This is a genomic window from Frankia sp. AgB1.9 (assembly GCF_016786355.1).
Lineage (GTDB): Bacteria > Actinomycetota > Actinomycetes > Frankiales > Frankiaceae > Pseudofrankia.
Map to the genome: position 1 here is coordinate 1 of NZ_JADWYX010000002.1, position 57,382 is coordinate 57,382.

A 57,382-nucleotide genomic window follows, 5' to 3' on the forward strand; every position below is an offset into this window, starting at 1 on the left:
GTGAAGCCGAGGTCTTTGTTGAGGCCGTGGCGGACGTTGTCGCCGTCGAGGAGGTAGGTGTGGTAGCCCTCGTCGTGGAGTTTCTTCTCGACCAAGTTGGCGATCGTCGACTTTCCGGCGCCGGACAGGCCGGTGAACCAGATGACCGCGGGCCGTTGGCCCTTGGCGGCGGCCCTTGCGGTCTTGTTGACCTCGACGGCCTGCCAGTGGATGTTGTGGGAGCGGCGGAGCGCGAAGTGCAGCAGGCCGGCGGCGACGGTGGCGTGGCTGTATTTGTCGATGAGGATGAAGCCGCCGGTGTCGCGGTTGACCGTGTACGGGTCGAACGGGACCGCCCGGTCGAGGGTGAGGTTCGCGACGCCGATCTCGTTGAGTTCCAACGTCTTCGCCGCGGTCTGTTCCAACGTGTTGACGTTGACCTTGTACTTGGGTTGGGCGAGGGTCGCGTTGACGGTACGGGTGCCGAGTTTGAGCAGGTAGGGCCGGCCGGGGAGCATCGGCTCGGCGCCCATCCAGACCAGGTGGCATGCGAACTGGTCGGCGACCTCGGCCGGAGCGCTGGCGGCGGCCAGGATGTCACCCCGGGAGACGTCGATCTCGTCGGCCAACGTGAGGGTGACCGACTGGCCGGCGTAGGCGGCGTCGAGGTCGCCGTCCGCGGTGACGATCCGGGTCACCGTGGACTCCTGGCCCGAGGGCAGGGCCCGGATCGTCTCGCCGGGGCGGATCACCCCGCCGGCGACCTGGCCGGAGAAGCCCCGGAAGTCCAGGTTCGGCCGGTTGACCCACTGGACCGGCAGCCGGAACGGCCCGTCGTTCGCCGTCTCAGCGATCTGTACCGACTCCAGGAAACCGACGAGTGTGGGTCCGGTGTACCAGGGGGTGTGTGGCGAGGGTTCGGTGATGTTGTCGCCGCGCAGCGCCGAGAGCGGGATCGCGGCGATGGCGTCGCCTTCCAGGCCGATCTGGGCGGCGAACGTCCGGTAGTCGGCCTCGATCTGGTCGAACACCTGCTGGGAGTAGTCGACGAGGTCGAGTTTGTTGATCGCCAGCACGACCTGGCGGATCCCGAGCAGCGACACCAGGTAGCTGTGCCGCCGGGTCTGGGTCAACACACCTTTGCGGGCGTCGATCAGGATGACCGCGAGGTCGGCGGTGGAGGCGCCGGTGACCATGTTGCGGGTGTACTGCTCATGGCCGGGGGTGTCGGCGACGATGAACTTCCGTTTCTCGGTGGAGAAGAACCGGTAGGCCACGTCGATCGTGATGCCCTGCTCCCGCTCGGCGGCCAGCCCGTCCACCAGCAGCGCGAAATCGAGCTCCCCGCCCTGCGTACCGACCTTCTTCGAGTCCGACTCCAACGCGGCCAACTGGTCGGAGAACACCAACTTCGCGTCGTAGAGGAGCCGGCCGATCAGCGTCGACTTGCCGTCATCCACCGACCCGCAGGTGATGAACCGCAGCATCGACTTGTCCTCATGCCGGCGCAGATACGCCTCGACGTCCGTCGCGAGCAGCTCATCAGTCGCATGCGCCATCAGCTTCGCACCGCCATCAGAAGTACCCCTCGTGCTTCTTCTTCTCCATCGACCCCGACGAGTCGTGATCGATCACCCGGCCCTGACGCTCCGACGACGTCGTCAACAACATCTCCTGAACGATCTCCAACAGCGTCGACGCCTCCGACTCGACCGCCCCGGTCAACGGATAGCAGCCCAACGTCCGGAACCGGATCGACCGCTGCTGCGGGATCTCACCCGGCGCCAGGGGCATCCGCTCGTCATCCACCATGATCAGCGCGCCGTCGCGTTCCACGACCGGCCGGCGCGCCGCGAAATAGAGTGGGACGATCGGAATGTTCTCCCGGTGGATGTACAGCCAGATATCCAGCTCCGTCCAGTTCGACAACGGGAACACCCGAATCGACTGCCCCGGGGCTTTGCGGGCGTTGTAGAGCCGCCACAGCTCCGGGCGCTGGTCCTTCGGATCCCAGCGATGCGCCGCGGAACGGATCGAGAACACCCGCTCCTTCGCCCGCGACTTCTCCTCGTCCCGGCGCGCCCCACCGAACGCCACATCGAAACCGTACTTGTCCAACGCCTGCTTCAGACCCTCCGTCTTCCAGATATCCGTATGCATCGCCGACCCGTGGTCAAACGGATTGATCCCCCGCTGCACCGCATCCGGATTCCGATGCACCAACAGATCCAGACCCAGATCAGCGACATGCTGATCCCGGAACGCATACATCGCCTGGAACTTCCAGGTCGTGTCCACATGCAACAACGGGAACGGCGGCTTCGACGGAAAGAACGCCTTCATCGCCAGATGCAACATCACCGCGCTGTCCTTACCGACCGAGTACAACATCACCGGCCGCTCAGACTCCGCCACAGCCTCCCGAAAGATCTGGATACTCTCCGCCTCCAGACGCTGCAGATGCGAGAGATGGGGCGTGCCCGGGACGACGGGATTCGACGTGGCAGTGGACATCAGCCGTTCCTCTCCTGTCCTCGTCTGTGCTGGCCGGCCGGTCAGCTGAGCCGTAGCGCGACCCGCACGGAGTCGCGGCCGGGGGTGGACCGGGTCAGGAGCGCGAACGCCTCCTCGAACCTCTCCAGCGGGAACGAGTCCCCGAGCAGCTCGGCGGTCGGGACCTTGCCCGCGTTGATGAGCGCGACGGCGCCCGCGGCGTCGAGACCGGCGCCCGGGTGCAGGGTGATGCGCCGGGTCGGGATCCAGTCGCTGTGGAAGCCCTCCAGCGGGCGGTCCTTCATGCCCGCGATGACGACGTGGCCGCCCTTGTGCACGAGGTCCATGGCCAGGTTGACCGTCACCGGGTTGCCGGCGGCGGCGTCGATGACGACGTCGGCCATCGCTGCGCCGGTGATCTCCCGGACCCGTTCGACCGGATCCTCCGCCTCGACGTCGATGACGTGGTCGGCACCGATGCGCAGCGCGCAGTCGAGCCGGAACCGGTCCTTGGCGGTTCCGGTGACGATGACGCTGGACGCGCCGGCGGCCTTCGCGGCGACGATCGTGGCCATGCCCATGTGTCCGGGTCCTTCGATGACGACGACGTCGCCGGCGGTGACCGGCTTGACCCAGGTGACGGCGCAGCTCAGGGGCTCGAAGACGGTGAGCTGGTCGGCGGGGACATCGTCGCGCAGCTTGTAGACCATCGAGCCGGGCACCAGCTCCAGGTGCTCGGCGAAGCCGCCGTAGAGGCCGGATCCTTCGTCGACGGAGAAGTCGTGGCCGTAGATGCGATGCCCGGCCGGGGTGAAGGCGATGTCCCAGACCGCGACCCGGTCACCCTCCACCACCCCCCACTTGTCCGCGGCCTCGGGGGTGATCTTCTCGATGCGACCGACGATCTCGTGGCCGGGGATGGACGGGAACGCACCGCCCCAGGAGGTGTGCACGTGGCCGCGGAAGTGGTCGATGTCGCTGTGGCACAGCCCGGTGGCCTCGACGCGCAGGATCGCGCCGCCGGCCTGTGGGTCGGGCACGGGGAGGTCGCGCAGCTCCCAGGTCTCGTCGCCGTTGAACACGATCGCGCGGCTCATGGCAGTTCCTTTTCCAGGAAGGCGTTCGCCCGGTCGACGGCGCGGCGGGTGGCGGGTTCGAGGCCCTCGGCCTCGACCGCCGGGCCGACGAGTTCGAGCTCGAAGGGACCGGTGTAGCCGGTGTCGAGGACGGCGCGCAGGAAGGTGTCGACGGGCATGTCGCCGTCGCCGGGGACGACCCGGGTTCCGGCGGGCAACCAGCCTCGGTCGTGGGCGAGGACGTCGCACAGCTGCGCGGCGGCGAGGCGGTCGCCGACGTGGCGCACCGCGGCGGCGAGGTCGGGTTCGCGCCAGCAGTTCCCGAGGTCGACGATTAGGTCGAGGCCGGTCCGGTCGGCGACCTCGACGGCGTCGCGCAGCGTGTGGACGAACGACCGGTCGGTGCGCTGGGTGGGCTCGATCGCCACCCGGACACCACGCGTCGCCGCGTGGGCCAGGCAGGGAGCGACCGCGTCCGCCAGGGCCTGGGTGAGCTCGTCGAACGAACGGCCGGGCGCGGTGCCGGGGGTGAGATAGACGCAGCCGCCGACGACCGCCGCGAGGTCGATGGACCGGCGGATCTCGTCGCGGGTCGCGTCCCACGTCGCGGGGGCGGCCAGCTCGAACTGGTTCGTGATCACGGTGGTGAGCCGCAGCGACCGGGCGGTCAGCGCGCTGACGGCCTGCTCGCGCCCGTAGGCCGCGAGCTTGTTGTCGAGCACACCGACGTGGCCGAGATCGAGGGAGTCCCACAGCACGAGCTCGTCGGCGAACGGCCAGGGGTAGGTGCACATCTCGCTGACGGACAGCCGGGGGTGTGCCATCACAGCTTCTCCTGGGTGTCGCGGATCTCGGCTTCCAGCCAGCGGACCTCGCTGAAGTTCTCCCGGCCGCCGCGGGCCAGCAGGAGTTCGTGGGCGTCGAGCCTCACGCGCAGGGCGTTCGGGTCGTCGGGCGCCTGCGAGAGGACGATCTCGGTGAAGTGCAGGGCCTCCAGCGGACGTCCGGCCGCGAGGTGCGCTTCGGCGCGGGCGAGCAGCGGGGCGGTTCCCCCGGCGAGGTCGATGAGCTCGTCCCAGATCGCCGAGGGCGGCACGTTGTAGAGCTCGGTGGTCGACTCGTAGCGGAACCAGCCGGTGTGCTCCTCCCAGATCGCCCGCACGATCCAGGGGACCTTGCCGTGGCCCTGCGGGATGTTCAGCTCGGGGGGCAGCGAGACCTGGCCCATCAGCGTCCACAGGTCGACGCCGGCGTTCATGCCCTCGATCGTCTGGTCGCGCAGCGACGCGGTCGCGTCCCGCATCTGAGTGAGCCGCCGGCGGATCTCCGCGCCGCCGCGGATCGGCTCGCCGTGCCCGGTGATCAGCACCTCCGGGCCGAGCGCCATCACCCGGTCGACGGTGTGGAGGTAGGAGATGGCGCTGCGGATCTTGTCACCGCGAACCGTGTACAGGTTCGGGACGTGCCCGAACAGCGGGCCGAACAGGTTTCCGGTGAAAAGGACGCGCTCGTCGGGGAGCCAGACGACCAGCGAGTCGGTCGTCTCCCCGCCCGGCGTCGAGTACAGCTCGAAACGGCGGCCACCGAGGGTGAAGGTGTGGCTGTCGAGGAACGTCGTCGTGACGACGGGCTCCGGTGGCTGGTAGGAGCGGTCCACGTTCGTGATGTCCCTGCTCCACAGCTTCCCGGTGCGCCGGGCGTAGAACGGCTGCAGGTTGTGGAAGTATTCGCGGACGTCGGCGTGGTTCGCGTGCGCGATGGTCTCGATGTCCGGGGTGGTCAGCTGGGACCAGCCGCCGACGTGGTCCGGGTGCCCCTGCGTGAAGACGATGACCCGGACCGGATGGTCGCTGACCTCGGCGAACCGGCTCCTGATCTGCTCGGCCTCGAAGTACATCCCGGTGTTGATCAGCAGGTCGCCGTCCGGGGTGGTGACCAGGTAGCTGTTGGAGATGCCCTTCGACGCGTAGATGCCGTCCCCGAGCGGTACAGCCGGCTGCTCGCCTTCGCCTTCCTTGACGATCAGGGCGTTGAGTGGCTGCTGCTGTGCACTCACCTGGCGCGCTCCTTTGCCACCTCGGGGCTGAGCTGGACGGTGTCGGTGTAGAAGGCGAACCGCTCGCGCAGCTCGCCCGCGTCTAGGCCGAAGTCGCCTTCCAGGTCGTAGACGACCCGGCCGCGCTTGCCACGCGGGTGGGAGGCCAGGTAGTGCTCGATGTCCGCGCGGGTCTCGGCCGTCACCGTGAGGCCGGCCCGTTCCAGCACGCCGGCGGCCGCCTGGACGTCATTGCCGACGATCTCGTCGAACCGCAGCTCGACGAGCTGCTCGGCCGGAACCAGATCCCGGTCGCGCAGATAGCTGCGCAGCATCCGTTCGAGCCGGTCCACCCAGTAGGCGACGTGCGCGTCGACGTCGAAGTGCTTCTGGCTCGCCTTCAGCGCGAGGCCGCGCATCGTCAGCAGGGACTGGATCGTGGCGACCGGGTCACGGTGGATCATCACCACGGTCGCGTCCGGGTAGGTCGCCAGCAGCGGGCCCAGCTGCTCGCTGTGCTGGTTGGACTTCAGCATCCAGCGCTGGTCACTGGGGAACTGCCAGGCGACTGCCCGCAGGACGTCCTTCATGTAGCGGTAGTGCGGGGTCTGGTCGTGGCTGAGGTAGTGGTCCCGGAAGTGGGGCACGTTCGCCATCCACTCCCACTGGTAGCTGGCGAACTCCGGCACCTGCAGCTCGTTCTCACCACAGGCGTGGTCGGGCGAGTGCTCGTGCATCGCCGCGAAGATCTCGTTGCTGGCGAGCCTCTGCCACCGGGCATCTGAGCGTGCCCAGCGCGGGTCCGCCCCGGCCGGCCGCGGTAGCTCGCCCACGCTCGGGGCTGGCTGGGCGGCCAGGTAGACCGGAAGGTGGCGCAGCCGGCGGTCGGCGGCGAGCAGGTTCTCCAGGTGGGTGCTGCCCGACCGCGGCAGCGCGATCACGTTGATCGGCCGCTCGATCGGCGCGTCGAGGCAGGCGGGGTTGTCGTCCCAGTAACGCTGGATGAGCAGTCGGTTCGCCGCGGCCGTGATGCACCGCTCGACGAAGGCCGCCTTGTGCGTCCGCCAGACGTTGTCGTCCGCCTCCACCTCGGCCAACAGCAGGCCGAGCCGCTGGGTGAACTCCAGCGAGCCGAAATCATCGAGGCCGGTCTGGCGGGTGGCACCTTCGAGGACCGCGTCGATGCTCATGTCCAGCAGGCGGGTCTCGTCGGCTTCGAGAGCGGCCCGTTCGGCGGGGTCGCGGGTGTCGTCACGCATGCCCTCGACGCGCAGCACCTTTACGGCCATGGCGGCAGCTCCGTGATGTCGGTCTTGCCGGCGTTCGCCATCCAGCCGCCGTCGACCACGACCAGGTCGCCGGTGTGGAACCGCGAGGCGCCGCTCATGAAATAGACGCCGATGCCGGCGAGCTCGTCCGACTCCGCCATCCGTCCCAGCGGGCTGAACCGGCGGATGCGCTGGCCCAGCGGGGTGTCGTCCGAGACCTGGACGGTGTCGCTCACCGTGTAGCCGGGGCAGACCACGTTGCAGCGGATGCCATAGCGACCCGCCTCCACCGCGATCCCCCGCGACATCGCGGCCATCGCGCCCTTCGCCGCGTTGTAGTGCTCCATGCCCGGGCTACCGGTCAACGCGGACAGGCTCGCGCAGAACAGCAGTGACCCGCCTGAGTCGCCAGCGTCGTACTGGCGCTTCATCTGACGGGCGCCCTCCCGGACCGCGTAGAACGCCCCGTGCTGGTTGACGGCGAGCAGGCCGTGCCAGGCCTCGCTCGTCATCTCCACGAAGCTGCGCTCGCGGCGCATCAGCCCGGCGTTGGCGATGACCCCGTCAACCCGGCCCAGCTCCTCGACGACCTCGTTCATCGCCTCGACGACGCGGACCTCGTCGGAGACGTCGACCTCCTGAGCCAGGACCCGGTGACCGAGACCGGCGAGCTCCTTGGCCGCCTCCGCGTTCTTCTCGGCCCGCCGGCCCCAGACGACGACGTCTCCGCCCGCCTGGGCGACCCCCCGCGCGAAGGCGAGACCGATCCCGGCGTTCCCACCACTGACCACGACCACCCGGCCGGTTAAGTCGAACATAGGACATTGCTATAGCAAAATATGTATTGCCGTCAAGCGGCCAGATTGGCCAGGGTCCGCCCGAAGGTCGGCTACCGTTGGCTACATGGCTCGGCCCGCGCCCGCATCCGCCCGAGCGACGGACATCGTGTCGTTCCTGACCGCGCACCCGTCGCGGGGCTTCACGATCAGCGAGCTCGTCACGCACCTCGGCATGAACATCGCCTCGGCGCACGCGACACTGGCCGTGCTGTGCGACAGCGGGTTCCTGGTCCGCGACCCGGTCCACCGCACCTACGTCCTCGGCCCCGCGCTGGCGGTCACCGGGTTCGCGACGCTGGAGCAGCACCCGGCGATCGGCGCGGCGATCGAGCAGGCCGAGGTGCTCGGCGACGAGCTCGGCACGGAGATCGGCGTGATGGCCGCCGCCGGCCGGGACGTCATCTTCCTCGCCCGCCGCGGCCCGGTGGCACGGGCGCAGGTCCTCGGCTACCCGGGAGACCGGACGCCGATGCTGGCCCCGATCGGCGCGGTGTTCCTGGCCTGGGCCGAGGACGAGGCGGTCGGCGGCTGGCTGGAGCGGGCCACGCTCACCCCGGCGCTCCGCGAGCTCTACCGGCACGTTCTCGGGGAGATCCGCGACCGGGGCTTCAGCGTGCCGCTGGCCTCGATCGCCGCACCCGCGGTCATCGAAGCCGTGGCCAAGCTCCGCGACGAGCCCACCGACGCCGACGCCGAGCACCACCTCACGGAGGTGCTCGCCAGGACCGACGAGATGCTGCTGTCCTTCGACGGTCTTGACGACACTGACAAGATTGTCGTCAAGACCGTCGCCGCGCCGGTCTTCGACCCGATCGGCCGGGTGCTGCTGTCGCTGAGCATCACCGGGCCGGATCACGCGATCCCGGTCGAGGACGTCATCGAGCTGGGCCGACGGCTCGTCCAGTCCGCGACCATCGCCACCCGGCAGGCCCGGGGCAGGATTCCTGGCCGGGACCTGCCCCCGACCGGAACGACGAGTGCGGGCCGGCGGCGCTGATCCTCGCGCGATTCGGCGGTTGGTGGATCTGCCAGCGCGGGCGCCTCGCGCTCGGCAGGCGCTGGACGGCGAATGGCCGACACGGAGGGTGTTCTCCCCCGCGTCGGCCGTTCACGTCCTGATGCGGCCGTAGGCGCGCTACCGCCGGTCGGTCACATGCTGTTCCGCGGCTGGCGGTAGACGTGGCCGTCGACGGTGGTGGTCATCGTCCCCGTGGCCTGGAAGTCGTTGGTCAGCAGGTCGATCGTGAGATGGAATCCGTCGGGGCTGGTCTTCTTGGTGCTCGGGGTGATGCCGGTCTGGGTGAGGTCGGAGTACCAGTCGAGCTTGGACACGGCCATGCTCGGCGCGGCGGCGGTGACCTTCTCGGCGCCGTTGAGGGTGCGCAGGCCGTCGTCGGAGAAGTTCGTGTAGCGGACCGAGACGGTGTCGATCGCCGTCCTGGCCGCGTTCTCGGTGATCGTGACCGCCGCCGATCCGGTCTTCGCTCCGGCCAGCGTGTAGGAGCCGGCGGGCGGGAACGGGCGGGTCGGGATCGGGCTGCCGGGGACGTAGGGGGTGCCCCAGGGGACGGTGTCGGAGATCGGGGCGACGGTACGCGCTGGTTGCGGCTTGCGGCTGGTGAGCTTGGCGATCATCAGGCGGGCGGTCCGGCCGCCGGGTTCGGTGGAGGTCTCGCATTTCAGCGGGTTCGCGCCGCCGCAGGCGGGTGCGACCGCGAGTGCCTGCCAGTAGACGACGGCGGTGCCGTCCGGTGACCAGCGGGGGTCGGCCTCCCCGTTCCAGTTCGGGTCGTTGATCGCACCCGGGCTGCCGTCGCCGGCGGCGTTGATCCGCTGACCCTGATAGGTCCCGCGGTCTCCGTAGCGGTCAATCAGGATGGGCTGGAAGAACCGTCGCTGCCCGTTGTTGCGGGTCGAGGAGACCGCCCCGGTGGTGACCAGGTCGGTGATCGGGGGGACGCCCCGCATCCCGGCGAGGAACTCCTGGCGATCGGAGCCGCGGGTGTCCATGGCGACCGTCCAGTTGCCGTCAGGAGACAGGTCGATCGGGTCGGTGTACTCGGGGTTGCCAGTCAGCCTGCGCACTTTGCCGGTGGTCAGGTCGGCGGCGAAGACGTCGATGTTGGACGACTCGTCCGGGTAGCCGATGTAGGCGACTTCCTTGCCGTCCTTGCTGAAGCCGCGCAGCTCACCGACCGAGATCGCGTTCGGGTTGATCGTCAGCTGGTCGGGGTGCGCCGGGTCGACGTACACGGTCTGCTTGTCGGCAGCGGTGTCGAACAGCCGGGTCACTGACGTGATGTCGTAGCGCGGAGTCAGCGGGGTGCCGGTGGTGGGTCTCGGGTTGAACGTGAGCCGGCCGAGGTAGGCGAACTGCCCGATCGCGTCGTTGGAGAAGGTGAAGCTGTTGAAGCCGAGATGGACGTTGTCCGGGTTCAGCCGCAGCTCACGGATGTTCCCGCCCTTCCCGGAGCCGTCGGCCGTGTTGTTGAACCGGATCGGATAGACGTGGACCTGGTCCGGCGTGCAGGCGGTGTCTGCGAGCTTGAAGGACCCGCAGTCGATGATGTTCGTGCCGGCCAGGATCCGCTTGCCGTCGTTGAACGGCTGCGGATAGTCGAGGGCCTGGTTGCGGCCGGCCTGGTTTCCGGCCGGGACACCGCAGGTCACGCATTTCCAGGCGTCACCGTTCGGGAACTTCGTGCCGTCGGTCCTCACGATGATGATCTGCGGGCCCGAGTAGACGCTCGCCTGGTCGGGGGCGGCCGGCGCCCCGGCGAAGCTGATCGTCGCGGAGACCGTGTGCCCGTCCGGCAGGAAGCCGCCCGACTGCAGGCCGACTGACTGGCCGACGCAGCCCGTCCCGTGCGGGTTGATCGCCGCGGTGCAGCCGCCCGGCCCGGTATCCGCCGTCACCGGAGGCAGCGGCAACTCGCTGACCGAGATCGGCTCCGGCTTCGGGGCGGGCGGATTGTTCACCACCTCGGGAAGCGCGTTGATCCCGGTCGGGGCGGCTCCCGTGGCGCCGGCCGAGCCAGACGACGAACACGCCGCCACCGCGACCATCAACGCCATGGCCAGGCCCAGGACTGACCAACGCGCCCGCGTGGCCGTCGCCGACGGCCGGCGGAGCCCGTCTGGAACCTCCCGGTGAGAGGCACGCGGAAATCGCGGTGCGCCACGAGAAATCGTCAAGCGTAAAGGCACCTTGTCCTCTTTCATTGAGCAGCCCTGATGCACGAGGCAGGTCAGCCGGGACGCCGACGGGTGACCGTCAGAACGATCCGGGCTGGTTGTAGGTGTGGCCGTCGAGCGTGGTCGTCATGGTCCCGACTGGGTTGTAGGTGCCGGAGATGACGGCGCGCGGCGAGATGGTGTATCCGCCCGGCTCGCTGGTCTTCTTGGTGCCGGTGTGCTTTCCGGTTAGGTTCAGGTTCTCGTGGAACGTGATGTCACTGGCGGACGTCCCTTTGTTCTGGACACTCTCCGTGCCATTGATGACGTCGGTGCCGTCGTCGTCATAGTTGGTGTACGTGACGGAGATCGACATGACGCCGGTCTTCGTGCTGTTCTCGGTGATCGTGACCGCCGCGGTGCCGGCGGTCCTCCCGCTGAGGGTGTAGGTGCCGGCCGGGAGGTGTGGCAGGACGGGCGTCGGGTCACCGGCGTGGTACGGCGTTCCCCAGGCGACGGTGTCCGGAAGCGGCTTGACCGCGGGCGCGGCCCGGGGCGTGCGGCTGGTCAGCCTGGCGAGCATGAGGCGGGAGGTGCGTCCGCCGGGTTCGCTGGAGGGCGGGCAGGTGGCGGGGTCGCCGACGGCCGGGCCGCAGTCGGCCGCGGCGGGGTAGGTCTGTCCGTAGACGATCTGGGTGCCGTCCGGCGAGAAGTACGAGTCGGCCCTCGAGGCCCAGAGGGGGTCGTCAGCGGTGCTTCCCGGCCCGGTCGCGAGTGTGGTGCAGGGGCCGGTGGCGCAGGTGTTGACCTGCTGGCCGTGGTAGTCGCCGCGGTCGCCGTAGCGGTCGTACAGGTAGGGCTCGAAGAGCCGGCGATCGTGAATGTTGTAGCCGGCGGATTCCGCGGCGCCGGTCGGGAGCGCGTCGGTGATCGGCGGGACGCCCGGCAGCGCGGCGAAGAAGGAGAACCGGTCGTGGTAGCGGACGTCCATGGCGACGGTCCACTGGCTGTCCGGCGAGCTCGTGACCGGGTCGCTGTAGGCGGGGTCGGCGTCCAGGCGTCGGGTGGCCCCGGTGGCGAGGCTGGTTGCGACGTGGTCGAGGTTGTCGGACTGGACGTCGGCGATACCGAGCGCCTCGGTGCCATCGCCGGTCCAGCCTTTGAACTCGCCGATGACGCGGTTCTGCTGATAGGTCAGCCGGGTCGGGTTGGCCGGGTCGACGCGCAGGAAGGTGCCAAACGGCTCGTCGGCGCTGAAAAGCCCGGTGATCTCCGTGAGGTCGTAACGCGCCACTCTCGGCTCGCCGGCGGCCGGCTTCGGGTCGAACGTGAGCCGGCCGTAGTAGGCGAGTTCGCTGAAGGTGTCGTCAGCGGTGGCGGGAAAAAGAATCCGATTCCAACCGACGTGCACGTTGTCCGGGTTCAGCTTGAGGCCGTAGATCAGCCCGCCGGCGCCGGATCCGTCCGCGGTCGTGTTCCAGCGGATCGGGTAGACGTGGATCGCCGCGGCCGTGCAGCGCGGGTCGGTGAACCTGTACTGCCCGCAGTCTACGATGTTGTTGCCGGCGAGGATTCGTGAGCCGTCGGCGAAAGGCTGGGCCGCGCCGAGATCAGTCGAGGCGCCGGCCTTGTTGGCGGCCGGGATGCCGCAGGTGAGGCATTGCCACGCGGAGCCGTCCGGGAACTTCTTCCCGTCTGTTCTGATCATCGCGAGCTGGGAGCCGCTGTACACGCTGGCCGGGTCCGGTGCCGCCGGCGCGCCGGTGTAGGTCAGGGTCGCCAGGACCGTGTGGTCGTCGAGGAAGCCGCCCGCCGAGACCGCTGAGATACAGCCCGTGCCCCGCGGGTTGACCGCGCTCGTGCACGCCCCCGGGTTGGCCGAGGGGGCTGTCGGCGGTACAGCCAGTTCTTTCAGGTCGATCGGTTCGGCCTTCGGTGGCGCCGGAACGCTCGCGGCGGCGCGGCCGGGGTGGCCGGACACGCCTGGAGGCCCAGAACTGCCGCAGGCCCCTGCTAACAGCACCGTCGCCGCACCGACGACAAGCCAGCTGATACCTCGACGGCCACGCGCCACGCCTACCTCCTGATGCCCAGCAGGACCCCGGATCGAATCCGGCGAGAACCTACCGAGCGGGGCGTAAGCGCAGCGTTAGCTCACGGCGAGCGGCAACTCCACCCGCGCGGCCACCTGTCCCGGCTGCCGGCTCCACGCGATCGTGCCGCCGTGCGCCCGCAGAACCGCCTCCACAATGGACAATCCGACCCCGGAACGACCGGGAAGGGCTGTCGTGCCATCGGGAGGCTCCGCAAGCGAGTTAGCGACCGACAGTGACGCGGTGCGACCATCGCTGGCCGGGGCGACGGTCACGTTGACCCAGCCGTCCGGCCTGTTGTGCCGCGCGCTGTTGTCCAGCAGGTTGCGCGCCAGGCTCTCCAACAAGGCCCGGTCACAGGCGACCTCGGCGGTTCGCAGGTCGACATCCACCCGGATTCGGGCGAACGACGGTGTCTCGATGACTCGGCCCAGTACGTTCCCGACCAGCTCGTCGAGCGCGAACGTGGTCCTCTCCAGGTCGCCCAGGTCGGTTCGGGACAGCACAAGCAGCTGGGCGACCAGCCGCTGGCCGCGGTCTACCGCCTCCGCGACGGTCCGCAGACGTTGCCGTACGTCGGGGTCGGCCGTGTCGTCGAGGAGCATCGCCAGTTCGGCGGTTGAGGTGGCCAACGGGGTGCGCAGCTCGTGCGCGACCTGCCCCGCGAAGCGGCGCTGGGCGTCGAACGCCGTCGACAGCCGGTCGAGCATCGCGTCGAACGTGTCCGCGAGCTCTTTCACCTCGTCCTGCGGGCCGTCGATCGCCACCCGGTCACCGAGATCGGACGCCGACGCCGAGCGGGCCCGGTCGGTCATTCTGCGGATAGGCCGCAGAATGCTGCCGGACAACACCCAGGCGGTCGCCACCGCGCCCACGAGCACCACGAGCAGCCCGATGAACGACCAGCGGCGCGCATTCGCGAGAGCGTGGTCGAGACGGCGCTGTTGCACCTCACGCGCGACCTCGTCGACGGTCTTGCCGTTCGACAGCCGCATGTCGTCGAACTTCGTCGTGAGCAGCTCCTGCGGATGGGCCTCGATGTAGCTGACCACCGTCTCCTGCCGGACTCCCATCTCGGCCAGCAACGCGGTGTGAAAGGAGTACACCGACGGGTAGGGCACGTTGCGGAACGCGAAGGTGTTGACCACCAACGTGAAGGACCCGGCCACAATCAGACTCAGGGCGATCATCAGGGCGATACGAGTGCGGATCTTCATATCAGCCGGTACCCCACCGCCGGGGCGGTCGCGATCACCGGCGGTTCCCCGAGCTTGCGCCGAAGCGTCAGGATCGTGACCCGCACCGCGTTACTGAAAGGATCCAGCCGTTCGTCCCACACCCGCTCCATCAGCTGCTCCGCACTCAGGAACGCCCCCTCCGCCAGCATCAACGCCTCCAGCACCGCGAACTCACGGTTCGTCAGCCGTAGGTCACGACCACCGCGCCGGGCGGTCCGACGGCCAGCGTCGAGACAGATGTCCTGCCATTCCAACACGGGCACCGCGGCATGCGGGCTACGCCGACCGAGCGCCCGAAGACGCGCCACGAGCTCACGCATGTCGAACGGCTTCGGGAGATAGTCATCGGCGCCGAGCATCAGCCCCTCGACCCGTTCGGACACGTCATCCGAGGCCGTCAGCATCAGGATCCGTGTCGCCGTACGCTCAGCGACAATCTTTTCGCACACAACATCGCCGCGCACGCCCGGAAGCTGGCGGTCGAGGACGACGATCTCGTATTCGACGACACCTATCTTTTCAAGCGCTTCCTCGCCGTCGTACGCCACATCGACAGCAAATCTCTCTCGACGTAAACCACGGACCACCGCGTCGGCAAGCGGCGCGTCATCCTCCACGACAAGCACTCGCATAAACGCGACTCCCCTCTTCCTGGACGCCAGGTAGAACTGGCCTGACAGCGTCGACATTGAGAATGTCCACCGAGACCGGTTTCCGGCGGCCAGGGCGCCCCCGCCCTTCGGCCTCAGGCCACCAGGACTCCATGGTCATGATCGCCGGCCAGCTCGCGGCTCCTCCCGCGCCTCCGACATGCTCCCCGGCGGCAACCTAACGTAACCGGCCGACAGGGGGCCCCGAGTCGGTGCGCCGCTGTCTACATCCGCTCGTCCATGTCCTCCAGACGTGGTGACCTCAGCGGTCGACGGTGGACATGTTCGCCTCGTCGTGGCGGTCGCCGGCGGCAGGCGAGAGGGTGTTCAACCGTGCGATCTGCTCGGCGCTGAGCTCGATGTGGTCGGCGGCGGTGTTCTCCTCGACCCGGGCGACGCGCTTGGTCCCGGGGATCGGGGCGATGTCGTCGCCCTGGGCCAGCAGCCAGGCCAGGGCGATCTGCGCCGGGGTGGCGCCCGCTTCCGTCGCGACGGCCTGGACCTCGTCGACGATGCGCAGGTTGCGCTGGAAGTTCTCCCCCGTGAACCGCGGGTTGGTCCTGCGCCAGTCGTCGTCGGCGAAGTCGTCGACGGTGCGGATCGCCCCGGTCAGGAAGCCGTGACCCAGCGGCGAGTAGGGCACGAAACCGATGCCCAGCGTGCGCAGCAACGGGAGCAGCTCGGCCTCGGGATCGCGGGTCCACAAGGAGTACTCGGTCTGCAACGCGGCGACCGGGTGCACGGCGTGGGCACGACGGATCGTGGCGGGACCGGCCTCGGACAGGCCGATGTGACGGACCTTGCCTTCCGTGACCAGCTCTGCCAGGGCGCCGACGGTCTCCTCGATGGGCGTGTTCGGGTCGACCCTGTGCTGGTAGTAGAGGTCGATGTGGTCGGTACCCAGCCGCTTCAGGGAACCCTCGACCGCCGCGCGCACGTTCGCGGCACTGCTGTCGATGACCCCGGGCCCACCACCGGCATGCGACACGAGGCCGAACTTCGTCGCCACCACCACCTGGTCACGACGGTTCCTGATCGCCTGGCCGACGACCTGCTCGCTGTGGAACGGACCGTAGATCTCGGCGGTGTCGATGTGCGTCACGCCGAGGTCCAGCGCCCGGTGGATCGCGCGGATCGACTCGGCGTCATCTACTCCCCCGCCGGTGGTGTAGACACCGGCCATCGTCATCGCGCCCAGGCCGATCCGAGAAACGTCCAACTTGCCCAAAGAGGCAGACTTCATCAGGTTGACTCCTTTTACTCGGTGCTCCGGTCCAGGCATCGAACTGCCAGGCCGCAACGGCGGCGGACACCATGCAAGCGGGTCCAGAACCCGCGAAGAACCCCCAGCTGGAAGGTGTACTGGCAGGGCATCCCTCGTCCAACGGGTCCCGCCTAGCCTGGGACCGTGGACCACCGCGACGAGGTCAAGGCCTTCCTCAGCTCCCGCCGAGCCAGGATCACGCCCGCGCAGGCCGGCCTCCCGACCTACGGCCGCGGCCGGCGCGTCCCGGGACTGCGCCGCGGCGAGGTCGCCGACCTGGCCGGAGTCAGCGTCGAGTACTACTCCCGCCTCGAACGCGGCAACCTCGCCGGCGTCTCCGAAGGCGTGCTCGACGCCCTCGCCCACGCCCTACAACTCGACGACGCCGAACGCACCCACCTGATCGACCTCGCCCGCGCCGCCTGCCCCGCCACCCGCACCCGGCGCATCCCTGCCACCCAGCAGATCCGGCCCAGCCTGGCCCGCATCCTCGACGGGATGACCGAGCTACCAGCCCTCGTGAACAACGCGCGCCTCGACGTCCTCGCCGCCAACCCCCTGGCGACAGCACTGTTCGAGCCCCTGTTCACCGACCCCACCCGACCGGCCAACCACGCCCGGTTCACCTTCCTCAACCCCCGCGCCCGCGACTTCTGGATCGACTGGGAACGCGCCGCCGACGACAACGTCGCCATGCTGCGCCTCGAAGCCGGCCGCGACCCCTACGACAAGGCGATCAGCGACCTCGTCGGCGAACTATCCACCCGCAGCGAAGCCTTCCGCACCCGCTGGGCCGCCCACGACGTCCGCCTGCACCGCACGGGGCTCAAACACTTCCACCACCCACTCGTCGGCGACCTGCACCTGTCCTACGACGTCATGGACCTACCCGCCGACCCAGGCCTCGCCCTCGTCGCCTTCAGCGCCGAAACCGGCACACCCACCGACGACGCCCTCAGACTCCTCGCCAGCTGGGCCGCCACCCACCACCCGACCCCCACCCCGCCAGGCCGAAACCAGGCCTGATCCGGAGCGACGCCGCGCCGGTCAGGCGGCGTGGCTGGCGTCCGCGGTGGGGGTGAGCATCGCGGCGAGCGTCGTCATCGCGTGGGGTACTGGCCGGTAGTAGGCCCAGACGCCGCGTTTGTCGCGGCTGATCAGCCCGGCGTCGACGAGGACCTTCAGGTGGTGGCTGACTGTCGGCTGGGTCAGGCCAAGGGGTTCGGTGAGCTCGCAGACGCACGCCTCCCCACCGTCCCGGGCGTAGATCATCGACAGGAGCCGCAGGCGCGCCGGCACGGCGATCGCCTTCAGGACGGCGGCGAGCTGTTCGGCTTCCACCGCGGACAGCGGCTCGCGGGCCAGCGGTGTGCAGCACGAGGACATCGCCCCGATCAGGCCGGGTCCCGGCTCCGGCTCGGCCTCACCGGTCGCGTCGAGCCTCGCCGCCAGGGGGGATGTCGTCGCCATGGCTCCCAGCATGCCTGAAGGCATTGACAGACGTCTATCTCCTCGGCCATCCTCGTGCCGTCGGACATAGACATGCATCGATGTTAGGAGTGGCCGGATGGCCAGAGTGCAGCTGGCGTTGAACGTCTCGGACGTGGACGCGGCGGTGGAGTTCTACGGGAAGCTGTTCGGCGTCGAGCCGGCGAAGCGCCGGCCGGGGTACGCGAACTTCGCGATCGACACCCCGCCGCTGAAGCTGGTGCTGATCGAGAATCCCGAGGCCCGGGGCGCCGGGGTCGCGGGGGCGCTCAACCACCTGGGTGTCGAGGTCGAGACCACCGAGGAGGTGTCTGCGGCCACCACGCGGCTGGCCGGGGCGGGACTGGCGACCGCGGTGCAGGAGAACACCGCCTGTTGCTACGCGCTCCAGGACAAGGTCTGGGTGGACGACCCGGACGGCGCGCCGTGGGAGATCTACACCGTCCTGGCCGACAGCGACTCCGCTCGCCCGGGATCGACCTCGTCGGCGGCCGAGCGCCTCGACGGGCAGGAGTCCGGCGGAGTCTGCTGCACGCCCGGCGCGGCGGCGGCGGGTGCGGCGGGTGCGGGTGCGGTCAACCTGCTCGCGGGTGAGCCGGTCTCGACCGGCCACTGCTGCTGAGCGCCCGTCGTGTGACAGACCTTCCGGGTGGCCGCCCTCCGCTGGCGCGGCGGGTGGCCGCCGAGGCGACCGGCAGCCTGCTGCTCGCGGCGCTGGTCGTCGGCTCGGGGATCGCCGCCCAGCAGCTGAGCCCCGGCCAGGTGGGCCTGGAGCTGGTCGAGAACGCGGCGGCGACCGCCGCCGGCCTCTTCGCCATCATCCTGATGGTCGGCCCGGTCTCCGGAGCGCACTTCAACCCGGTCGTCACCGTGGTCGACGCGGCGTTCGGCGGGCTGTCGTGGCGGGATGCCGCCGCGTACCTGCCTGCCCAGGTCGCGGGTTGTTCTGGCGGCGCGGTCCTGGCGAACCTGATGTTCGCCCGGCCGGCGGTGTCGATCTCCACCCACCACAGGGCGTCCAGCGCTCACCTGCTTGCCGAGGTGGTCGCGACGGCCGGCCTGATCCTGCTGATCTTCTCGCTGGCCCGGTCCGGCCGCGGCGAGAAGGCCCCGGCCGCGGTCGGGGCCTACATCGGCGCCGCGTACTGGTTCACCAGCTCGACAAGCTTCGCCAACCCGGCCATCAGCATCGGTCGGATCTTCTCCGACACGTTCGCCGGCATCGCCCCGGCCTCCGTGCCCGCGTTCGTGGCCGCCCAGCTGGTCGGTGGCGCGCTCGGCCTGGGCCTGGTCAACGCGCTCTACGGCTCCGCCCGCAAGCTGCCTGAAGGGACCTCTCCGTGACCGATATACCGTCGGTGCTGTTCGTCTGCGTGCACAACGCCGGTCGCTCGCAGATGGCCGCCGGCTTCCTGACCCACCTCGCCGCCGGCCGCGTTCAGGTCCGCTCGGCCGGCTCGCTGCCCGCCGAGATGGTGAACCCCGTCGCGATCGCCGCGATGGCCGAGGTTGGCATCGACATCACCGCCGAGACGCCGAAGGTCCTCACCGTCGACGCGGTCGAGTCCTCGACCGTGGTCGTCACGATGGGCTGCGGCGACGCCTGCCCGGTCTTCCCCGGGATCCACTATGAGGACTGGGCACTCGAAGACCCCGCCGGCCAGGGCCTCGACGCGGTCCGGCCGATCCGCGACGCCATCCGCGCCCGCGTCGAGAAGCTCCTCGGCGACCTTCTCCCCGCCGCCTGACGCCGAGGTCCTGATCACGATGTCGGCCGCCGCCGGACGAGGTCACAGCCCACTCGGCGCCTGTACTTGGACACATCCACCGCGTTGGACGCGACCCGTCTGGAGTGCTCTGTGGACCTCACCGCGAACGTGGCGGCGATGCCCTCCCGTCCCAGCTTCGTCACGATGGTGCGCGCCTGGGGTCGGATCGGCTGCCTCGGGTTCGGCGGTCCGCCGACGCACATCGCGATGTTCCGCCAGCTGTGCGTCACGGACCGCGGCTGGCTGACGGCCCAGGAGTTCGAGGACGCGATCGCCGCCTGCAACCTGCTGCCCGGCCCCGCCTCGACCCAGCTGTCGATCTACTGCGCGTGGCGGCTGCGCGGCCGGGCCGGCGCACTCGTCGGCGGGCTGGCGTTCATCGTCCCCGGCCTGGTCGCGGTTCTGGCACTCGCGGCGCTGTTCCTGGCCGGAGCCCCACCCTGGTGGGTCCGCGCGGCCGGCGCCGGCGGGGGCGCGGCCGTCGCCGCGGTCGCGGTACACGCCGGCGTCGGCCTGCTCCCAGCCAGCTGGAGACGAGCCAGGGCGGTCAGCCGGACGCGGTGGCCGCTGTACCTCGCCGCCGGGATCGCGGGCGCCGCGACGCTCGGACCGTGGCTCGTCCTGCCGCTGCTCGGATGCGGCCTCGTCGAGCTCGCCGCCCGCCGCGCCACTCTCGGGCACGGGGCTGGTGGGCGCCTCGCGACCATGCCGCCGATACCGCTACTGGCTGCCGGAACGGCCGCCGCCGGAAGTGGGCTGCTCGCGCTGGCCTGGGTCGCGGTCAAGGTCGGGCTGCTGTCCTACGGCGGCGGCTTCGTGATCATCCCGCTGATGCAGGCCGACGCCGTCGACCACTACCACTGGATGACCGCCGCCCAGTTCCTCAACGCCGTCGCCCTCGGCCAGATCACCCCCGGCCCCGTCGTGCACACCGTCGCCGCGGTCGGCTACGCCGCCGGCGGCCTCGCCGGCGGACTGCTCGCCGCCGCCGTCGCGTTCACCCCCTCCTTCGCGTTCATCCTCATCGGCGGCCCCCACTTCGACCGGCTCCGCACCAACCCGCGGATCCGCACCTTCCTCGACGGCGCCGGAGCAGCCGCACTCGGCGCGATCCTCGGATCCGCGATCCCGCTGGCCCTGGCCCTGCACACCGGCTGGGAGTACGCCGTCCTCGCCGGCGCCAGCGTCCTGCTCCTTGTGGCCCGACGCGGCGTCGTGCTCACGCTCCTCGCCGCCGCCCTGACCGGCATCATCATCGGCGCGGCCGGCGGCCCTGTTCCCACCTGACCGCGGCTACGTCGTGAGGATGGCGATGACGAGAAGCTCGACCACGGCGACGATCAGGAGTACCCAGGCCAGGTCCCCGCCTCGCGTCCCAAGGTCGTCAGGCGGCCTCGCAAGGTCCTCCTCGCCGGGCTCCCAGCCGTCGGCCACCTGCTCGGCCGCCCGGTCCGGGGTCTGCTCGGCGACCGGCCCGGCCGTCTGGTCGGCCACCGGCTCGGCTGCCGCGTCGGCCACCTGCTCGGCGGCCTCGGCTCGCCGCGTCGTCGCCTCGAGATCGGTCTGGAGGCGGCGGATCTCCTCGTCGGCCGCCGCGAGCCGCGCCGAGCTCTCCGCCCGTTCCCGCAGCGCCGCGAGCCGCTCGGGCTCCCGTCGGGCGAGCTCCTCCTGGAGCCGGGTGACCTCGGCCTCCAGCCGCGCCACCCGCGGCTCGGGCCCTGGCGCGCTCAGCAGCCGGGCGCACCAGTCGGCGATGCTTCGCGTGCTGGTCGGGTCGATCGGGTGGAGCCGGCCCAGCCGTTCGGTAAAAGGACGACCACCGGGTGCGTCGGCCCCGGAAGGCCTGGGCGAGCCCGGAGCGGGTTGGGTGGCGGCCAGCTCGGCGAGGTACTCCGCCGCGAGCAGCTCCCCCGCCCGGGCGAACACCGCGGGGTCGGGGCTCCACCCGTCTCCGAGGCGCACGAAGAGGGGATCCCGGTCGACCGGGCGGGCCGAGGACGAAGCGGAGAACACGAACCGGGGCACCGGGCGCGCCGGGGCGCCCGGCAGCGGCCAGTCCTGCGCGGCGACGAAGGTCGGCTCGCCGGCGACGGGCCGCAGCACCGGATGGTGCAGCAGGCCGAACAGGCACCACCCCAAAGCCTCACTGTCGGCCGCGGGGCCGGGAGCGACCCACAACCTCCGTTCCCGGTCCCCCGCCGACCCGTAGCGCAGCGCGGCGGCGACCAGCCGCGCCAGCACCGCCTGGTCGACCGCGCCGGCGCTCTCGGCGATCCGCCACGCGGGCACCGCGAGCCCCTCCAGGGCGTGCGCCGTGATCGGCTCGTTGTGGCCACGGCCGTCCGCGTCGTCGGGGGTTCGCGCCAGGGCCTCGAACACGGCGGCGAACGCGTTCTCCGGCCGCTCGCCATCCTGATCGTTCGCGCCCGCCGTGGTCCGGTCGCCGGGGGCGCCCGGCTCGACGCCGCGCGACGGGCGCGGCCACAGACGCAGCGCCAGCTCGGCGGTGAGATCGTCGGCGTTCCCGATCAGCAGGTATCCGCGCGCGTCCAGCCGTGGGTCGGCGCCGATCTCGCCACGGACGGCTACGAGAGCCAGGCCCTCGTCCACGAGCCGGCACACGCTCGACTCGGCGCCGCTGCCCACCGGGCTGGCGTACTCGCCGAACCACCGGTCGCAGTCCGCCAGGGACGGCCCGCCCAGCGACGACGCCACCGGCGCGAACCCCAGCACGTCGGGCTGGCCAGCCGCTTTCGCCCAGACCGGCCCGTAGGCGATGTAGTGGACGAGACCCTGCGTCCCCAGCCGATGGACACCCGGGGCCGGCCGTACGGGGGGCGGCATCATCCCGGGCTACCCGCGCGGGTCGAGCGCCAGGGCGGGGGTGGACCGCGGGGAGATCGGCCGCTGTCGCGTCGTCCAGTCCCGCCAGGCGGTCCGCACGCGGCTCGCAGCCGCCTTGTCTCGACACATTCGTCGCGTCCTACCCAACGGCGTAGAAGGGGCAGCAAACGCCAGTATCAGGCGGCCCTATTCAACCGGACGGTAACGGGCCAGTCCATAGGCGTGACGGTGCGCGCCGCCTCCCGCTGGGCCGGCCGGCGCGGCCGATCGGCCTGACTGGGGAATGCTGGCGGGGTGGTCCCGCGTCCCGCCACCGCCTCATGACGAGCGAGCCGCGCCGTCCCCCGGTGCCCGCGCCCGTCGGTCCGAGCCGGTTCGGCGCGGCGTTCGGCGTGGCCCGGCCGCGGGGGCGGCTGCGGTTGGCGGTCGTCAGCGCGCTCGCGTTCGCCGTGCCGCTGACCGTGGGCGAGCTCGCCGGACGGCTGCAGTACGGGCTGCTGGCGACCTTCGGCGCGTTCACCGCCGCCTACTTCCCGGACGCGGCGCTGGCGTTCCGGGCGCGGGCGCTGCCGCTCGTCGGGGTCGGCCTCGCCGGGTCCGCGGCGATCGGCGTGGCGGTGGCGGGAGCCAGCTGGACGATCGCGGTGGGCATCTCCGCGCTGGCGGCCGTCGCGACGCTGCTCGTGCGCGCGTTCGACGTGCCCGCGCCCGGCGCCTACCCGTTCGTCATCAGCTGCGCCGTGGCCACGCAGCTTCCGGAGGATGTCGAGCGGATCGGAGAGCGGGTGGCGCTCACGCTGGCCGGAGCGGCCTTCGCCTGGCTGCTCGCGCTGGCCGTGGCGCTTCCGGACCGGCACGGGCCGGCGCGGCGGGCGGCCGTCGCCGGGCTGGCCGACCCAGGGGTTCCCGAGGCGACGGCCGCGCCGCTGCCCGCCGTTCGGGCGGAATGGGGCCGGCGGCTGGACCGTGACTCGCTGGCCTGGCCACTGGCCGCCCGCGCCGGCCTGGCCGGGCTCGTCGCCGCTGCGCTGGCGATCGCGGCCGGGGTGGAGCATCCCTACTGGGCTCCGGCCGCCGCCGCCACCGTGGTGCAGGGCTCGACCGTCCGGTCTGCGGGCCGGCGGTCCCTGCAGCGGGCCGCGGGGACAGCCCTCGGAGCGCTCGTCGCGCTGGGCATCCTCAGCGTGCAGCTGCCCGTCTGGTGGCTCATCGCCATGATCGCCGTGCTGGAGGGCGGCGCCCAGGTCCTCATGGCGGCGAACTACGGCCTGGCGACGGTTCTCGTCACCCCGCTCGCGCTGATCCTGGTGGAGTTCGCCAGGCCGGGCACGCCGCCGTCTGAGCTGGTCGCGCCACGTCTGCTGGACACGCTGCTCGGCTGCGTCGTCGGTCTCGCCGTCGTCCTGTCGCTGTGGCCGCACGCCGCCGAGCGCAGGCTGCCGCGAGCGCTCGCGGAGTCCCTCGACGCGACCGGTGACCTGCTCGTCCTTCGGCTCGCGGCGAACGGTTCGGGCCCGGTCGGCTGTGCGAGCAGGGCCGACGGCGACGGCACAGCCGAGGGCGACGGCACAGCCTGCGGCGTGGGCACGGCGGGGGCGAGTACCGAGGCTGCGCTCGCCGCTGCCCGCGAGCGGCTGGAGATGGCCCTTGCCCGGATGACCACGCTGCACGCCGACGCCGAGGACGAGCAGCTGCGCGGACGGCGGACGGCGGATCTGCTCTGGCCCGCTGTGGTCGCGGCCCGCCGGCTCGGCTATCTCGTGCTGGCCGCTCCGGCCGGTCTCCACCGGCCGGCGCCAGCCGGCCTGGCCCGGGTAGGCGGCGCGTTCCAGGCCTGCGCCGACGCGGTGACCGGCGGTCCGCAGCCGAACGACGACCTGGTCGGCGCCCTGCCCGCCTTCGTCCCGCTGCGGACCGAGTTCGCCGCCTGCGCCGACGCGGTGCGGACCGCCCGGACGGCCGGAGCGCTACCACCACCCAGCCGGCGGTCCCGGCGGACCTGAGCGTCAGGCGGTGGGCTTGCCGGTCTTCTCGGCGCCCATCCCCGAGTAGCCGATGGAGTATCCGCCGTCCACGGGCATCAGCAGGCCCGTGACGTAGGAGGCCTCGTCGCTGGCCAGGAACAGGGCGGCCGCGGCGACCTCGTCCGACAGGCCCCAGCGGTCCATCGGGATCCCCGGGAGCCGGTAGACGCCGGGAGGGGGTTCGGGCGACACCTTCGACATCGCCACGAGGCCGGTCCAGATCGTGCCGGGGCAGACCGCGTTCACCCTGATGTTGTCATCGGCGTAGTCGAGGGCCGCGGCTTTCGTCAGCTGGTTCACGCCGGCTTTGGCAGCCCCGTAGACCCCGTGGTTCTTGAAGCCGACGACCGCCGTCGCCGACGAGATGTTGACGATCGAGCCGCCGCCGGCGCCGCGCATCGCGATGATGCCGTACTTCATGCAGAAGAAGACACCCCGGAGATTCACCCCGTGCACCCGGTCCCAGTCCGCGGTGGTCTGCTCGTGTAAAGGCCTCAGCTTGCCGCCGAACCCGGCGTTGTTCACGAGGACGTCGATCCGGCCGAACGCGTCGTGCGCCGTCGTCATCAGCCGTCGGACATCCGCCTCGTCGCCGACGTCCGCCTGGACCCCGACGGCCGCCGGGCCGATCTCGCCGGCTACCTCGACCGCCCGGCCGCTGACGCTGGCGCAGACGACGTTCGCCCCTTCGGCGGCGAACCGGTGCGCTATCGCCTTACCGATTCCCGAGCCCGCGCCCGTGATGACCGCGACCTTGTCCTTCAGACGCATGATTGCCTCCCTGGCTTCGTCAGAACCGCCCGGCGGCTGGGCCGTAGGGAGGTATCGCCTTTCAGCCGCCTTCCGGCCCGGGAGGCGCGACAACAGTCCGCATCATGACCGCCCGGGCGTTTCGAAGATGGGCGGTCATCACGGCCGTGGCCCACTGCGGGTCACCGGCGCGCATGGCGGCGACGATTTCGGCGTGGTGCGCCAGGCTTCGCCGCATCGACGCGTCGTCATAGGCGTGGAAGTTCCGCATGATGACCGGCGCCCGGACCGCACCCGCCAGTGCCGCGGCGAAGGCCGGCGCGCCGGCAAGCTCCACCAACCGGCCATGGAACGCGGTATTCAGCGGGATCAGGGCGTCCAGGTCCTGCTCCGGCCCCGGCAGGCCGACCGCCAACATCCGGGTGGCGAGGCCGTCCAGCTCGGCGATGTCCGCCTCGGCCGCCAGCTCGGTGGCCAGTCCCGTCAGCCGTGGCTCCAGCGTCGACCGCAGCTCGAACACGCCTTCCAGCTCGTCCGACGACCAGCTGGCCACCCGGGCGCCCCGATTGGGCGGGAGCTCCACCAACGCCTCGGCGGCCAGCTGGCGCAACGCCTCCCGAACCGGGGTCCGGCTGACGCCCAACTGCTCGGCCAGCTCGGTCTCCGCCAGCCGCGCGCCGGGAGGAAACGTATTGTCGAGAATAAGCTCCCGCAGGACCTCAACCACGCGCCCGGTCGATGTCACCACCCGGGCCACAATGCCTCCACTATGATGGCCGTCATTGTGAGGCCACCGCCATTCATACGGAAATTGCACACATCCTATACGCGGGGCTCAGTGAAGGCAAGAAAGCGTTCAGTACGTAACGCCCTCATCGGCCCGGCGAGCCGGGCCCGGTGGCCGCGGGAAGATAAGGCGCGAGATCCGGCTCCGGCTCGACCGCGAACGATCGCAACGCGAAGGCCACCATTTCATAGGTGCCCACGGTGAAGATGACATCCATGAGCTGCCGCGCGTCGAACTCACCCGCGAGAACGCTCCAGGTCTCGTCGCCCACTCTGGCCTCAGCGAGCAGCTCGTCCACGGCCCGCAGCAGGGAACGCTCGACCAGGGACCAGCCGGGCGCGTCCGGGCCGTCGGACACCCGGCGGATCTCCTCGTCCCGCAGGCCCGCGTCCTGCGCGAGAATGGTGTGCTGAGCCCATTCGTAGTCACATTTCCGGAGCGCCGCCACCCGGAGCACCAGAAGCTCCCGCTGCCGGGCCGACAGTGTCGTTCCGTACAGGATGTGCCCGTTGAAGCTGAGGAATTCCCTGGTCAGCGCCGGATGGTGGGCGAGGGTGCCGAGCAGGTTGACGCCGGACTGGCCGCCACCGCCCTCGGCGGCCTTGTCGCCGATGACGGCGGACCGGAAGTCGGCGATGAACGTCGTCAGCGCCGGAGGCCATTCCTCGGGCGGCATGGGCGATACGCGGGCCGTCATGGTCGACTCCTTTCGCCGTGCAGGGTCAGATGACCCGTCCACCGTTGATACCCAGGGACTGGCCGGTGATGTAGCCGGCCTCGTCGCTCGCCAGGAACGCGCACGCGGCGGCGATGTCCTCGGGACGCCCGATCCGGCCGACCGGGGTCTTCTCGATCTGCTGGTCGACGTCGATGAAGCCCCGCTGCACGGTGTCGCGGAGCATCGGCGTGTCGATGAAGCCGGGCGGGATCGTGTTGACCGTGACCCCGTACCGGGCGAACTCCAGCGCCAGGACCTTGCTGAGGCCCACCACGCCCGACTTCGCGGCCACGTAGCCGGCGAGACCGGGCGGCGGCCCGTAGACGCTCGACGACGAGATGTTGATGATGCGGCCCCAGCCGTTCTCGATCATGTGGGGAAGGACCGCCTGGCAGCAGTCGAACGTTCCCGTGAGGTTGACGGCCAGCATCCGGTGCCAGGCCTCGGCGGTCGTTTCGAGGAACTTGTCCTCGACGGTCAGGCCGGCGTTGTTCACCAGGATCGTCGGCGGGCCCAGCCGGGCCAGCACCTCGTCGATCCCGGCGTCGATCCCGGCGCGATTTGTCACGTCGACGGGTACTCCGATGGCCTTCCCACCGGCCTTCTCGATCGACTCGGCCGCGGCCTTCGCCGCATCGCCGCTGAGGTCGAAGACCGCCACCAGGGCTCCGTCGGCGGCCAGCCGCTGGCTGATCGCGCCGCCGATACCTGATCCGCCCCCGGTGACGATGGCCGTCCGCGCGCTCATCTGATCGCTTCCTCTCCCGCGAGGGTCGTGCGGTGCATGCGACGGGGCTGTGTCCGGTCGAAGGGACAGGCCCGGTGGACGAGGCCCAGGTTGTCCCAGACCACCAGGTCACCGACCGACCAGGAATGCCGCAGCACCCGTTCCGGCGCCGTGCTGCGCCGTTCGAGGTCGGCCAGCAGCGCCCGGCTCTCCCCGACGTCCATCCCGATGACACGCGCCGCGCTCGCGCCGAACACCAGCGAGCGCCGTCCCGACTCGTGCTCCCAGACCAGCGGGTGCTCGCGGTCCTCCCACGAGGCCCAGTCCTCCAGCTGTTCGGGCGTCGGATCCTGGTAGGTCCGCCGCTGGATCGACTCGAAGGTGTGCAGAATCCGCAACCCGGCGAACCGGTCCTTCTCCGCCTCGGAAAGGGCGTCGTAGGCCACGTACGTGCTGGCGAACTCGGTCTCGCCACCCTCGTCCGTGATCACCCGGGCGCTCATCAGCGCGGCCTTCGCCGGGATGTCGTCCATCGAGCCGTCGAAGTGCCAGTGGTCGTTGCTGGGGAAGTACTGCGCGTTCGGGTTGGCCGGGTCAAAGCTGATCTCCATGACCTCCGGGCTCCGATAGCCGGGAATCTGGGCAAGCCTGCCCAGCTTCCGGCCGAAGGCGATCTGCACCTCGTCGTCGATGTTCAGCTCGCGGAACAGCAGCACGCCGTTCTCCTCGAGCGCCTGCAGACACGCGGCCGGCAGGTCGTCGTCGTGCAGCAGCCGGTCGACGTCGACGCCCACCACCTCCGCCCCGACGAACTCGCTCAGCTTCCTGGTCGCGATCACGGCCATGGTCAGTGCATTCCCTCCGCGTACCAGGTCCGGAACTCGCTGTAGTTCGGCATCTCCTCGGAGTTCGCCTTCGGATCGACCACCACGTGAATCACGCCAGGCCGGCCGCTGCTGAAGGCGCGCTTGATGGCGGGCGCGATGTCCTCTTCCCGATCGACGTACTCGCCGTAGCAGCCGAAGCCCTCGGCGACCTTGTCGAGGCGGACGTCCTTGCTCCAGTGGGTGCCCGTCTCCAGCGAGCCCTGGCCGAAGGTGCGCTTGTAGACACCGACTTCCAGGCCCCAGGCGTAGTCGACGCTCACCACGCAGACGAGTGGCAGGTTCAGCCGGGCGGCGGTCTCCAGCTCGGCGATGTGGAACTGGAACGACGAGTCCCCGGTGATCAGCATCGTGGGGCGTTTCCCACCGTCCGCCACGGAGGCTCCGACGGCATAGGGAAGGCCGGTGCCCAGGTGGCCGAAGTTCTGGTTCCAGATCACGTCGTGCGGCTTCGCCTGTGAATAGGTCCAGCCGAAGATGGTGATGGCGCCGCCGTCGCGGACCATGATGCCGTCGGCCGGGAACGCCTTGGTCGCCTCGACCACCAGACGGGCCGGATGCACCGGGGACAGGCCGGCGGGAGCGGTCTCGGCCAGCTCCGCGAGCCGGGCCGCGTCCTGCCGGATCCAGCCGTCGAGCTCCGGCGACGCGATCCGCGGCGAGTCCTTGAGCGCCTCGACCAGCTGCGGGACGACCGCGCGCAGGTCACCGACCAGCGGCACGTCGATCGGACGATTCACGCCGATCGCGGCTGGGTCCTGCTCGATGAGAATCCACGGGCGTTCCGCGTTCTTCGCGGCCCAGTGCTGGCCTCGCCCGTAGTGGACCGGCTCCCCGATCTCGGTGCCGATCGCCAGGCACAGGTCGGAGCTCACCACCGCCTCGACGGCCGCCGGCGAGAAGCCGTACGGGAATGTACGGTCCTCCAGTCCCCTGATGTACGAGGTGCCGCCCGAGGTCTGGATGACGGGGCAGGCCATCAGGTCGGCGAGCGCCTTCACCGATTCCGCGGCCCGAGCGGTGTGGACGCCGTGCCCGACGAGGAGAATCGGCTGCGTGGCCGCGCCGATGAGCCGCACGGCCTCGGCTATCCGGTCCGCGCCGGCCGTCTGGCCGACCAGGCGATAGGCCGACGGCGGCAGGGCCCGCGGTACGTCGAGGTCCTCCAGGATCACGTTGGACGGGTACTCGATGTAGACCGGGCCGGGTGTTCCGGTCAGTGCCTTGCGCAGGCCCTCACGGATGACCTCGTCGGTCTGGTCCGCGTACTCGATGCTCGCGCAGTACTTCACCGAGGGCTCGAACAGCTCGGACTGCTTGACGAACTGGATCCGGCCCCGGCGGACCCGCTGCTCGGTGATACGCGCACGCTGGCCGCCGAGGAAGATGACCGGCGAATGCTCGACCTGGGCGCACATCATGGCACCGGCCAGGTTGGCGACACCCGGGCCCAACGTGCCGATGCAGACCGCGGCCTTCCCGGTCATCCGCGAGACGGCCTCCGCCATGAAGCCGGCGGCCTCCTCGTGATGCGGTGCCACGACGTTCCAGCCGCGTTGCTCGGCGCACTGGAACATGTGCACGAAGTTCGGATCCGGGATGCCGAAGATCGTGTTGATGCCCTCTGCCTCGAAAAGCTGCAGGATGCGCTCGAAGACTTTTACCGACATGCTCGCCCTCTCGTCCGAGTTCCGGCGGTCATCGCAGTTCCCGTGTCACCGCAGTTCCCGTGTCACTGCAGTTCCCGCGTCACCGCGACGGGCGCGGGGCGCGACGCGGGTCCAGGACGAGGCCCTCCAGCTCGCCGTCGGCGCGCCAGGTCCGCAGCACGTCCTCCATGGCGTAGAAACCCGGCCAGTAGGGGTCGCCGAGAACCGACCGGATCTGCTGCTCGCCCTCGTTGTTGTAGTAACCGGGCGTGCATTCTCTGGCGAAGTTGGTGTTGTCGATCTCGGTAGCCCGGATCGTCGCGACCCACTGGTCCTGGGCCTCTTCGGTGGGCTCCACGGTCGAGGCGCCACGCGCCAGGGTCTCGGCGATGATGTAGGCGATGTGCGTCGCCTGCTGCTCGAACATCGCCGGCACGGCCGCGGTGATACCGCCCTGGATGTAGCCGGTGAAGAACTGGTTCGGGAAGCCGTGGCTCATGGTTCCGTGCAGGGTGCGGTAGCCCTTGGCCCAGTGGTCGTAGAGCGACAGGCCGTCGCGGCCGACGAACGGCTGGATACCGAGGCGGCGGTCGAGGTCAGTCGTGATCTCGAAGCCGCTGGCGAACACGATGCAGTCGACCTCGTGCTCGACACCCTGGGCGATGATGCCCTTCGCCGTGATGCGCTCGACGCCCCTGGTGTCCGCGACGTCGATGAGGGTGACGTTCGGCCGGTTGAAGGTCGGCAGGTACTCGTCGTTGAAGCACGGCCGCTTGCACAGGAAGCGGTAGTTCGGCTTCAGCACCTCGGCGGTCTTCTCGTCCTCGACCACGGAGGAGATGCGCTGGCGCAGCCGTTCCATCACCTGGTAGTCGACGAGCTCGCGCAGCTCCATGAACTTCGCCAGATCGGCCATCGCGGCCCAGCCGCCGGTGGCGTCCAGCTGGGCCTGCAGGTTTCGGCTGATCTCGGTCCAGCCGTCGCAGATCAGGTCCGGCTGGCCGGGAGCGAAGGCCTCGTAGGCCGCGGTGTGGAAGTTGTGCCGCCGCTCCTCCTGCCAGCCCGGCTGAAGAGTCTTCGCCCATTCCGGGTCGGTCGGGATGTCGCCCCGCTCGTCGATGGACGAGGCCGTGCGCTGGAAGACGTAGAGGTGCTCGGCGGAACGGGCGAGGTGTGGGATCACCTGGACGCCGCTCGCGCCGGTGCCGATCACGGCGACCCGCTTTCCGGCGAGCTTGTCCAGACCGCCATGCAGGTCGCCGCCGGTGTACTCGTAGTCCCAGCGGGCCGTGTGGATCGTGTGGCCCTGGAAATCCGTGATGCCGGGGATGCCGGGGAGCTTCGGGCGGTTGAACGGCCCCTGGCACATGACGACGAACCGGGCCCGGAGGTTGTCGCCCCGGTTGGTGCCGATCCGCCAGCGCCTGATCGAGTTGTCCCACTCCAGCGAACGGACCAGCGTGCTGAAGATCGCGTTGTCGTACAGGCCGTAGTGCTTGCCGATGCGCTGGGCGTGCTCGAAGCACTCGTCGCCGCGGGCGTACTTCTCCTTCGGCAGGTAGCCGGTCTCCTCCAGCAACGGCAGGTAGCAGTAGCTGTCCGTGTCGCACTGGATGCCGGGGTAGCGGTTCCAGTACCAGGCACCGCCGAAGTCACCGGCCAGCTCGATGACGCGGAAGTTCTCGACGCCCGCTTCCTTGACCCGGGCCGCGGCGACGAGCCCCGCCCACCCGCCGCCGAGGATCGCCACGTCGATCTCCTCGGAGATCGGGTCCCGCGGCACGAACGGGGTGTACGGATCGGCCTCGTAGAAATCCTCGAACTCGCCCTCGGCGACGAGGTACTGCTTCTGCCCCTCGGGGCGTAACCGCTTGTCCCGCTCCAACAGGTACTTCGCTCTGAGAGCCTGGTGGTCGACCTCGGGAGTATCCGTCGGTCCGCACTCCTGCATGGGGCATCCTCGATTCGGGATTGTCGCCGAGGTCGTCGGTCGTCAGCACGCTGTCCATCCCCCGGGGCGGTTACGCGGCGCCTTCGCGGTTATCACTGAAGCGTGCCCACGGGGAGTTCACGCGTGCGGCAGGTCGCGCTGCTTTCGGGAGCGGCGCCGCCGCGGGCGTTGGCCGGCATCAACGATGGAAAGCGTCCATCGCGTACGACGATCCCCGGGACCTCGTCCTGGGTGGCGGGTCGGTGTCGCCGTGGCGGTCGGCCGCCAGCCGGCCAGGCCTCGCCGCACCAGGCCCGGCCATGTGTATGCAATCTAGGCCATCCGCACGGCACTCGCAAGGCCCTTGCGGGGCGTCGGGCCGATGTTGTATGCAATAACGGTCCAGTCGACAGCCGCCGCGACCCGACCAGCCACCGCGCGAGAGTCCTCGGCCGCCGTGGCCGCCGTCGGGCTCACCGGCGGTCCAGCGTGCCCGAGAAGACGGCCCTGACGTGCGCCCGAACGGAGCTAGTGATGACAGATGCCCTGGGCTGGCGGCTGAAACTGGGGGTGGTCACCCCTTCGGTGAACACCGTCGTACAGCCCGAGTACGACGACATGCGCCCGCGCGGGGTGACCAATCACGTCGCACGCATTCATATCCGCGACTGGGTCGTCAACAACGCCGACGACTTCGACGGCCTGGTGCGGGACATTGACAACGGTGTCGATGATGCCGTCGAACGTGTGCTGACCTGCGAGCCCGCGTGCGTGGTGCTCGGGGTTTCCATTGAGGCGGTCTTCGACGACCCGAAGGCCGGTGAGGCGATCCGGGAGCGGCTGCGGGTGAAGTTCGGCGACGAGCTGCGGCTCATTCACGCCGGAGACGCGATCCCGGCGGCGCTACGGGCCGTCGGCGTGGACGAGGGACCGATCGGGCTGCTGACTCCCTACCAGCCGTCGTCCGAGCCCCATCTGCGTTCCTTCGTGGAGCACTGCGGCTACGAGCTGCAGACCGCGGTCCATTTACGCTGCCCGACCGCCGTCCAGATCGCGCACACCCCTCGGGAGACCCTGCAGCGCGAGCTGAAGGCGATCGCGGCGCAGCGGCCGCGGGCCATCGTCCAGTTCGGCGCGAACCTGGCCATGGGCCGGATCGCCGCCGAGGCCGAGCAGTGGCTGGGCCTGCCGGTGATCGCGGTCAACACGGCCACCTACTGGCACGCCCTGCGCAGCAACGGGATAGCTGACCAGGCAGAGGGCTTCGGCCAGCTGCTGGCCCGGTGCTGACTCATGCCCCACGACTACCCCACACTCTTCTCCCCGTTGGCTCTGGGACCGCGCACCGCGCGCAATCGCGTCTGGCTCGTCGCGCACGCCACGGAGTTCTCCACCGACGGCACCTTCGCCGACGCGAGCGCGGACTACTACGCCGAGCGGGCCCGCGGCGGCGCTGCCGTGATCACGATGGAAGCCATGGCGGTGCACCCGTCCACCCAGCCGCGCCGCGGCGTGATCCTGGCCTACGACCCGGCCGTGGTGGACAGCTACCGCAAGGTCGCCGCCGCTGTCCACCCCCACGGCACGCTGCTGCTGGCGCAGCTGTGGCACCGCGGCCGGCAGACCGACGGCATCATCAGCCGCCGTCCCACCTGGGCGCCGAGCCCGGTGCCCGACACGGTGTACCGCGAGATACCCCATGAGATGACCGGCCCGGAGATCGACGAGCTGGTCGAGCACTATGTGCTGGCCGCCCGCCACGCGATGGACGGCGGTGTCGACGGCATCGAGATCCACGGCCTGGCGCACGGCTACCTGCTCGGCCAGTTCCTCTCGCCGGCCACCAACCACCGCACCGACGCGTACGGCGGTTCGTTCGAGAACCGATTACGCATCGTCCGCCGCATCGTCGAGGACGTCCGCCAGGCCGTGCCGGCCGACCGGGTGCTGGGCATCAGGCTCAACAGCAACGACGGGGACGGGCCTCACGGTCTCGGCAACGCCGACTGGGTGCGGATAGCGCGGGAGGTCGACGGCTGGGGCGTCCTGGACTACATCTCCACCACCCAGGGCACCTACCTCGACCGGATGCAGATCTACGCGACCTCCGCGGCCCGGCCGGCCGGCTACGAGGTCGCCGACACGGCGAACCTCACCCGCGCGGTCTCGATACCGGTCGTGGCGGTCGGCCGGATCACCACCCCGGAGATGGCCGAGGACATTCTCACCGCTGGCAAGGCGCAGTTCGTCGGCATGGCCCGCCAGCTGATGGCCGACCCGCTGTGGCCGAGCAAGGCCGAGCAGGGCCGCCCTGACGACATTCGGCCTTGTATTGGGGCGAACTGGTGTGTCGCCTCCTTCGCCCGGGGCCCGCTGTCCTGCCTGCACAACCCGCGGGTCGGCCGGGAGCGGCAGTTCCACGAGGACGACGCGCGGCCGCGCCGCCGGCGCCGGGTCGCCGTCGTCGGCGGCGGGCCGGCCGGCCTGCGCGCGGCGCTGACCGCCGCCGAGCTCGGCCACCAGGTCACCCTCTTCGAGCAGGACGAGGCGCTCGGCGGCCAGGTCAACCTCATCGCCCGAGCGGCGTCCTACCGCGAGTGGTCCGGCGTCACCGACTGGCTGGCCGGCCAGCTGGCCCAGGCCGACGTCAAGATCCAGCTCGGCCACCGGGCCACGGCGGACGACCTGGTCGGCCAGTACGAGGCCGTCGTGGTCGCCACCGGGTCCACGCCGCTACGCCACGGCTGGACCGCCCGACATCCCGAACGATGGGGCCCCAAGGCCGCGCGGTTGGCGGGTTCGGACCAGTGGAACGTCTACACCCCGGTAAAGATACTCACCGAGCGCGCGAACCCGCCCCATCGCATTCTGGTCGTCGACGACACCGGGGACCGGCAGGCGTTCGTCGTCGCCGAGCATCTCGTCACGAACCGCCACCCGGTCCACGTCGTCTCGCAGTATCCGCAGCTCGGGCACGCCTTCGCGGACGGCCACGATCTTCCGTTCGCGTTCGGCCAGCTTCGCCGCTCTGGCGTCACCTTCACGCCCAACGTCGAGGTCAGCGGGATCGACGCGGACACCGTCACGCTCACCGACGTGTTCACCGGTGAGGCGTCCGAACTCACCGATATCGACGGCGTCGTGCTGATTCTCGGTAACGCCGCCGACGACGGCCTCGCCCGGCAGCTGGACGGTTCCGGCCTGGACGTCCACCTGATTGGCGACGCGCAGGCGCCACGCCGTGTTTTCAACGCGATCTGGGAGGCCGAGGCCGCGGCCCGCAGGCTCTGAGCGTGACCACGGACCGACCACCACTCATCGGCCACCCCGACGCACGAGGAGACGGATGAACAACGGCGAGGCGAGCGGACCCTTGGCGGGCTGCCGCGTTCTCGAACTGGGTTCGCTGATCGCCGGGCCCTTCTGCGGTCAGCTGCTGGGCGACTTCGGCGCGGAGATCATCAAAATAGAGGATCCGACCCGCGGTGACCCGATGCGCCAGTGGGGCAGCCAGGTCCCGAGCGGGGTGTCACTCACCTGGCCGATCATCGCGCGCAACAAGAAGTCCATCACCTGCAACCTGCGGGATGCCCGGGGCCAGGAGCTGGTGCGGCATCTCGCGGCCCGCGCCGACGTGCTCGTCGAGAACTTCCGCCCCGGCACGCTGGAGAAGTGGGATCTCGGCTACGACGCCCTTTCGAGCCTGAATCCACGCCTCGTGATGGTCCGGATCACCGGTTACGGGCAGGACGGACCGTACGCCCAGCGGGCCGGCTTCGGCTCCATCGGTGAGGCGATGGGCGGGATTCGGCATACGACCGGAAATCCGGACCGCCCGCCCAGCCGCACCGGCATCTCGCTCGGCGACTCGTTGGCCGGCACGTTCGCCGCGTTCGGCGCGGTCATGGCGTTGCTGAACCGCGAGCGCAGCGGCCGGGGCCAGGTCGTCGACTCGGCGATCTACGAGGCCGTCCTGGCCCTGATGGAGTCGCTGATCCCGGAATGGGAGCTGGCCGAGTTCCGGCGCGGGCGCACCGGGTCGATCCTGCCCGGCGTCGCGCCCAGCAACGTCTACGCCGCCGCGGACGGCTCGGAGATCCTGATCGCGGCGAACAGCGACGCCATCTTCACCCGGCTGTGCGACGTCATGGAACTGCCCGAGCTGGCGACAAACCCGCGCTACCAGACACACCAGGCCCGCGGTGAGCACCTCGAGGAGCTCGACAAGCTCATCGGGGAATGGACCGTCACCCGGCCCTCGGCCGAGCTCCTCGACCGCCTGCACGGGGCCGGTGTCCCGGCCGGCCGGATCTACACGGCGGCCGACATGGTCACCGACGCGCATTTCAAGGCCCGCAACTCGATCGTCCGGCTGCTTCATCGCAGCCTCGGCGAGTTCCCGATGCAGAACGTCGCGCCGCGGCTGTCCGCGACCCCGGGAGAGGTCCGTTCCCTGGGCCCGGACCTCGGCGAACACAACGAGGCGATCTACGGCCAGCTGCTCGGCCTCAGCCTCGAACACCGCGCCCAGCTCGTCGCCGACGGAGTCATCTGACCCGGCTGCCGCTGACCCGGCATCGCATTCCCGCCCGCGAACCTCGATCCATTCCCGCGAACCGCGATCCTTCCCCGCGAACGGAGTCCGAGTGCCCATCACGATCTGCGAGGTCGGCCCGCGCGACGGCCTGCAGAACGAACGAACGCTCCTGTCGACCGAGACCAAGCTGGCGCTGATCGGCCGGGTCATCGCCGGCGGGGTTCGTCGCCTCGAAGCGGTCTCGTTCGCGCACCCGAAACGGGTGCCGCAGATGGCCGACGCCGAACAGGTGATGGCCGGGGTCCCGCGCGGCGGCGGTGTCTCGTACATCGGCCTGGTCCTGAACGAACGCGGATTCGAGCGCGCCGCCCGCGCGGAGGTCGACGAGGTCAACATGGTCGTCCTCGCCACCGAGACCTTCAGCCAACGCAACCAGGGAATGTCCGTCGAGGCGAGCCTGCGCGCCTGGTCGCGGATCGCCCGGATGGCCCACGACGCGGGCATCCGGCCCTCTCTCACGATCTCGGCGGCCTTCGGCTGCCCGTTCGAGGGCGAGGTCAGCCCGGACCGGGTCCGCGCGATCGCCCGGCAGGCCGTCGACGCGGCCCCCGCCGAGATCGCCCTGGCCGACACGATCGGGGTCGGCGTGCCCACCCAGGTCACCGAGCTGGTCGGGGCCGTCCGCGACATCGCCCCCGGGGTCGCCCTGCGCTGCCATTTCCACAACACCCGCAACACCGGCTACGCCAACGCCGTGGCCGCCGTCAGCGCCGGAGTGGAGACGCTCGACGCCAGCGCCGGTGGCATCGGGGGCTGCCCGTTCGCTCCGGCGGCCACCGGGAACATCGCCACCGAGGATCTCGCCTACCTGCTCGAACGGATGGGCGTCCCGACCGGGGTCGACGTCCGCGCCGCGGCCGCCACCGGTCAGTGGATCGGCCAACAGCTCGGCATCGAGGCCCCGGCACTCGTCGGCCGCGCCGATCCCTTCCCCCGGTAGCCGCTCACCCATTGGTCGTCCGTGCCAGGAAGAACTTTTCGAACACCCGGTAACCGAATGCCCTTTCTGAGGAGTCCTTGGCGATGTTGTTACAGGGGTCGCGTTACGTCGGCGGAACGTCATTGGGCGCCGCCGAGGGCTGGAGCGTCGAGCGGGTCACCGCGCCGAGCCGGCTCTTCGGCGCCAACGGCCTGCGGACCGGGCCGGACGGCCGGATCTACGTGGCGCAGGTGACCGGCAGCCAGGTCACCGCACTGGACGTCGACACCCTGGCGCTGGAGGTCATCAGTGCGAAGGGCGGCGAGATCATCGCCCCGGATGATCTCGCGTTCGGCCTGGGCGGCGAGATGTACGCGACCGAGGTCATGGACGGCCGGGTCAGCGCGAAGAGCCCCGACGGACGCACCCGGGTGCTGCGCGACGACGTACCGAGCGCCAACGGCATCACCGTCTACCAGGACCGGCTGTTCATCAACGAGTGCCGGCCCGGCGGCCGGCTCATGGAACTGGACCCGGGCGGCGGCGCGCCCCGCCTGCTGGCCGAGGACCTGCCGATGCCCAACGCCATGGAGGTCGGCCCGGACGGGCTGCTCTACTACCCGCTGCTGGGCACCAACGACATCTGGCGGATCGACCCGGAGGGCGGGACGCCCGAGCGGGTCACCGGCGACCTCGGCGTCCCCAACTCGGTGAAGTTCGACGCCGAGGGCTTCATCGTCTCCACCCAGGTCGCCTCCGGGCAGGTGCTGCGGATCAACCCGCGCACCGGCGAGAAGACGACGCTCGCCCAGCTCACCCCGGGCCTGGACAACTGCACGTTCGTCGGCGACCGGCTGTTCGTCTCCAGCTTCACCGGCGAGATCACCGAGATCGTCGCGCCGGGCGAGACCCGCACGACGCTGCCCGGCGGCCTGAACTGGCCGCTGGGCCTGACCGCCGGCCCGGACGGGAACCTGTACGTCGCCGACGGCACCTACCTCTACGTCCTGCGCCCAGGCGGGAGGCTCGAGACCCTGGGCATGATCTTCTCGCCGGGCTTCCCTGGCTTCCTGCGCGGCTTGGCCGCCGCCGGCGACGGCGAGTTCGTCGTGACCACCGCGGTCGGCACGGTCGCCCGCTACCGGCCGGCGGCGCAGGAGAGCGAGGTGCTCGCCGCCGACCTCGACCAGCTCGCCGGGCTTGCCATCGCCCCCGACGGCTCGGTGGTGGCCGCCGAGGACGGCACCGGCCGGGTGCTGGCGATCCGCCCCGGCAAGGGCGTCGAGCCGCTGGCCACCGGGCTGAGCAGGCCCAGCGGGGTGGCGTTCGGGCCGAACGGCGACTGCCTGGTCGCCGAAGCCGGCGCCGGTCGGGTCGTCTCGCTCGGCCCTACCGGCGTCGACACGGTCGTGGACGGCCTGGTCGACCCGCAGGGCATCCTCGTGCGCGGCCAGCAGCTCTACGTCGTCGACCCGGGCACCAGGACGGTCACCCGCGTCGACCTGGTCAGCAGGGCCCGCCAGGTGATCGCCCGCGACCTGCCGCTCGGCGCCCCGCCCGGGGTGGTGCCCAAGCCGCTCAAGGGCCTGCCACCGTTCTCCGGGCCGCAGGGCCCGTTCGCCGGGATCGCCGCCGGCCCCGACGGCACGCTCTACGTCTCCGGCGACGCCGAGGGCAGCGTGCTCGCGCTGCGTCAGGAGGCCTGATCCCCATGGGCAACGATCTGCTCGGGATGGCCGGCCGGGTGGTCATCGTCTCGGGCGCGGCCGGCGGCGGCATCGGCACGTCGGTGGTGCGGCTGGTGGCCAGCGCGGGCGCGACCGTGATCGCGGTGAGCCGGTCACCGGAGAAGCTCGACCTGCACGTCGCCCCACTGGCCAAGGAGGGGCTGCCGGTCATCCCGGTCGCCGCCGACGCCGAGACCGACGAGGGAATCGCGTTGGCCCTGGCGGAGGCCCAGCGGGCCGACGGCGACCTGTACGGGCTGGTCAACGTCGCCGGCGGCGCCGACCCGGCGACCTGGATGCCGTCGACCCGGGTGACCAGGGACGACTGGCGCGGGCTGTTCGCCTGGAACCTGGAGACGATGTTCTTCATGAGCCAGGCGGTCGCGACGGCGCTGAAGTCACGCGGCCTGCCCGGCTCGATCGTCTCGGTCTCCTCGATCAGCGGAATGAACACGGCGCCGTTCCACATCGCCTACGGGACGGCGAAGGCGGCCCTGGTCGCCGCGACCCGCACGATGGCGCTGGAGCTCGCGGCCGACGGCATCCGGGTGAACGCCGTCGCGCCCGGTGTCACGGCGACGCCCGCGTCACTCGCCTATGTGGAGGCCGACCCGGAACGCGACCAGCGGGCCATCGCGATGGGCCGGCGCGGCACCCCCGAGGAACAGGCCGGCCCGATCCTCTTCCTGCTCTCCGCGTTGTCGACGTACATCACGGGCCAGACCATCCTCACCGACGGCGGCCTGAACCTGCGCTGGACCCACCTGGGCCCGGACAACACGTCCCTGTTCCTCAAGGACGAGGAATTCCGCGCGGCCCTCACGCGATAGCCGTGCCCTCATGCGACAGTTCGGCCGGCCACCATTCGGAGATTGTCATGACTGAGACCGTGCAGAACCTCCAGGAGACGCCGACCCCGCCCGAGCCGTTGTCGGCCCCGATGACGATCGACCCGGCGGCCTACCTCTCGCCGGACTACGCCAGGGCCGAACGGGACCGGCTGTGGGCGAAGGTGTGGCAGCAGGTCGACCGGGTCGAGGAGATCCCGAACGTCGGCGACTTCCTCACCTACGACATTCTCGACGACTCGTTCATCGTCATCCGGACCGCGCCCGACACGATCCGCGCGTACTACAACGTCTGTTCCCACCGGGGCCGCCGGCTGGTCGACACCCCACCGGGGAAACGCGACGCCCGGGGTCGGCGGCGCCAGTTCGTCTGCGGCTTCCACGGCTGGCGTTACGACCTGGACGGCGTCTGTACCTTCGCCGCCGAGCGGGAGGACTGGGGCTGCGCGCTGACCGACGACCTGATCAGCCTCAAGGAGGTCAGGGTCGACACCTGGGGCGGCTGGATCTTTCTCAACCTCGACCCGGACTGCGGCCCGCTGCGGGAGTACCTGGAACCGGCGGCGAGCCTGCTGGCGCCGTTCCAGCTGGAGAACCTGCGCTACCGGTGGCGAAAGTGGCTGGTCTTCGACTGCAACTGGAAGGTCGCGCTGGAGGCCTTCATGGAGACCTATCACGTCCCGTACACCCACCCGGAGTTCATGACGTTCGGCGGTTTCCTCGGCTGGGCCCGCTCGCAGGGCCGGCACAGCAACATCGGCTACGACGCCCCCAAGGGGATGGAGGAGAACCAGGCGAAGCTGCGGCTCGGCGCCGGCCCGGACGCCCGCCTGTCCACGGCCGAGCTGCAGAACTTCACCTGGGAGAACTCGAACACGAACACCACCTGGACGCTGGTCGAGGCCGCGCGCCGCCTCGTCGACGAGCTGCCGGAGGGAACGCCGTCCGACCAGGTGCTGCGGCACTGGCTGGACTCGGCCCGCGCTACCGACGAGGCGCGCGGCGTGGTCTGGCCGACCATCGAGCCCGCCGCCGTCGCGGCCAGCGGCACCGCGTGGCAGATCTTCCCGAACTTCCAGATCGGGCATGCTCCGAACAACATGCTCTGCTACAGCGCCCGGCCGTATGGCTATGACCCGGACAAATGCATCTTCGAGGCCGCCGTCTACGAGCTGTTCCCGCCCGGCGAGGAGCCCCGGACGCAATGGGAGTACACACCGGCCGATGACCCGGGCTGGCGCACGGTCCTGCCCCAGGACTTCGCCAACATGGCCGCGGTGCAGCAGGGCATGAAGTCACGCGGTTTCGCCGGGCCGAAACCCAACCCGTATCGCGAGCGCAGCGTCGTGAGCCTGCACCACAATCTCGCGAAGTACCTGGGCACCGGCGAGCCACGTGAGCTCGGCTGAGCTTTCCCTGGCGCGGCGGCCGCCCTCCAGGTGTCAGAAAGGAAATGACGAGACCATGCGCGAGTACCTGAAGTTCTACATCGACGGCGAGTGGACCGACCCGGCCGGGACGGCGACGTTCGAGGTCGTGAACCCGGCGACGGAGGAGGTCTGCGGCACCGTCGCGCTCGGCTCGGCGGCCGACGTGGACCGGGCGGTCGCGGCCGCCCGCAAGGCGTTCCCCGGCTGGGCGGCGAGCAGCCGGGAGGACCGGCTGGCCCTGCTCCAGCGGATCCTGGACGAGTACCAGAAGCGCGCGGGCGATCTCGCCGCGGCGCTGACCGAGGAGATGGGCGCGCCGGCCGCGCTCGCGGGCGGCTTCCAGGTAGGCCTGGGCGCCGGGCACCTGACCACGGCGATCGAGCTGCTGCGGACCTTCGTCTTCGAGGAGCAGCGCGGCGCCACCCTCGTGGTCCGCGAGCCGATCGGCGTCTGCGGCCTGATCACGCCGTGGAACTGGCCGATGAACCAGATCGCAGTCAAGGTCTTCCCCGCGCTCGCGACCGGCTGCACCGTGGTGCTCAAGCCGTCTGAGCGCTCGCCGTTCACCGGGCAGATCCTCGCCGAGGTCCTGCACGCCGCAGGCGTTCCGGCCGGGGTGTTCAACCTGGTCCAGGGCGACGGCCCCAGCGTGGGCGTTCCGCTGTCCGCGCACCCGGGCGTCGACATGGTCTCCTTCACCGGCTCGACCCGCGCCGGCATCGAGATCGCCCGCAACGCCGCGCCGACCGTCAAGCGGGTCACCCAGGAGCTGGGCGGCAAGGGGCCCAACATCATCCTCGATGACGCGGACTTCGCCGCGAACGTGGCCAAGGGCGTCGGCAGCATGATGGGCAACTCCGGCCAGACCTGCAGCGCCCCGTCCCGGATGCTGGTGCCCGGCGAGCGGATGGCCGAGGCGATCGAGGCCGCGCGCGCCGCCGCCGCGCAGATCACGGTCGGTGACCCGAAGGGCGAGGTCGTCATCGGCCCGGTCGTCGCCGCCAGCCAGTTCGACAAGATCCAGGCGCTCATCAAGCGCGGCATCGACGAGGGCGCGACGCTCGTCGCCGGCGGGCCCGGTCGCCCGGATGGCCTGACCAAGGGCTTCTACGTGCGGCCGACCGTGTTCGCGGACGTCAAGAACGACATGACGATCGCCCGCGAGGAGATCTTCGGCCCGGTGCTGACGATCATCGGCTACGACAGCGTCGAGGACGCCATCGAGATCGCCAACGACACCGAGTACGGCCTCGCCGGCTACGTCGCCGGCGCGGACCTCGACGCCTGCCGTGCCGTCGCCCGCCAAATCCGGGCCGGCTGGGTCGGGATCAACGACGGGTTCGACTTCCAGTGCCCGTTCGGCGGCTACAAGCAGAGCGGCAACGGCCGCGAGTGGGGCGAGTTCGGCTTCCAGGAGTACCTGGAGACCAAGGGCATCCTCGGGTACGCCGGGGCGGGTTCGTGACCGAACGCAGGTTCGACGGCCGGGTGGCCGTGGTCACCGGCGGCGGCCGGGGCCTCGGGCGGGAGTACGCACTGCTGCTGGCCTCGAAGGGCGCCCAGGTAGTGGTCAACGACCTGGGCGCCGCCATCAGCGGCGACGGCGCCGACGCGGCTCCGGCCGACCAGGTCGTCGCCGAGATCACGGCGCTGGGCGGCCAGGCGGTCGCCTGCGCCGCGTCCGTGGCGACCCCGGCCGGCGCCGAGGCGATCATCGGCACGGCGCTCGACACCTTCGGCCGCGTCGACGTCCTCGTGCACAACGCCGGCAACACCCGGCGCGTGGCGCTGAACGAGATCTCCGAGGAGGACTTCCGGGCCGTGGTGGACGTGCACCTGCTCGGCGGTTTCCACGTCGTGCGGGCGGCGTTCCCCCGGATGGCCGCGGCCGGCTACGGGCGGATCGTGCTGACGTCGTCGATCGGCGGGCTCTACGGCAACCACAACGTCGTCGGCTACAGCGCGGCCAAGGCGGGCCTGATCGGGCTCAGCAACGTCGTCGCCCTGGAGGGCGCGGACCGGGGCGTGCGCAGCAACGTCATCGTCCCCGCCGCCGTGACCCGCCTCGCCGTCGGCCATGACACGTCCCGGTTCCCTCCGATGGAGCCCGGTCTGGTCGCTCCGGTCGTCGGCTGGCTGGCGCACGAGTCCTGCTCCGTCACCGGGGAGATCTACGTGGCGCTGGCCGGCCGGGTGGCCAGGGCGTTCATCGCCGAGACCGAGGGCGTGTACCAGCCGTCGTGGACTATCGACGAGGTCGGCGCCCGGATCGACGCCATCCGCGACCCCACCAGCCAGTGGGCGCTGGCGCCGGTCCCGTCCGGCTTCGTCGAGCACCTGGACCGCAGCTTCGCCATGGCCAGGCAGGGCGCGGCCTCGGCCCAGTAGGTCGATCCAGCACGCCGATCCAGCAGGCCGGCACGGCAGGTCGGCGCGTCTGGAGTCCTGGACTCCCGGCACGAACCTCGCGGGAAGGTGTTGTGTGGACAAGGTGAACGACACGGCCGGCCGTCAGGGCTTCCCCCACACGATCGCGACGGTGCTGGAGACCGCGCTCGCCGCGCGCCCGGCCGCCCCAGCGATCGAGGCCGCCTCGGGCGTCTGGAGCTACGCGGAGCTCGACGAACAGGCGCGCCGCGCCGCCGGCGCGCTGTGGTCGCTCGGGGTGCGCCCCGGCGACCGGGTAGCGGCCTGTCTGCCCAACGACCTCGACATCGTCGCCGCCTTCCACGGCGCGCAGCGGATCGGGGCCGTCTGGGCGGGCATCGGCGAGGCGCTCGCGGCCGGCGAGCAGCAGGAGCTGTTCGACCTGTGCGCCCCGACGGTCGCGCTGGCCGGGCCGCGCTGCCAGCTGACGGTGCCGGGCCGCGTCGACGCCGACCAGTGGGCCGCGCTGCTCGCCCGCGCCGAGACCGCGCCGCGGGTGGCGACGGACGTCGACGCGCCGGCCGGGATCGCGTTCACCAGCGGCACGTCGGGACGCCCGAAGGCGGTCGTCCACAGCCAGCGGAACCTGCTCCTGCCGGGCGCCGTCCTCGTCGCCACCCGCGGCTGGGGGCCCGACCTGCGCAAGGGCGACAGCTTCCCCCTGACGATCCTGAACCTGATGGTGCTCTCGACCCTGCTCACCGCGCAGGCCGGCGGCTGCGCCGTCGTGATGAACCGGCGCGACGTCGACGGCGTCGCCGAGTGGATCTCCACGCGGCGGGTGACGGTCTGGAACGGCGCCCCCGCTCAGCTGCACGACCTGGCCGGCCGCCCCCACCTCGACCTCGGCTCGCTGACCGAGGTGTGGAGCGGCGGCGGCGACACCTCGGACACGCTGCGCCGGGCCTTCGCGGAAGCGCACGGGCTCGTTCCCCGCGCGACCTACGGCCTCACCGAGGCGCCGACGGTGGTGTCGATCGACCCGCCCGGCGACGAGTGGCGCCCGGGCAGCAGCGGGCGCGTGCTGCCGCAGTACGACGTGGCGGCCTACGACGACGCGGGGCGGCGCCTGCCGGCCGGCGAGACCGGCGAGCTGCGCCTGCGCGGCGTGACCCGCGGTGTCTGGACCGGAGCATGGCGGCCACTGCTGGGCTACTGGGACGACGGCGCCGTGCGGGCACCCGAGCCCGGTCCGGTCCCGACCGGCGACGTCGGCACCGCCGACGCCGACGGGTGGCTACGCGTCCTGGACCGCAAGAAGCTGGTGATCATCCGCGGCGGGGCGAACGTCTACCCGCTGGAGGTGGAGCGGGTCATCGGCGGCCACCCGGGAGTCGCCCGGGTCGCCGTCTGCGGCGTACCCGACGACCGGCTCGGCCAGCGGGTGGCAGCCGTGATCGAGCGCGCCGGGCCGCCGCTCGACCTCGCCGAGCTAGACGCCCTGTGCCGCCGCGACCTCGCGGGCTACAAGGTGCCCGAGGTCTGGTCCGTCGTCGACACCCTCCCCGTGAACGCGATGGGCAAGGTCTCCCGCATCGGCCTCACCGACCTCGTCGAACGCCACCAACTCCCGAAGCCCTGATCAACGGCGCCAGCCCGGCGGAGTGATCGCCGTTTTCCCGCCATGATCGCCGTTTGAGCCCTGGGGTGGTCGTGGAAACGCTCGCACTACGACCACCCCAGAGCCAAAACAGCGATCAAGGGCACGCGAGAGCGCCGGAGGCAGGCCGCCGGCACAGGCGATCGCAGGTTTCAGATCAGCCAGGGCCTGCCGAATAAGCTCGTCGGAGGCACCACCCCTGCGGCCGGGACGTTCTCCGGCCAAGTCGGGCATCCGACGCGCGGTGAGGCGGTCGTCTCCTGCGCCGGCCGCCCGTCGCTCGGGCATGATGCTCAGGTGCTGAGCGTGCCTCGTAGCTGGTCGGAGCTGACCCCTGGCTGGATGACGGCGGCGCTCGCCGACGTGTGTCCCGGCGCCCTCGTCGAGGCGGTCGAGGTCGATGACGTCGCGGACGGGACGAACAGCCGGGCCCGGGTTCGGCTGCGCTACGCGTCCGGCGCCGGCCCCGAGCGGGTGTTCGTCAAGCGGGAGGGCCGGATGTTCAACCGGCTGGCGCTGACTGCCCTCGGCGCCCGAGAGGCCGAGTCCCGTCTCGTGGCCTCGGGGCTGGCGTTGCCGCTCGAACATCCCGCCTTCTACGCCGCCGCGGTCGACCGGCGCCGGCTGGCGGCGGTGACGGTGATGGAGGACGTGACGCTGCGCGGTGCCCGGCCGAACGATGCGACCGTGGCCCTGGACGTCGATCAGGTGCGTACCGGTCTGCTCGGCCTGGCCAGGATGCATGCCGCGTACTGGGGCGGGCCGCTGCCAGACCAGCTGGCGTTCGTGCGTCCGTGGCAGGTCGGGCGGGTCTGGGCGCCGGTGTCGTGGACCAGCCTGGCCCGGGCGCTGCGCCTGCTGCGGACCGGCGGGCACGGCCGGCTGATCCCGCCGGGCGTGGACGCGGGTGTGGTCGAGCGCGGTTTCCGCGGCTGGGCCACGATCGCCGCCAAACACCCGCGGACGCTGCTGCACGGTGACCCGCACCTGGCGAACACCTACGCCCTGCCGTCGGGCGTCACCGGCTTCTACGACTGGCAGCTGATCCGAACCGGCAACTGGTCCCACGATGTCGGCTATTTCCTGGTCTCCAGCCTCAGCACCGCCGACCGGCGCGACCACGAGCGGGACCTGCTCGCCGACTACCTGACGGAACTCGCGGGCCAGGGCGCGCCCGCCCCGGACTTCGCCGAAGCCTGGGCGCTCTATCGCCAGACGCCGGTGTTCGGCCTCGGCACCTGGCTGCACACCCTGTCCGGCGGGGGCTTCCAGCCGCTCGACGTGTGCCTGGCCGTTGTCGAACGCTTCGCCACCGCACACGCCGACCACACCCGGACCTGGTCACCTCCGCCCCCGCCCCAACGCCGTCCGGCCGGTACCCCGCTGACGACCGAACACGACGAGCCCACCCCGACCGGCACACCGAACCACTAGTCCTCCGCGTGGCAGAGGTCCGGCCGCAGGCGTGATCGCTGGTTTGGCCCTCTGGTGGTCGTGAATCGGGCCTGGTCGCAACCAGTTCAGGGCTGAAACCGCGATCATGCCCGCGCGCGGCGCGAGGCCGGCGTCGTGACGGGGGCGCGGGCCGTCGGGAGGAACGACGGAGGGCGGCCGCCAGACCGGCGACCGCCCTCCGAACGTTTGGGCCTACAAGATCAGGAGGTGACGGACTTCCCGGCGAGGGTGGCGCCGCAGATCGGGGTGGCGCCGTCGACCGGGTGGAACGTGCTGCCCCGGAACTGGGTGACCCAGATGCAGTTGTCGACGCCGTTCACGATGTTCTCGCGGTCGTTCGGGTCGAGCTTGTGGGTGCCGTACAGGCCCATTCCGGTGAAGTCGTGAATCTTGGCGAGCGAGGCGATCAGGGACGCCGAGGTCGGCTTGGCGCCCGCGCCGCGCAGTCCTTCGACCAGCATGCCGACGGTCAGGTAGCCGTTGTACATCCCGAAGGTCGGGGCCCCGGTCATGCCGGTGCCTGCGAGGTCGGAGACGAACTGCTTGGTCGCGGCCGTCTGCATCTCGACCGGCTCCGCGGACGAGACGAAGAAGACGTTCTGCGCCGCCGCGGTCGCGCCCGGGCCCGCCGCGAGCAGGTCGCCGCCATAACCGGTCGCCAGCAGCGCCGCCTTGAGGTTCACGCCCTGCTGGCGCAGCCCGGTGATGATGGCGAACGCGGTATCCGACGTGACCGTGCCGACGAACCCGTCGATGCCGGCGTTCTTCATCGCCAGCACGACCGGGCCGACGTCCGTGGTCCCGAGGGGCAGCGTCGCGTTCAGGTAGCCGACCTTGACGCCGGCGGCCTCCGCCGAGATCGCGTCCGCCTTGGCCACGTTGGTCGAGGCCGGGAAGCCGACGTAGCCGACGATGCCCAGGCTGGTGACGCCCTCCTTCTTGAAGAACTCGCCCTGCGTCGCCGCGACCTTGTCCGTGTGCAGCGCGCCGACCACCGAGAACATGTTCTTCGCGGTGATCCACTCCGGACCGTCCTCGGCGATGCCGATGACGGGGACGTTGTGGGCGGTGAGGTAGTTCGACGCCAAGAACGTGAGGCTGGAGTTGGCGAGTACCGCGTCGACGTGGTCCTGCGTGACGAACTTCTGCGCGACGGACAGCGCCGTGGTCGGGTTGGTGGCCGTATCACCGAGGACGTACTTGATGTCGTAGCCCTCGCGGCTGGCGTAACGGATGCCCGCCTTCATCCCGTCGAGGCTGGTCTTGTTCACCGACGACGCCGGGCCGGTCATGTCAGTTAAGATCCCGACCTTGACGGTTTCCTTGGCCGTCTGGCCCGCGCTCGCGCTCGCGTTCACGCTCGGCTTCGACGAGCCGCCGCAGGCCGCGGTCAGGGCGAGCGCGGCGGCGGTGAGCACCGCGGCCCGGCCGATCGATCTGCGCCTGTCGTGCATTCTTTCTCCTCATCTTGGAACTGTTGACGCGCGGTGAGGCGAGCCTCGGGCCTCAGGTCAGGCCGGGCTGAGCACGACTACCGGGATCTTCCGGGTGGTGCGGCTCTGGTAGAGGTCGTAGTTCGGCCAGGCGTCGGTGACGACCTTCCAGAGACGCGGTTTCTCGTCGTCGGAGGCGGTCCGGGCGACGACCTGGAGATGTTGCGCCCTGACCTGGATCTCGACGGCGGTATTCGCCGAGAGGTTGAGGTACCAGTCGGGGTCGCGCGGGGAGCCGCCGGTCGAGGCGACGACGAGGTAGTCGTCCCCGTCGCGGGCGAAGATGAGCGCCGTGGTGCGCCGCGCCCCGGTGCGCCGGCCGACGGTGGTCAGCAGCAGCGTCGGGACGCCGTTCCACAGGTAGCCGACCTCGCCGTCGGTGTCCTGATAGGCGTAGATGTGGTCCTTTCCCAGCAGCGTCAGGTCTGCCTTGACGTAGTTGTCCTCGGCCATGGGAGCTCCTTTCTCGGGCCGGTCAGCCGAAAAGGACGGGAATGGCGGTCGCGCCCCGCTCGTACATGCCGACGAAGTGCGGCTGCTCGGCGTCGGGGTCCAGGCGCAGGTTCGGCAGCCGGTCCAGCAGCGCGCCGATGCCGATCCGTATCTCGGCGCGGGCGACGTGCATGCCGAGACAGATGTGCGGGCCACCGCCGAAGGCGAAGGACGGCCTGAGCTGCCGGTGGATGTCATACGTGTCGGCGTCGCCCCAGCGGGCCGGGTCGCGGTTGGCGGCCGCCAGGCAGATGTGCAGGACCGAGCCCTCGGGAATGTGGGTGCCGTGGAAGTCGATGTCGCGCGTGGCGTAGCGGGCGAACATCGGGTCGGTGGGCATCCAGCGCAGCGACTCCTCGATCGCCGGTCGCAGCAGCGCCCGGTCCTCGCGTACCGCGGCCAGCACCTCGGGCCGCTGCAGCAGGGCGGTCAGCGTGATGCCCATCTGCTTCCAGGTCGTGCCCGAGCCCGCGATCAGCAGCAGCAGCGAGAACGAGAACACCTCCGCGTCGGAAAGCCGGTGGCGCGTCCCGTCCTCATCGGTGATCTCCGCCTGGACCAGCACGCTGATGAGGTCGTCGCGCGGTTCCTCGCGGCGCGCGGCGACGATCGGCCGGAGAATCTCGATGATCTTCGCGGGCTGGCCGATCGAGGCCCGGATGTCCAACGCCTGCTCGACGGGAACCCCGAAGCTGCTGGTGATCGTCAGTACCGGGATCGCCGCGCAGAAGTCGACGTTGAGCTCGGCGCGGCCGTCGGCCAGGAAACCGTCGATCAGCAGGTGGACGGTCCGTTCGATCCAGTTGTGGATCCACCATTCCGCCCTGTTCGGCACGAACGACGGCTGGACCAGGGCCCGGTATCGGCGGTGCTCGGCGCCCCCCATCGACAGCATGCTGTTCAGGGCACCGGAGGCGCCGCTGTTCAGGTCGACCGGGTCCGGTGAGGACGCGAACACCTCGGGATTGCGGTAGGCCGCGTCGCAGGCCGCCCAGCTGAACACGGAGAAGTGCCGCCGGTCGGGAAAGGGCAGGCCGGCGAAGAGCAGGTCCTCGCTCACGCCGGTGAGCTCGTGGACGGTGCCCTCGTGGACCGGCCCGGTCTCGCGCAGCCGGTGCCACGCGGGATACGGGTCGGTCTCGTAGCTGCCTCCCGTGCGCGCGAGGTAGGAGCCGCGCAGGTCGAACAGGCTGCGCAGCCGGGCGCGGTCGAGGATGGCCATTTCGGTCATGTGCTTTGACTCGTTCCTACGTTTGGCGTCTTGGCTGGCTAGCGCGCCACATAGCCACCGTCGACGGGCAGGAGAACTCCGGTGATGTTCGCGGCCCGGTCCGAGGCGAGGAACGCCGCGGCGTGGGCGCAGTCCTCGGCGGTGATGGGCCGGCCGAGCGGATGGTTCGCGCCTGTCTGGGCCGCGATTTTCTCGAGCTGCTCCGGGTCGGTCATGGACAGCCCGCCCGCGGCCATGAAGCCGGTGAAGGGCATGCCGGCCGGGCAGATCGCGTTCGCCCGGATGCCGAACGGCGCGCCCTCGATGGCGACGGCGCGGGTCAGCTGGTGGACCGCGCCCTTGGTCGCTCCGTACACGGAGCCACCCCAGGCGACGAGGCCGGCGACCGAACCGGTGTTGACGATCGCCCCGCCGCCGCCCTGCGCCTTGAACTGCAGGACGGCGTGTTTGCAGCCGTAGAACACTCCCCCGAAGTTCACGCCGACGAGGCGCTGGAAATCCTCGGCCGTGTGGTCCTCGAGCTTGGCGCCCAGCCGCGGCGTCGGGATGCCGACGTTGTTGAACAGGACGTCGAGCCGGCCGAACGCCTCGACGGTCGCCGCGATCATCGCGACGACGTCCTGTTCCCTGGAGACGTCGCAGGTGAGCGCGATCGCCGTGCCGCCGGCCTCCTCGATGAGGTGCGCGGCCTCCTTGGCGTCGTCGGCCCGGATGTCCGCGCACACGACGCGGGCACCCTCCGCCGCGAAGACCAGCGCGGAAGTGCGGCCGACCCCGGACCCGGCTCCGGTGACGATCGCGTTCTTGCCGGCGAGCAGCTTTCCTTCCGTTGCCATACGGCTCACGCTCCCGATCTGCCGCCGGCGGACAACGCCAGCGCGCTTGTTGGGCAGGCCTCGACCGCGGTACGCACGGACGCCAGGTCCGCGGCGGTGGGCTCGGCGACGAGAACGGCCTTGGCGTCGTCGTCGTGGGTGAAGAAGTCCGGCGCGTAGACGAGACAGAGCCCGCTGCCGATGCACAGGTCCCGGTCGACGGTGACCGGCGGAGCGGCCGCCGCGGAATCCCCCATGTCAGGCTCCGGCGAGGACGGGCGGAACGGCCGGGGTGAAGCGGTAGAGGCGTTCGGCGTTGCCGCGCAGCAGCTTGTACTGGGTCTCCTCGGGCAGGTGGCTGATGATGGCCTTGACGGTCTGGATGCAGTTGGGCCAGGTCGAGTCGGAATGCGGGTAGTCGGTCTCGCACATGATGTTGTCCTCGCCGATCTCGGCGAGGCTGGCGATGCCGTGGTGGTCCTCGATGAAGCAGCCGAAGACGTGGTCGCGGAACGTGGCGCGGATGTCGAGGGTCTCCAGATCGGCGCCGGTGATGCCCTTGTGGTCACCGAACGTCGCGCCGCGCTGGACCCAGTAGCGCTGCTTGTCCAGGACCTGCTCGGCGCGCTCCAGGTAGTACGGCATCCAGCCGACCTCGCCCTCCGACAGGGCGATCTTCAGGTTCGGGTAGCGCTGGAACAGGCCGGAGAACAGCCACGACAGCATCGTTCCCGAGGTGCGCATCGCCCCCCAGGTCAGGTTCGCCATGAACGGCGTGTTCGACGCGATCTTCGGGACCTGCGAGGACGAACCGACATGCATCGAGACGACCATCTCCAGGTCGTTCGCCGCCGCCATCACCGGCTCCCAGTAACCCGACGGGTCATGAATCGTCGGCAGGCCCAACGGCTCCGGGTTCTCGGAGAACGCGAAACTCGTCGCGCCCTTCGCCGCGCAGCGCTCCAGCTCGGCGACGGCGAGCTTCGGGTCCCACAGCGGGATCAGCACCAGCGGGATGTACCGGCCCGGCGCGGCGGCGCACCACTCGTCGAGCATCCAGTCGTTGTAGATCTTCAGGCAGACCAGGCCGAAGTCACGGTCGGAGGCCTCGTAGAACAGCTGGCCGCAGAACCGGGGCAGCGTCGGGAAGCACAGCGACGCCAGCACGCCGGCCCGGTCCATGTCCTTGACCCGCTCGGCGGCGTCATAGCAGCCCGGGCGCATCTCGCTGTACGCGAGCGGCTCCGGGGAGAACTCCTCCTTCGACTTGCCCGCCACGGCGGACAGCCCCGAGGAGGGGAACTTCTTGCCGTCATAGACCCAGAAGTCCATGCCCTTGTCGTCGAGCTCCATGTGGGGGGCGCGGTCGCGGTCCTTGGCGGGAACCCGGTCGAGCCAGACGTTCGGCGGCTCCAGCACGTGGTCATCCACCGAGATGAGCCAGTCGAGGTTCAGCTCCGAGGTCATTTCTCCTCCTCTTTCTTCGTCGCTGCCGGGTTGAGGCGGAAAGCTCTAGCGCAGCTCACCGATCGCGATGTGCTTGACCTCCTGGAAGGCGCGCACCCCGTCGGGCCCGCGCTCACGGCCGAGACCGCTCTGCTTGTAGCCACCGCTGGGCGCGTAGGCGCTGAACACCGCCGTGTTGACGTTCACCGCCCCGGTGCGCAGCCGGCGCGCCACCGCCGTCGCCGCGGCCACGTCGGCGCCGTAGACCTGGCCGGACAGGCCGTACTCGCTGTCGTTGGCGATACGGACCGCGTCGTCGAGGTCGCGGTAGCCGAGCACCGCCAGCACCGGGCCGAAGATCTCCTCCTGCGCGGCGGGATTCCCGTTGTCCGGCACGTCCAGGACGGTCGGCTCGACGTAATAGCCGCGGTCCAGCCCGGCCGGCCGGCCACCGCCGACGGCAACCGTCCCGCCGTTCTTCTCGGCGGCGGCGATGAGGCGTTCGCAGCGGTCGCGCGCGGCGGCGTTGATGACCGGCCCCATCAGGGCGGACGGGTCGCTGGGCGGCCCGACCTTGAGCGCGCCGTAGGCGCGGCTGACCGCGGCGACGACCTCGTCCTTGCGGTCGGCCGGCACGACCATCCGGGTCGCGGCGACGCAGGCCTGGCCGGCGGTCATCGCCACGACCTGCATCGCGCCGGCGGTCACCTTCTCGACGGCATCGGGCAGGTAGATCTGCGCCGACTTGCCGCCCAGCTCCAGGGCCACCCGCTTCACGGTCGGCGCGGCCTGGGCGAGGATGCGTCGGCCGACGGCGGTGGAGCCGGTGAACGACACCATGTCGACCGCCGGATGGGTCGTCAGCAGCTCCGCGCCGGCGGCTCCCTCCTCGATGACGACCGACAGGACGCCCGGCGGAAGGCCGGCGGCCTCGGCCGCGGCGCCGAATGCTAGCGAGGAGATCGGCGTCAGCGGGCTCGGCCGCAGGATCACCGAGTTCCCAGCCATCAGCGCCGGGATCACCTTCTGGAACGCCATGATGATCGCCCCGTTGTACGGAGTGATCGCCGAGACCACGCCGACCGGCTCGTGGCGCCGGACGCTGAGCGCCAGCCGGCCGCGTACCAGCTCGTCGACCGGCACGGGGCTGGCTTCCTCGTGCCGCATCGAGAGATACAGCGCGATCGTGTCCCGGCCGAGCCCGAGCCCGGACGCCAGCTGCGCCCGCTCGGCGAACGCGACCGGCTGGCCGGCCTCGGCGACCATCGTGGCGACCAGGGCCGGCCCGTTCGCGGCGAGATGGTCGAGGAAGACCCCCAGGATCTTCGCCCGGTCGGCCGCCGGCAGGTCCGCCCAGACGCCCGCGTCGAAGCTGCGCCTGGCCTCGACGATGGCCCGCTCGACCTCGGCGAGCGGCGTCGTTCCCACCTCGGCGACCGTCGTCTCGTCGGCCGGGTTCTCCACCCCGAACGCGCCGTCGCCGTCTACCCAGGTACCCGCGACGTAGGACCGTCGCTCCGTGATGATCGCCGGCACGCCCGGCCTCCTCGCTGTTCGTCGGTTCCCGTCCCGGCCGCGCGAGCCCGCGGCGCGTCGACCGGGCTAGAAGGGGTTGGCGCTGTAGACGACGGCGCCGCCGTAGTGCGGCGACGAGTGGCAGGCGACGCCGACGGTCGCCTTCGCGCGCTGGCGGTCACCGGCGCGGCCGGACAGCTGCAGGTAGCACTCGAGCATCTGCGGGACGCCGTGCATCCGGCCGTTGCCGAGCGCGCCACCACCCGACAGGGCGGGCAGGCCGTCCGGGGAGTCGGCGTCGAGACCGCCGGCGGCGGCGAGGCGGTGCGCCTCCCCGACCGGGCACAGGCCCAGCACCTCAAGCCAGAAGTAGACGAAGGGCGAGAAGCCGTCGTAGACCTGCGGCAGGTCGACCTCCGCGGGTTTGACCCCGGACCGTTCCCACAAACGGCGGGCGAGGCCCGACCCGGCGTCCATGATGTCGTCGAGCGGCCAGTGCAGCGGCAGCCGCCGCCGCGGCGGCAGGCCCGCGGCGGAGCCGGACACGTACACGGGCGCGTTCGGCAGGTCCGCGGCACGCTCGGCCGAGGTGAGGACGAACGTCGCCACCCCGTCGACGGGGATGTCGCAGTCGAGCCGGCAGATCGGGTCGGCGAGCAGCGGCGCCGCCAGGTACTCCTCGGCGCTCAGCGGCCGCCCGCTCCAGTAGGACCAGGGCAGCCGCGCGCCGTTCTTGCGGGCCTCGACCAGCACGGCTGCCATCGACTCCCGGCTCGCCCCGTAGCGCTGGAGGTACTCGTTGTACGGCAGGGCGATCATCTGCAGCGGCCCGAAGAAGCCCTGCGGGGCGGTCCACTGCTGCCCGCCCGAGGCCTCGGTCATCGGGTTGGCGTGGTAGCTGCCGACCGGGTTGTGCAGCGCCCGGTGCAGCAGGACGTAGTCGGCGGCGCCGCTGGCCACCGCGTTGACCGCCAGGCCCACGGCGCCGGTGAGGGCTCCGACGCCGTCGAAACCGGCCGTGTAGCCGGCGTCGGCGCCGAGGTGCGCGGCCATCCACTGCGACGACACGATCGACGTCCCGTCGGTGACGGCGTGCGCGCCCGAGGTGGGGAACAGCGATGCGGTGACGAAGCCGTCGACGTCGCCGACGGTCAGGCCCGCGTCGGCGATCGCCTGGCGGGCGGTGTCGACCGCGAGGGCACCCAGCGGCTGGGCCGCGTGCCGCTGGACCCGGCTGTGGGCGTAGCCGACGATCGCGACCTGGTTGCTCGCCGGCGAACGGCCGTTCATCGCGCACCGGCCAGCCGGAAGGCGGGGACCGAGACCCCGTCGGCCACGTCCTCGAAGACGACCGTGACCTCGTCGCCGATCCGGAGCGGCACGTCGACGCCGTCGAGAAGCCGCCCGATCAGTCGTAGGTCGACCTGGTCGGCGAGCTCGACGTCGACCAGCAGGAACGGAACCTCGAAGCCCGGGAGGAACGACTGGCGGACGACCGTCCACGACCGGACCTGACCCTGCCCGCTCACCGGCTCGAAGCGGAATCCCGGGTCGGTGCTGCCGCACAGCGGGCAGACCGCCTCGGGCGGATGGGTGAAGCGGCCGCACCGGGCGCAGCGGGCGAGCGTCAGCTGATGGCTGGCCGCCGCGGCCCAGAACGGCTCCGACTGGGAGTCCGGCGCGGGAACCGGCCGGCGCGCCGACGAGGCCCCGGCCGTCGTCGGCGCGGTCACGGGATCACCCCGGCGTCCTTGAGCTGGGCGATGCCCTCCCAGGTGCGGCCCAGCTCCAGCAGCACCTCCTCGGTGTGCTCGCCGTGCTCCGGCGCCCGGCGCAGTGGCGGTGGCTGTTCGTCGAACTGCACCGGCACGGTCGGCAGCCGGTAGCTCGGCCCGTCCTCGACGGCGACCTCGCCCAGATAGTCGTTGGCGATCACCTGGGGGTCCGTGAGCAGCTCCTCGACGGCCTGCACGGGTGCCCACGGGGCGTCGATCCCGGCCAGCAGGGCCTTCCACTCGTCGTAGGTGCGGGCGGCGAACTCCGCGTCCAGCTCGGCGACGCAGGCGTCCCGGTGGGCGTTGCGGGTCTTTAGGTCGGCGAACCGGGGGTCGGCCGCGAGGTCGTCGCGACCGACCAGCTGGCAGAAGGCCTTCCAGTACCGGTCGGCCTCCAGGAAGACCAGCTGGATGTGCCGGCCGTCCTTCGTCCGGTAGGTCCCGACCAGCGGGTTCGGCCCACCGCCGCGACCCTCGACCGGCCGCGGCTGACCACCGCCCAGCGCGGAGAGCAGGTCCGACGACAGCGTCCACATGGCCGTCGCCAGCAGCGAGACGTCCACGACCGACCCGGAGCCGGTGCGTTCGCGGCGCAGCAGCGCGGTGACGACGCCAAACGCCAGCGCCATCGCCCCGTTCCGGTCGCCCATCGCGCCGCGCTGGCTGATCGGGTAGTCCCGCTCCGGCGGGCTGAGCACATGGGCGACGCCGCCGCGCGCGAAGAACGCCGACGAGTCGTACCCGGGAAGATCTGCGTCCGGGCCGCGGGCGCCGTAACCGTGGCCCCGGGCGTACACGAGCCGGGGGAACCGCTCGCGCAGCGCCGCCGCGTCGAGGCCGAGCCGGGTGAGCGCCCCGGGCCGGAAGTTGGTCAGGAACACGTCCGCGGTCGCGAGCAGCTCGTCGAGCACGGCGCGGCCCTGCTCGTTGCGCAGGTCGACGGCGATCGAGCGCTTGCCCCGGTTGGCCAGCGCGATCGACAGGTTCACCCCGCCGCTGTCGGTCCCGATGCCCTGGGTGGCCAGACCCCGGTACGGGTCACCCTCCAGTCGCTCGACGCGGACGACGTCGGCGCCCCAGTCGGCCAGCAACGCCCCGGCGACCGGCACGAACACCCACTGCGCCAACTCGACGACGCGGACGCCGTCGAGGGCGCCTAAGTCCGCGGGCTGGTCCATGGTCGGGCTCCTCTCGGTCGCCGACCCCAGCAGCTCGCGGAGGTGGCCGGGGTCACTGTAGAACGTGACTCTCGTGTCTGTGAAGACCTAATTCTTCCGAAGACGAGAGCTTGACGTCAGTCTCGAATGTTGCGAGCATCCAGCCGCCGCGTCGAGGACCCGGGATACCTGTGACCACGAACCTCGGAAGGAATCCGCCGTGGAGTCAGCCGCACAGACCCAAGCCAGCCCGACCGGCCAGGCAGCCTCTTCGGGCGGTCAGCCGCAGGACGTCAACCCGAGCATCGGGGCCAGGGTTCGCCAGCTGGCCGCCACGCGGCCACAGGCCGTCGCGTTATGGTCGGTCGCCCTCGACGGCGGCGAGTCGTCGTTCACCTGGGCGGTGCTGCACCAGCGGTCCAGTCAGGTCGCGGCCGCCCTGGCCGCGCGCGGCGTCGGACGCGGGGACCGCGTCGGGCTCGGGCTGCGCAACTCCCCGCAGTTCGTGATCGCCGCGTTCGCGGTCTGGAAGCTCGGCGCGGTGCCGGTCCCGGTCCGCTGGGATGTCCCCGACTGGGAGCTGGCCCGCGTCCTGGAGGTGATCGCGCCCCGGGTTCACCTGGGCGCGGACGACCTCGGCTGGATCGACGCCACCGAGAACGACGAGGTCCCCGACCTGCCCGACGTCACCGCGCCGCATCTGCAGGGCATCTGCTCGTCCGGCTCGACCGGGCTGCCGAAGGTGATCGTGAACGAGCGGCCGGCCGTCTACGACG

At 70.8% G+C, this 57,382-nt stretch carries 51 protein-coding genes (1 of these 51 cut by a window edge); 19 read left to right on the forward strand and 32 right to left on the reverse strand.

Annotated features, from left to right (window positions below; translation table 11 throughout):
• The 7 genes from cysN to I6A60_RS00895 form a co-directional block, all read right to left on the reverse strand.
• The coding region (gene cysN, locus I6A60_RS00865) for a sulfate adenylyltransferase subunit CysN (RefSeq protein WP_203017018.1) at positions 1-1,538 on the reverse strand (1,538 nt) is incomplete at its 3' end.
• Positions 1,539-1,554: 16 nt separating this feature from the next.
• A complete protein-coding gene (gene cysD, locus I6A60_RS00870; RefSeq protein WP_203017010.1) occupies positions 1,555-2,493 on the reverse strand; it encodes a sulfate adenylyltransferase subunit CysD in 939 nt (312 codons plus the stop codon).
• Between the two features lie 41 nt (positions 2,494-2,534).
• Complete coding sequence (locus I6A60_RS00875) at positions 2,535-3,569, reverse strand: zinc-binding dehydrogenase (protein ID WP_203017008.1); 1,035 nt, start codon at positions 3,567-3,569, stop codon at positions 2,535-2,537.
• The gene (locus I6A60_RS00880; protein WP_203042348.1) at positions 3,566-4,372 is read right to left on the reverse strand and encodes a sugar phosphate isomerase/epimerase; all 807 of its coding nucleotides are present in this window, start codon (positions 4,370-4,372) and stop codon (positions 3,566-3,568) included. Before I6A60_RS00880 ends, I6A60_RS00875 begins: the two co-directional genes overlap by 4 nt.
• Complete coding sequence (locus I6A60_RS00885) at positions 4,372-5,604, reverse strand: MBL fold metallo-hydrolase (RefSeq protein ID WP_203016327.1); 1,233 nt, start codon at positions 5,602-5,604, stop codon at positions 4,372-4,374. Before I6A60_RS00885 ends, I6A60_RS00880 begins: the two co-directional genes overlap by 1 nt.
• Entirely contained in the window at positions 5,601-6,872 is a 1,272-nt protein-coding gene (locus tag I6A60_RS00890; RefSeq protein ID WP_203016329.1) for a sulfotransferase, read from the reverse strand. Before I6A60_RS00890 ends, I6A60_RS00885 begins: the two co-directional genes overlap by 4 nt.
• Complete coding sequence (locus I6A60_RS00895) at positions 6,863-7,669, reverse strand: SDR family NAD(P)-dependent oxidoreductase (protein WP_203016330.1); 807 nt, start codon at positions 7,667-7,669, stop codon at positions 6,863-6,865. The genes I6A60_RS00890 and I6A60_RS00895 overlap by 10 nt, the downstream gene beginning before the upstream one ends.
• Positions 7,670-7,754: 85 nt before the next feature.
• Between I6A60_RS00895 and I6A60_RS00900 the strand changes: the two genes are divergently transcribed.
• Entirely contained in the window at positions 7,755-8,687 is a 933-nt protein-coding gene (locus tag I6A60_RS00900) for an IclR family transcriptional regulator (RefSeq protein ID WP_203016332.1), read from the forward strand.
• A 152-nt stretch (positions 8,688-8,839) separates the two neighbouring features.
• Here the strand turns inward: I6A60_RS00900 and I6A60_RS00905 are convergent, their stop codons facing one another.
• The 5 genes from I6A60_RS00905 to I6A60_RS00925 form a co-directional block, all read right to left on the reverse strand.
• Positions 8,840-10,765 carry a hypothetical protein gene (locus tag I6A60_RS00905; protein WP_203016334.1) on the reverse strand — a complete coding sequence of 642 codons (1,926 nt, stop codon included), beginning with the start codon at positions 10,763-10,765 and terminating at the stop codon, positions 8,840-8,842.
• Between the two features lie 199 nt (positions 10,766-10,964).
• Positions 10,965-12,845 carry a hypothetical protein gene (locus tag I6A60_RS00910; protein ID WP_307838640.1) on the reverse strand — a complete coding sequence of 627 codons (1,881 nt, stop codon included), beginning with the start codon at positions 12,843-12,845 and terminating at the stop codon, positions 10,965-10,967.
• Between the two features lie 168 nt (positions 12,846-13,013).
• Positions 13,014-14,147, reverse strand: a complete 1,134-nt coding sequence (locus tag I6A60_RS00915; RefSeq protein WP_238434536.1) for a HAMP domain-containing sensor histidine kinase — start codon at positions 14,145-14,147, stop codon at positions 13,014-13,016.
• A 23-nt stretch (positions 14,148-14,170) separates the two neighbouring features.
• Positions 14,171-14,827: a response regulator transcription factor gene (locus I6A60_RS00920; protein WP_203016338.1), complete on the reverse strand. Its 657-nt coding sequence runs from the start codon at positions 14,825-14,827 to the stop codon at positions 14,171-14,173.
• 280 nt (positions 14,828-15,107) lie between these two features.
• Positions 15,108-16,088, reverse strand: a complete 981-nt coding sequence (locus tag I6A60_RS00925; RefSeq protein WP_203016340.1) for an aldo/keto reductase — start codon at positions 16,086-16,088, stop codon at positions 15,108-15,110.
• 165 nt (positions 16,089-16,253) lie between these two features.
• Between I6A60_RS00925 and I6A60_RS00930 the strand changes: the two genes are divergently transcribed.
• Complete coding sequence (locus I6A60_RS00930; RefSeq protein ID WP_203016342.1) at positions 16,254-17,135, forward strand: helix-turn-helix transcriptional regulator; 882 nt, start codon at positions 16,254-16,256, stop codon at positions 17,133-17,135.
• A 21-nt stretch (positions 17,136-17,156) separates the two neighbouring features.
• Here I6A60_RS00930 and I6A60_RS00935 read toward each other — a convergent pair whose 3' ends face one another.
• Positions 17,157-17,579 carry a helix-turn-helix transcriptional regulator gene (locus I6A60_RS00935; RefSeq protein WP_203016344.1) on the reverse strand — a complete coding sequence of 141 codons (423 nt, stop codon included), beginning with the start codon at positions 17,577-17,579 and terminating at the stop codon, positions 17,157-17,159.
• A 97-nt stretch (positions 17,580-17,676) separates the two neighbouring features.
• Here I6A60_RS00935 and I6A60_RS00940 point away from each other — a divergent pair, with 97 nt between their 5' ends.
• The 4 genes from I6A60_RS00940 (at position 17,677) to chrA (ending at position 20,653) form a co-directional block, all read left to right on the forward strand.
• Positions 17,677-18,219: an ArsI/CadI family heavy metal resistance metalloenzyme gene (locus tag I6A60_RS00940; RefSeq protein WP_203016346.1), complete on the forward strand. Its 543-nt coding sequence runs from the start codon at positions 17,677-17,679 to the stop codon at positions 18,217-18,219.
• Between the two features lie 11 nt (positions 18,220-18,230).
• Entirely contained in the window at positions 18,231-18,941 is a 711-nt protein-coding gene (locus I6A60_RS00945) for an aquaporin (RefSeq protein ID WP_203016348.1), read from the forward strand.
• Positions 18,938-19,345, forward strand: coding sequence for an arsenate reductase ArsC (locus I6A60_RS00950; RefSeq protein ID WP_203016350.1), 408 nt, complete (start codon positions 18,938-18,940; stop codon positions 19,343-19,345). The genes I6A60_RS00945 and I6A60_RS00950 overlap by 4 nt, the downstream gene beginning before the upstream one ends.
• Before the next feature lie 138 nt (positions 19,346-19,483).
• On the forward strand, positions 19,484-20,653 hold the full coding sequence (chrA, locus tag I6A60_RS00955; protein ID WP_238439858.1) for a chromate efflux transporter: 1,170 nt from the start codon (positions 19,484-19,486) through the stop codon (positions 20,651-20,653).
• Positions 20,654-20,659: 6 nt separating this feature from the next.
• On the opposite strand, the gene I6A60_RS00960 is transcribed toward chrA, so the two are convergent.
• Positions 20,660-22,210 carry a hypothetical protein gene (locus tag I6A60_RS00960; RefSeq protein WP_203016354.1) on the reverse strand — a complete coding sequence of 517 codons (1,551 nt, stop codon included), beginning with the start codon at positions 22,208-22,210 and terminating at the stop codon, positions 20,660-20,662.
• Positions 22,211-22,557: 347 nt separating this feature from the next.
• Here I6A60_RS00960 and I6A60_RS00965 point away from each other — a divergent pair, with 347 nt between their 5' ends.
• Complete coding sequence (locus I6A60_RS00965; RefSeq protein WP_307838641.1) at positions 22,558-24,213, forward strand: FUSC family protein; 1,656 nt, start codon at positions 22,558-22,560, stop codon at positions 24,211-24,213.
• A 3-nt stretch (positions 24,214-24,216) separates the two neighbouring features.
• On the opposite strand, the gene I6A60_RS00970 is transcribed toward I6A60_RS00965, so the two are convergent.
• From I6A60_RS00970 to I6A60_RS01005, 8 genes are all read right to left on the reverse strand, one after another.
• A complete protein-coding gene (locus I6A60_RS00970) occupies positions 24,217-25,005 on the reverse strand; it encodes an SDR family NAD(P)-dependent oxidoreductase (protein ID WP_203016365.1) in 789 nt (262 codons plus the stop codon).
• 61 nt (positions 25,006-25,066) lie between these two features.
• The gene (locus tag I6A60_RS00975; RefSeq protein WP_203016367.1) at positions 25,067-25,741 is read right to left on the reverse strand and encodes a GntR family transcriptional regulator; all 675 of its coding nucleotides are present in this window, start codon (positions 25,739-25,741) and stop codon (positions 25,067-25,069) included.
• Between the two features lie 115 nt (positions 25,742-25,856).
• Positions 25,857-26,468, reverse strand: a complete 612-nt coding sequence (locus I6A60_RS00980; protein WP_203016369.1) for a carboxymuconolactone decarboxylase family protein — start codon at positions 26,466-26,468, stop codon at positions 25,857-25,859.
• Between the two features lie 25 nt (positions 26,469-26,493).
• Entirely contained in the window at positions 26,494-27,237 is a 744-nt protein-coding gene (locus I6A60_RS00985; protein WP_203016370.1) for an SDR family NAD(P)-dependent oxidoreductase, read from the reverse strand.
• Complete coding sequence (locus I6A60_RS00990; protein ID WP_203016372.1) at positions 27,234-28,061, reverse strand: TauD/TfdA family dioxygenase; 828 nt, start codon at positions 28,059-28,061, stop codon at positions 27,234-27,236. The genes I6A60_RS00985 and I6A60_RS00990 overlap by 4 nt, the downstream gene beginning before the upstream one ends.
• A gap of 2 nt (positions 28,062-28,063) precedes the next feature.
• Positions 28,064-29,770: a thiamine pyrophosphate-binding protein gene (locus tag I6A60_RS00995; RefSeq protein WP_203016374.1), complete on the reverse strand. Its 1,707-nt coding sequence runs from the start codon at positions 29,768-29,770 to the stop codon at positions 28,064-28,066.
• A 79-nt stretch (positions 29,771-29,849) separates the two neighbouring features.
• Positions 29,850-31,700, reverse strand: coding sequence for an NAD(P)/FAD-dependent oxidoreductase (locus I6A60_RS01000; RefSeq protein ID WP_203016376.1), 1,851 nt, complete (start codon positions 31,698-31,700; stop codon positions 29,850-29,852).
• 312 nt (positions 31,701-32,012) lie between these two features.
• The gene (locus I6A60_RS01005) at positions 32,013-32,156 is read right to left on the reverse strand and encodes a hypothetical protein (protein ID WP_203016378.1); all 144 of its coding nucleotides are present in this window, start codon (positions 32,154-32,156) and stop codon (positions 32,013-32,015) included.
• Between the two features lie 57 nt (positions 32,157-32,213).
• Here I6A60_RS01005 and I6A60_RS01010 point away from each other — a divergent pair, with 57 nt between their 5' ends.
• From I6A60_RS01010 to I6A60_RS01060, 11 genes are all read left to right on the forward strand, one after another.
• Positions 32,214-32,969, forward strand: coding sequence for an IgiC (locus I6A60_RS01010; RefSeq protein ID WP_203016380.1), 756 nt, complete (start codon positions 32,214-32,216; stop codon positions 32,967-32,969).
• A gap of 3 nt (positions 32,970-32,972) precedes the next feature.
• Entirely contained in the window at positions 32,973-34,970 is a 1,998-nt protein-coding gene (locus I6A60_RS01015) for an FAD-dependent oxidoreductase (RefSeq protein WP_203016389.1), read from the forward strand.
• Between the two features lie 55 nt (positions 34,971-35,025).
• Positions 35,026-36,234 (forward strand): CaiB/BaiF CoA-transferase family protein, encoded by a 1,209-nt coding sequence (locus tag I6A60_RS01020; protein ID WP_203016391.1) that lies wholly within the window; start codon positions 35,026-35,028, stop codon positions 36,232-36,234.
• A 91-nt stretch (positions 36,235-36,325) separates the two neighbouring features.
• Complete coding sequence (locus I6A60_RS01025; protein WP_203016393.1) at positions 36,326-37,216, forward strand: hydroxymethylglutaryl-CoA lyase; 891 nt, start codon at positions 36,326-36,328, stop codon at positions 37,214-37,216.
• Positions 37,217-37,299: 83 nt separating this feature from the next.
• Positions 37,300-38,901, forward strand: coding sequence for an SMP-30/gluconolactonase/LRE family protein (locus I6A60_RS01030; RefSeq protein ID WP_203016395.1), 1,602 nt, complete (start codon positions 37,300-37,302; stop codon positions 38,899-38,901).
• A gap of 5 nt (positions 38,902-38,906) precedes the next feature.
• On the forward strand, positions 38,907-39,752 hold the full coding sequence (locus I6A60_RS01035; RefSeq protein WP_203016397.1) for an SDR family NAD(P)-dependent oxidoreductase: 846 nt from the start codon (positions 38,907-38,909) through the stop codon (positions 39,750-39,752).
• A 47-nt stretch (positions 39,753-39,799) separates the two neighbouring features.
• Positions 39,800-41,179 carry an SRPBCC family protein gene (locus I6A60_RS01040; RefSeq protein WP_203016399.1) on the forward strand — a complete coding sequence of 460 codons (1,380 nt, stop codon included), beginning with the start codon at positions 39,800-39,802 and terminating at the stop codon, positions 41,177-41,179.
• Between the two features lie 55 nt (positions 41,180-41,234).
• Positions 41,235-42,665: an aldehyde dehydrogenase family protein gene (locus tag I6A60_RS01045; protein ID WP_203016401.1), complete on the forward strand. Its 1,431-nt coding sequence runs from the start codon at positions 41,235-41,237 to the stop codon at positions 42,663-42,665.
• Positions 42,662-43,588, forward strand: a complete 927-nt coding sequence (locus I6A60_RS01050) for an SDR family NAD(P)-dependent oxidoreductase (protein WP_203016410.1) — start codon at positions 42,662-42,664, stop codon at positions 43,586-43,588. Before I6A60_RS01045 ends, I6A60_RS01050 begins: the two co-directional genes overlap by 4 nt.
• Positions 43,589-43,682: 94 nt before the next feature.
• A complete protein-coding gene (locus I6A60_RS01055; protein ID WP_307838643.1) occupies positions 43,683-45,209 on the forward strand; it encodes a class I adenylate-forming enzyme family protein in 1,527 nt (508 codons plus the stop codon).
• A gap of 315 nt (positions 45,210-45,524) precedes the next feature.
• Complete coding sequence (locus I6A60_RS01060) at positions 45,525-46,661, forward strand: phosphotransferase (protein ID WP_307838644.1); 1,137 nt, start codon at positions 45,525-45,527, stop codon at positions 46,659-46,661.
• A gap of 221 nt (positions 46,662-46,882) precedes the next feature.
• Here I6A60_RS01060 and I6A60_RS01065 read toward each other — a convergent pair whose 3' ends face one another.
• From I6A60_RS01065 to I6A60_RS01110, 10 genes are all read right to left on the reverse strand, one after another.
• Positions 46,883-48,136: an ABC transporter substrate-binding protein gene (locus I6A60_RS01065; RefSeq protein ID WP_203016412.1), complete on the reverse strand. Its 1,254-nt coding sequence runs from the start codon at positions 48,134-48,136 to the stop codon at positions 46,883-46,885.
• Positions 48,137-48,193: 57 nt separating this feature from the next.
• Positions 48,194-48,628 carry a nitroreductase family deazaflavin-dependent oxidoreductase gene (locus tag I6A60_RS01070; protein WP_203016414.1) on the reverse strand — a complete coding sequence of 145 codons (435 nt, stop codon included), beginning with the start codon at positions 48,626-48,628 and terminating at the stop codon, positions 48,194-48,196.
• Positions 48,629-48,650: 22 nt separating this feature from the next.
• On the reverse strand, positions 48,651-49,898 hold the full coding sequence (locus I6A60_RS01075) for a cytochrome P450 (protein WP_203016416.1): 1,248 nt from the start codon (positions 49,896-49,898) through the stop codon (positions 48,651-48,653).
• A gap of 38 nt (positions 49,899-49,936) precedes the next feature.
• Positions 49,937-50,734 (reverse strand): SDR family NAD(P)-dependent oxidoreductase, encoded by a 798-nt coding sequence (locus I6A60_RS01080; protein WP_203016418.1) that lies wholly within the window; start codon positions 50,732-50,734, stop codon positions 49,937-49,939.
• A 5-nt stretch (positions 50,735-50,739) separates the two neighbouring features.
• A complete protein-coding gene (locus I6A60_RS01085) occupies positions 50,740-50,970 on the reverse strand; it encodes a ferredoxin (RefSeq protein WP_203016419.1) in 231 nt (76 codons plus the stop codon).
• 1 nt (position 50,971) lies between these two features.
• Positions 50,972-52,180 carry an amidohydrolase family protein gene (locus I6A60_RS01090; RefSeq protein WP_203016421.1) on the reverse strand — a complete coding sequence of 403 codons (1,209 nt, stop codon included), beginning with the start codon at positions 52,178-52,180 and terminating at the stop codon, positions 50,972-50,974.
• 45 nt (positions 52,181-52,225) lie between these two features.
• Positions 52,226-53,695, reverse strand: a complete 1,470-nt coding sequence (locus I6A60_RS01095) for an aldehyde dehydrogenase family protein (protein ID WP_203016433.1) — start codon at positions 53,693-53,695, stop codon at positions 52,226-52,228.
• 66 nt (positions 53,696-53,761) lie between these two features.
• Entirely contained in the window at positions 53,762-54,964 is a 1,203-nt protein-coding gene (locus I6A60_RS01100) for a thiolase family protein (RefSeq protein WP_203016435.1), read from the reverse strand.
• On the reverse strand, positions 54,961-55,407 hold the full coding sequence (locus I6A60_RS01105) for a Zn-ribbon domain-containing OB-fold protein (protein ID WP_203016444.1): 447 nt from the start codon (positions 55,405-55,407) through the stop codon (positions 54,961-54,963). The genes I6A60_RS01100 and I6A60_RS01105 overlap by 4 nt, the downstream gene beginning before the upstream one ends.
• A complete protein-coding gene (locus I6A60_RS01110) occupies positions 55,404-56,627 on the reverse strand; it encodes a CaiB/BaiF CoA-transferase family protein (RefSeq protein WP_203016445.1) in 1,224 nt (407 codons plus the stop codon). Before I6A60_RS01110 ends, I6A60_RS01105 begins: the two co-directional genes overlap by 4 nt.
• Positions 56,628-56,826: 199 nt before the next feature.
• Here I6A60_RS01110 and I6A60_RS01115 point away from each other — a divergent pair, with 199 nt between their 5' ends.
• Positions 56,827-57,382, forward strand: partial view of a class I adenylate-forming enzyme family protein gene (locus I6A60_RS01115; RefSeq protein ID WP_374113378.1) — the beginning only. 968 nt of this gene lie beyond the right edge of the window; the window shows 556 of its 1,524 coding nt (coding positions 1-556); the start codon lies at positions 56,827-56,829; its stop codon lies off the right edge, out of view.

Bases quoted from the DNA above. Each gene is read 5' to 3' on its own strand.
- I6A60_RS00875 (WP_203017008.1), bottom strand. From the start codon at position 3,569: ATGAGCCGCGCGATCGTGTTCAACGGCGACGAGACCTGGGAGCTGCGC.
- I6A60_RS01000 (WP_203016376.1), bottom strand. From the start codon at position 31,700: ATGCAGGAGTGCGGACCGACGGATACTCCCGAGGTCGACCACCAGGCT.
- I6A60_RS00960 (WP_203016354.1), bottom strand. From the start codon at position 22,210: ATGCCGCCCCCCGTACGGCCGGCCCCGGGTGTCCATCGGCTGGGGACG.
- I6A60_RS00995 (WP_203016374.1), bottom strand. From the start codon at position 29,770: ATGTCGGTAAAAGTCTTCGAGCGCATCCTGCAGCTTTTCGAGGCAGAG.
- I6A60_RS00900 (WP_203016332.1), top strand. From the start codon at position 7,755: ATGGCTCGGCCCGCGCCCGCATCCGCCCGAGCGACGGACATCGTGTCG.
- I6A60_RS00905 (WP_203016334.1), bottom strand. From the start codon at position 10,765: ATGGCGTTGATGGTCGCGGTGGCGGCGTGTTCGTCGTCTGGCTCGGCC.
- I6A60_RS01065 (WP_203016412.1), bottom strand. From the start codon at position 48,136: ATGCACGACAGGCGCAGATCGATCGGCCGGGCCGCGGTGCTCACCGCC.
- I6A60_RS00895 (WP_203016330.1), bottom strand. From the start codon at position 7,669: ATGTTCGACTTAACCGGCCGGGTGGTCGTGGTCAGTGGTGGGAACGCC.
- I6A60_RS01020 (WP_203016391.1), top strand. From the start codon at position 35,026: ATGAACAACGGCGAGGCGAGCGGACCCTTGGCGGGCTGCCGCGTTCTC.
- I6A60_RS01085 (WP_203016419.1), bottom strand. From the start codon at position 50,970: ATGGGGGATTCCGCGGCGGCCGCTCCGCCGGTCACCGTCGACCGGGAC.
- I6A60_RS00915 (WP_238434536.1), bottom strand. From the start codon at position 14,147: ATGATCGCCCTGAGTCTGATTGTGGCCGGGTCCTTCACGTTGGTGGTC.
- I6A60_RS01045 (WP_203016401.1), top strand. From the start codon at position 41,235: ATGCGCGAGTACCTGAAGTTCTACATCGACGGCGAGTGGACCGACCCG.
- I6A60_RS00980 (WP_203016369.1), bottom strand. From the start codon at position 26,468: ATGACGGCCCGCGTATCGCCCATGCCGCCCGAGGAATGGCCTCCGGCG.
- I6A60_RS00985 (WP_203016370.1), bottom strand. From the start codon at position 27,237: ATGAGCGCGCGGACGGCCATCGTCACCGGGGGCGGATCAGGTATCGGC.
- I6A60_RS00890 (WP_203016329.1), bottom strand. From the start codon at position 6,872: ATGGCCGTAAAGGTGCTGCGCGTCGAGGGCATGCGTGACGACACCCGC.
- I6A60_RS00935 (WP_203016344.1), bottom strand. From the start codon at position 17,579: ATGGCGACGACATCCCCCCTGGCGGCGAGGCTCGACGCGACCGGTGAG.
- I6A60_RS00970 (WP_203016365.1), bottom strand. From the start codon at position 25,005: ATGCGTCTGAAGGACAAGGTCGCGGTCATCACGGGCGCGGGCTCGGGA.
- I6A60_RS01015 (WP_203016389.1), top strand. From the start codon at position 32,973: ATGCCCCACGACTACCCCACACTCTTCTCCCCGTTGGCTCTGGGACCG.
- I6A60_RS00990 (WP_203016372.1), bottom strand. From the start codon at position 28,061: ATGGCCGTGATCGCGACCAGGAAGCTGAGCGAGTTCGTCGGGGCGGAG.
- I6A60_RS01100 (WP_203016435.1), bottom strand. From the start codon at position 54,964: ATGAACGGCCGTTCGCCGGCGAGCAACCAGGTCGCGATCGTCGGCTAC.
- cysD (WP_203017010.1), bottom strand. From the start codon at position 2,493: ATGTCCACTGCCACGTCGAATCCCGTCGTCCCGGGCACGCCCCATCTC.
- I6A60_RS01080 (WP_203016418.1), bottom strand. From the start codon at position 50,734: ATGGCAACGGAAGGAAAGCTGCTCGCCGGCAAGAACGCGATCGTCACC.
- I6A60_RS01110 (WP_203016445.1), bottom strand. From the start codon at position 56,627: ATGGACCAGCCCGCGGACTTAGGCGCCCTCGACGGCGTCCGCGTCGTC.
- I6A60_RS00940 (WP_203016346.1), top strand. From the start codon at position 17,677: ATGGCCAGAGTGCAGCTGGCGTTGAACGTCTCGGACGTGGACGCGGCG.
- I6A60_RS00925 (WP_203016340.1), bottom strand. From the start codon at position 16,088: ATGAAGTCTGCCTCTTTGGGCAAGTTGGACGTTTCTCGGATCGGCCTG.
- chrA (WP_238439858.1), top strand. From the start codon at position 19,484: ATGCCCTCCCGTCCCAGCTTCGTCACGATGGTGCGCGCCTGGGGTCGG.
- I6A60_RS01090 (WP_203016421.1), bottom strand. From the start codon at position 52,180: ATGACCTCGGAGCTGAACCTCGACTGGCTCATCTCGGTGGATGACCAC.
- I6A60_RS01035 (WP_203016397.1), top strand. From the start codon at position 38,907: ATGGGCAACGATCTGCTCGGGATGGCCGGCCGGGTGGTCATCGTCTCG.
- I6A60_RS01030 (WP_203016395.1), top strand. From the start codon at position 37,300: ATGTTGTTACAGGGGTCGCGTTACGTCGGCGGAACGTCATTGGGCGCC.
- I6A60_RS01070 (WP_203016414.1), bottom strand. From the start codon at position 48,628: ATGGCCGAGGACAACTACGTCAAGGCAGACCTGACGCTGCTGGGAAAG.
- I6A60_RS01010 (WP_203016380.1), top strand. From the start codon at position 32,214: ATGACAGATGCCCTGGGCTGGCGGCTGAAACTGGGGGTGGTCACCCCT.
- I6A60_RS01040 (WP_203016399.1), top strand. From the start codon at position 39,800: ATGACTGAGACCGTGCAGAACCTCCAGGAGACGCCGACCCCGCCCGAG.
- I6A60_RS01075 (WP_203016416.1), bottom strand. From the start codon at position 49,898: ATGACCGAAATGGCCATCCTCGACCGCGCCCGGCTGCGCAGCCTGTTC.
- I6A60_RS00920 (WP_203016338.1), bottom strand. From the start codon at position 14,827: ATGCGAGTGCTTGTCGTGGAGGATGACGCGCCGCTTGCCGACGCGGTG.
- I6A60_RS00880 (WP_203042348.1), bottom strand. From the start codon at position 4,372: ATGGCACACCCCCGGCTGTCCGTCAGCGAGATGTGCACCTACCCCTGG.